The sequence below is a fragment of the Microbacterium sp. NPDC087592 genome (assembly GCF_044743585.1).
Lineage (GTDB): Bacteria > Actinomycetota > Actinomycetes > Actinomycetales > Microbacteriaceae > Microbacterium.
Genome location: NZ_JBIUWT010000003.1, coordinates 341,030 through 397,408, shown reverse-complemented (window position 1 = coordinate 397,408; position 56,379 = coordinate 341,030). Strand labels below are relative to the sequence as shown.

The following is a 56,379-nucleotide window of genomic DNA, read 5'->3' as shown; positions in this document are numbered from 1 at the left end:
CGTCCCGTCCTCGAGCTCGACCTCGACCGAGCCCTCATAGGCGATCGGCTCGTCGTACTGCGAGATCTGGTAGTTCTTGCCCAGGTCGGGGTAGAAGTAGTTCTTGCGCGCGAACCTGCTCGATTCGGCGATCGAGCAGCCGAGCGCGAGGCCCAAGCTGATCGACGAGCGGATCGCCGTCTCGTTCACAACCGGCAGCGACCCGGGAAGACCGAGGTCGACCGGCGCGATGAGGGTGTTCGGCTCCGCGGCGTGGAAAGCCTCATTGGCCGGGTTCGGCGCATCGGAGAACATCTTCGTGTTCGTGTTGAGTTCGACGTGGACCTCGAAACCGAGGACCGGCTCGAACAGCTCGAGCGCCTTGTCGAAGTCCATGAGCTTGGCGGCGGCCATCAGCGCTTCCCTTCTGCGAGCTCCGGAGCACGGGTGAGCAGCGGCGCGCCCCACGAATCGACGAGCAGCGTCTCGAGCGCGGCGCCGACCTTGTAGAGACGTGCGTCCTCGCGCGCCGGAGCGATGAACTGGATGCCGACGGGCAGGCCATCGTCATCCGCGAGGCCGCTCGGAATGGAGATGCCGGGGACCCCGGCGAGGTTCACCGGGATGGTCGTGATGTCGTTGAGGTACATCTGCAGGGGGTCATCGATCTTCTCCCCGAGCTTGAACGCCGTGGTCGGGGCCGAGGGCGTCGCGATCACGTCGACCTCGGCGAACGCGTTCGCGAAATCCTGCTGGATGAGCGTGCGGACCTTCTGTGCGCTGCCGTAGTAAGCGTCGTAGTATCCGGCCGACAGTGCGTACGTGCCGAGGATGATGCGGCGCTTGACCTCATCGCCGAAGCCGGCGTCGCGGGTCGCGGACATGACGTCCTCGACCGTGGGGTTGCCGTCGGGCGTCACCCGCAGGCCGAAGCGCACGGAGTCGAACTTCGCGAGGTTGCTCGAAGCCTCGGCGGGGAGGATCAGGTAGTACGCAGCCACTCCGTATTCGAAGTGCGGAGCGGCGATCTCGACGATCTCGGCGCCCTGAGCCTCCATGAGCGCGAGCGCGCTGCGGAACGACGCCGCGACACCCGGCTGGAAGCCGCTGTCCGGGAGTTCGCGGATCACGCCGACCTTGAGCCCCTTGAGTACGTCTCCGCGAGCCCCTTCGCGGGCGGCCTCAGCGAACGAGGGCCACTCGTCGCGCAGCGAGGTCGAATCCTTGGGGTCGTGCCCGCCGATGGCGTCGTGCAGCAGCCCGGAATCGAGGACCGTCCGGGAGACCGGGCCGACCTGGTCGAGGCTGGAGGCGAGTGCGATCGCACCGTAGCGGCTCACGCCGCCGTATGTGGGCTTGACGCCCACCGTGCCGGTGACGTGCGCGGGCTGACGGATCGACCCGCCGGTGTCGGAGCCGAGCGCGAGCGGAGCCTCGAACGCGGCGACAGCAGCGGCGGAGCCACCGCCCGAGCCACCGGGAATCCGGTCGAGATCCCACGGGTTGTGCGTGGGGCCGTACGCCGAGTGCTCCGTGGACGAACCCATCGCGAACTCGTCCATGTTGGTCTTGCCGAGAGCGATCATCCCTGCTGCGCGCGAGCGTGCGACGACCGTGGCGTCGTAGGGCGAGCGATATCCCTCGAGGATGCGCGAGCCGCTGGTCGTGGGCTGGTCGGTCGTCACGAGAACGTCCTTGATCGCCAGCGGCACACCGGCGAGAGGCCCCAGGGATTCACCGGAAGCGCGGCGGGCGTCGATCGCGGCTGCGGCCTCGAGCGCTCCCTCGTTGACGTGCAGGAAGGCGTGCACGTCGCCGTCGACGGCGGCGATGCGGTCGAGGTGTGCCTGCGTCGCCTCGACGCTCGACACCTCGCCCGTGGAGAGCTTGGCGGCGAGATCCGCCGCGTTCAGTCGGATGATGTCGCTCACTGCTCTTCTCCCAGGATCGCGGTGACGCGGAAGCGGCCGTCCGCGGCGTCCGGAGCGTTCTGCAGCACCTGCTCGTGCGTGAGCGTCTGCCCGACCACGTCCGGTCGGAAGACATTGCTCAGCGGGATAGGGTGGCTCGTCGCGACGACATCGTCTGTCGCGACCTCCGAGACCTTCGCGATGTTGTCGACGATCGCGTCGAGCTGGCCCGTGAGCCGCGACACCTCGTCGTCGTTCAGCTGGATGCGTGCGAGCACACCGAGATGGCGCACGAGTTCAGGGGTGATTTCAGACACCCCTCCAGTCTAGTTGCCGCACTCCGAACTCCCCTGCCCCGCGAGTCGGTCGACATATGCTGGGCGGGTGAGCACGTTCCAGCCCCCTCGCCCGTGGATCGCCAGCTATGCCGCAGGAGTCCCCGACGACCTCCCTCCCGTGGACGGCTCGCTCGTCGACATCGTCGCCGCTTCGGCCCGCGACTACCCGGACGCCCCCGCCCTGCAGTTCTTCGGCCGCGAGACCACCTACGGACAGCTGCAGTCGGCGATCGACCGCGCCGCAGCAGGACTTCGCGACCTCGGGGTCCGCGCAGGAGACCCGGTCGCCATCGTTCTACCGAACTGCCCCCAGCACATCGTGGCCTTCTACGCGGTACTCCGTCTCGGCGCTGTCGTCGTCGAGCACAACCCTCTCTATACCCCTCGCGAACTGCGTAAGCAGTTCGAGGATCACGGCGCGAAGCACGCGATCGTGTGGAACAAGGTCGTGTCCACAGTGCAGGAGTTCCCGACGGATCTGGCCGTCACGAACCTCATCTCCGTCGACGTGACCCGCGCCATGCCGTTCGTCACTCGTTTCGCGCTGCGGCTCCCGGTCGCCAAGGCTCGCGAGTCGCGCGCGGCGTTGACCGAGAAGGTGCGCGGTACCGTCGCGTGGGATTCTCTCCTGGCCTCCGAGCCGATCCCCGCCTCACATCCGATGCCGCGCACCGACGATCTCGCGATCATCCAGTACACGTCCGGTACCACGGGAACGCCGAAGGGTGCGGCCCTCACACACCGCAACCTGCTCGCCAACGCCGCGCAAGCTCAGGCCTGGGTGCCGTCGATCCAGCGCGGCAAGGGCTGCGTGGTCTATGCGGTCCTGCCGATGTTCCACGCCTACGGCCTCACGCTCTGCCTCACATTCGCGATGTCGATGGGCGCCCGACTCGTGCTGTTCCCCAAGTTCGATCCGGACCTCGTGCTCGACGTCGTCAAGAAGCACCCCGCGACTTTCCTCCCACTCGTGCCGCCCATCGCGGACCGCCTCCTCGCCGCAGCGAAGGAGAAGGGTGTGTCGCTCGACGGCATCGAGGTCGCGATCTCCGGCGCCATGGCACTGCCGCACGAGCTGGTCGTCCCCTTCGAAGAGGCCACGCATGGCTACCTCGTCGAGGGCTACGGACTGAGCGAGTGCTCCCCCGTCCTGATGGCGAACCCGGTCGCGGACAACCGCGTGCCCGGCACGGTCGGGCTCCCCCTGCCCGGGACCGAATGCCGTGTCGTCGACCCGGAGAACCCGAGTGAAGACGTCCCGGCCGGATCAGCCGGAGAACTCGTCGTGCGCGGGCCCCAGGTGTTCTCGGGGTATTACGGCAAGCCCGAGGAGACGGAAGCCGTCTTTGTCGACGGCTGGTACCGGACCGGTGACATCGTCACGATCGACGACGCCGGATTCGTCCGCATCGTCGATCGCATCAAGGAACTCATCATCACCGGCGGCTTCAACGTCGCGCCCACCGAGGTCGAGAACGCGCTGCGCCAGCACCCCCAGGTCGCGGATGCCGCGGTCGTCGGGTTGCCGAGCGAGCACTCCGGCGAGGAGGTCGTCGCCGCCATCGTCGTGGATGCCGGAACCGATGTCGATGTGGAGGCGATCCGAGATTTCGCCCGCAGCATCCTCACTCCGTACAAGGTGCCGCGTCGTGTGTTCGTGGTCGACGAGCTCCCCAAGTCGTTGATCGGGAAGGTGCTCCGACGCCAGGTCAAGGAGAAGCTGCTCTCCCTGACCACCGGCGCCTGAGGTCGTCCTCACAGGCGCCGAGCGCCGCAGCGCGCTACCCTTGGGAAGTGACCCCTGAAGATGCAGTGCTGACCGACGCCCCCGAGGACTCCCCCGCGACCCCCGGATTCGAGGAGCTCGGCATCACCGGGCCCGTCCTCAAAGCCATCAAGGACCTCGGCTACGAGACCCCGTCGCCCATCCAGGCGGCGACCATTCCGACGCTTCTCGACGGCCGCGACGTCGTCGGCCAGGCACAGACCGGAACGGGTAAGACCGCCGCTTTCGCGCTTCCCGTCCTCGAACGCCTCGATGTCTCCCAGAAGATCCCGCAGGCGCTCGTGCTCGCTCCCACCCGTGAGCTCGCGCTCCAGGTGTGCGAGGCATTCGAGTCCTATGCCTCGAAGATGAAGGGCGTGCACGTCCTCCCCGTCTACGGCGGACAGGGCTACGGCGTGCAGCTGTCCGCGCTGCGACGCGGTGTCCACGTCATCGTCGGTACGCCCGGCCGAATCATGGACCACCTCGCCAAGGGCACACTCGACCTGTCCGAGTTGAAGTATCTGGTGCTCGATGAGGCCGATGAGATGCTGAAGATGGGCTTCGCGGAAGACGTCGAGCAGATCCTCGCGCAGACCCCGGAGGAGAAGCAGGTCGCGCTGTTCTCGGCCACGATGCCGCCGCAGATCCGTCGACTCGCGCAGAAGTACCTGCGTGAGCCGGAAGAGATCAGCATCAAGTCCAAGACTGCCACCGGCACGAACATCACGCAGCGCTACCTCGTCGTGTCGTATGCGCAGAAGGTCGATGCGCTCACCCGCATCCTCGAGGTCGAGAACTTCGACGGGATGATCGTCTTCGTGCGCACCAAGAACGAGACCGAGACGCTGGCCGAGAAGCTGCGGGCCCGGGGATACTCCGCAGCCGCGATCAACGGCGACGTGCCCCAGGTGCAGCGCGAGCGTAGTGTCAACCAGCTCAAGGACGGCAAACTCGACATCCTCGTCGCGACCGACGTGGCCGCTCGCGGTCTCGACGTCGAGCGCATCAGCCACGTCGTCAACTTCGACATCCCCACCGACACCGAGTCGTACGTGCACCGCATCGGTCGCACGGGTCGTGCGGGACGATCGGGCGATGCGATCAGCTTCATCACCCCGCGCGAGCGCTACCTCCTGAAGCACATCGAGAAGGCCACCCGTCAGCAGCCCGCTCAGATGCAGCTGCCCAGCACGGAGGACGTGAACACCACACGCCTGAACCGCTTCGACGACGCGATCACCACCGCGCTGTCGGAGACAGGCCGCATCGATGCGTTCCGTGACATCGTCGCGCACTACGTCCGCCACCACGACGTCCCCGAGGCCGACGTGGCAGCAGCTCTCGCGGTGGTCGCTCAGGGCGACAAGCCGCTGCTCCTGGACCCGGCCAACGATCCGCTGACCAAGGCCGTCGAGGCGGACAACCGTCCCCCGCGCGAGCGCACGGGCCGCGACGCCCGTGAGTCCCGCGAACCGCGCGAGCGTCGAGGTCGCGGTGACTACACGGCCTACCGCATCGAGGTGGGTCGCCGTCATCGGGTCGAACCGCGCCAGATCGTCGGCGCCCTCGCGAACGAAGGCGGCCTCGGCCGTGACGACTTCGGCGCGATCAACATCCGTCCCGACTTCTCGGTCGTCGAGCTTCCGGCGAACATGAGTCCGACCGTCCTGGAGAAGCTTCGCGACACCCGCATCTCCGGTCGGTTGATCGAGATCAAGCCCGACCGCGGCCCCGCCGGCGCGCGCCGCAGCGGCCCGCGTGAGGGTGGACGCGACGCGGGCGACCGGTTCGAGCGTCGTGACCGCGACGAGCGACCGGCTCGCGACAGCCGCGACGAGAAGCCGTTCCGCAAGCCCCGTCACAAGAGCTGACGCCGCATCGCGCGCGGTTCGGACTATCCCGTTCCGCGCGCGAGTTGCGCCGCGACGTCGATCAGCGGCTCGGGGTGCGCCAACAACGCCCGCTGTTCGGGGTGTGCGATGAGGTGCGCGATCAATCGATGTGCGCCAGCCACCGTCGGCTGCCAGTAGCCACCGACGTGATGGCGGCTCAGCGGCAGCGTCGTGCTCTCCCCATCGACAGTGAGCGTCACCGCTCCATCATCGGGCTCGATGCCGGGGTCGCTCAGCATCGCCGCCGTCAGTGCGCCGAGCAGTACCGTGCCGAAGAACCCGGGCAGCCGGAACCGGGTCGTCGGCACATCGAGAGCGATCCCCTCCACGTCGTCCCACGGCACGATCCCTTGACCTTCGGCACCTCGGCGGATGATCACCGCCTGCGGAGTGAGACGAAGATGGTGTCGCCCGGGGTCTCCGAGCGCCAGAGCATTCGGAACGACGATCAGAGGCCCGTAACGCTTCACGACCCGTCGCTCGCGGGCGGGAGCGCGGCCGGCCCCTCTGTCACGAGGATGTGGAACTGCGCCGCGTCGAGGATCCGGATTCCGAGGTCCTCGGCCTTGGCGAGTTTCGATCCCGCGCCGGGACCCGCCGCTACGAAATCCGTTTTCTTCGACACGCTCGACGCAGCCTTACCGCCCGCGTTGATGATCGCCTCCTGCGCGCCGTCGCGGGTGTAGCCGTCGAGGGAGCCGGTGGCCACCACCGTGAGACCTTCGAGCACTCCCCCCGCCGCAACCGCCGCACCCGGCCCGGGGTGGCCAGGCGTCGACCACTGCACGCCCGCATCGGCCCACTGCTGCACGATCTCCTGATGCCAGTCGACCTCGAACCATGCGAGCAGGGAATCGGCGATGATGCCCCCCACGCCCTCGACGGCGGCAAGCTCGTCTCGCGTAGCCGCACGGATCGCATCGAGAGAGCCGAACCACTGCGCCAGAGCCCGGGCGGCGACGGGGCCGACGTGGCGGATGTTGAGCGACACAAGCAGTCGCCACAACTCCTTGGTCTTCGCCTTCTCGAGCTCGGCGAGCAGGGTGAGCGCCTGCGACGACGGCTGCGGCCCCTCGAGACCCGACTTTTTCTCGGCCGCGGTGGGGTTGCGTCGGAAAGGAGCGCGCGTCTTGACGATCCCGTCCTCGTCCTCCTTCGGGAGTCCGGTCTCGGAATCTCGCACGAACAGTTCGATGGGTACGAGTTCCTCAAGGGTGAGGGCGAACAGCCCGGCCTCGGTCTCGAGCGGGGGCACAGCCGGTGAGGTCGGTTGGGTGAGCGCCGCCGCGGTCACCTCGCCGAGCGCTTCCACATCGAGGGCGCCGCGGGATCCGATGTGCTCGACACGGCCACGGACCTGAGCGGGACACGAACGCGCGTTCGGGCACCGGAGGTCGATGTCGCCTTCCTTCATCGCGCGTAACGGGGTGCCGCATTCCGGGCACTCGACCGGCATGACGAACTCCCGCTCGCTGCCGTCGCGCTTCTCGACCACGGGACCGAGAACCTCGGGGATCACGTCGCCGGCCTTGCGCAGAACGACGGTATCGCCGATCAGCACGCCCTTGGCCTTGACGACATCCTTGTTGTGCAGCGTGGCCTGGCGGACGACGGAACCGGCGACGTGCGCGGGCGCCATGACGGCGAACGGCGTGGCGCGCCCGGTGCGTCCGACCGATACGACGATGTCGAGGAGCTTGGTCTGGACCTCCTCGGGCGGGTACTTGTAGGCGATGGCCCAGCGGGGTGCTCGGCTCGTCGCGCCGAGTTCGTCGTGCAGCTCAAGCTCGTCGACCTTGACCACGATGCCGTCGAGCTCGTGCTCGATGTCGTGACGGTGCTCGCCGAAGTACTCGACGAAGGACACCACCTCGTCGATCGTCCGGCACACCTTCGTGTGCGGGCTCGTGGGCAGACCCCATTCGGCGAGCAGGTCGTACACCTCGCTCTGCGCGGCGACGGGAGGGTTCGTCCATGCGCCGATGCCGTGAACGTAGAGCGCGAGCGACTCGATGCGCAGGAGTCCGGCCTCGAGTTCGAGGCCGTTCTTCTTGTCGATCTGTTGGCGGAGCCCGCCGCTGGCGGCATTGCGCGGATTGGCGAACGACGGGAAGCGTCGGGCGGCCGCCGTCTGCGCCTTCTCCTCGTCGAACGCCTTCTTCGCGCCTCCCCTGGCTTCCCAGCGCGCGAGAGCATCGGCGTACGCGCGGTCGCGGAAGTCGGCCTGCGCAGCGTTGAGTCGCTCGAACGCTGCGACAGGGATGAATACCTCGCCACGCACTTCGACGATCGGGGGATGCCCCTCCCCGCTCAGCCGTTGCGGGATCTCTGGCAGACGGAGAGCGTTCTCCGTCACGATCTCGCCGACGCGGCCGTCGCCCCGAGTGGCGGCAGAGGTGAGGACGCCGTTCTCGTACCGGAGGTTGATCGCGAGCCCGTCGATCTTCAGCTCGGTGAGCCACGCGACCTCACGCCCGGCGGCGGCCGTGGTCTTCGCCGCCCACTCCCGCAGCTCGTCGACGGAGAAGACGTTGTCGAGGCTGAGCATGCGCTCGGCGTGCTCGATCGTCGCAAGCCCCGTTGCCTCGGCCGCCCCGACCATCTGGGTGGGCGAATCCTGACCCTGCAGCTCGGGGTGCAGCCGCTCCAGTTCCTCGAGCCGATGCATCCATCCGTCGTAGGTGAAGTCGTCCACGACCGATGTGTCACGGCCGTAGTAAGCCTCCTTCGCGTCGAGGATGCGAGCGGTCAGCTCCTCGGCTTCGGTTCGGGCGTCTTCCAGCGAGATGTTCTCCGGCACCCCGCCAGTCTACGAGCGGGCACCGACACCGATGGGGTCTACGCGCCGACAGGCACCGCCGACACCGTGGTGTCGATCGTGAACTGCCCGAGCACCCGGGTGCCGACGTAGAGCACGGCGGTCTGCCCCGGCGCTACCCCGTCGAGCGGGACCTCCGGCGTCACCCGGACCCCGTCGTCCGAGACCACGGCACGTGCGGCGACCGGCTCGGAGTGCGCGCGGATCTGCACGTGACACTCGAACGAGGACTCCGTCGGCGCGGCCCCGGCCCAGCTGAACCGCTCCCCTGCGATCTCCGCGATTGCGAGAGCCTCCTTGGGTCCGACCACGACGGTGTTCGACACCGGTCGGACTTCGAGCACGAAGCGAGGCTTGCCGTCCGCCGCGGGCACACCGAGCTTGAGGCCGCGGCGCTGTCCCACCGTGAAGGCATGCGCCCCCTCGTGCGAGCCGACGACCTCCCCGCTGCGATCCACGATCTCGCCCGTGGCGGTTCCGACCTTCTCAGCGAGCCATCCTCGGGTGTCCCCGTCGGGGATGAAGCAGATGTCGTGGCTGTCCGGCTTCTGGGCGACGGTCAGGCCGCGTGCTGCCGCCTCGGCACGAACGATCGCCTTCGAGGGGGTCGTTCCGAGCGGGAAGTACGTGTGTGCGAGCTGCTCAGCGTTCAGCACACCCAGGACGTACGACTGGTCCTTGGCGTTGTCCGACGCCCGGTGCAGCTCCAGTCCGTCGGCACCGTCGACGAGCGTGGCATAGTGCCCGGTGCACACGGCGTCGAAGCCGAGCTCGATCGCGCGCTCCAGGAGGGCCGCGAACTTGATCTTCTCGTTGCAGCGCATGCAGGGGTTGGGCGTTCGTCCTGCTTGGTACTCGGAGATGAAGTCCTCGATGACATCGTCGCGGAAACGCTCGGAGAAGTCCCACACGTAGAACGGGATGCCGAGCAGGTCGGCGGCGCGGCGGGCATCGAGCGCATCCTCGATCGTGCAGCACCCGCGACTACCCGTGCGGAGCGTTCCACCGGCTCTGGAGAGCGCCAGGTGCACACCGACCACGTCGTGCCCCGCCTCCACGGCTCTGGCTGCCGCGACGGCGGAGTCGACGCCGCCGCTCATCGCCGCAAGGATCCGCATGGGAACAGTCTACGAGCGTGCGCCTGTGCCGGCGCCGGAAGCTCGCGCATAGGCGTCGCCGATCGCGGCGAGCACCGCTTCGACATCGGCGTCCGTCGACGTCCGACCCAGCGAGAATCGCAGCACGCTGCGCGCATCCCGATCGCTCCGCCCCATCGCCATCACGACGTGCGACGGCTCGGCGACACCTGCCTGGCACGCCGATCCGGTCGACGCCGCCACCCCGGCGACGTCGAGGAGGAACAACAGGCTCTCCCCCACCGCACCGGGGAACAGCACCTGCGCGTTGCCCGGCAGCCGGTCCGTCGGATCGCCCAGGAGCTCGGCTGCCGGCACGGCGGAACGTAGGCCCGAGACGAGACGGTCGCGCAGCACGCGCAGTCGCGCGGCCTCCTCCGTCCGTTCGGACTCGGCGAGCTCGAGTGCAGTGGCGAACGCCGCAGCCCCGGCGACGTCCTGGGTTCCGGCCCGGAGGCCTCGTTGCTGCGCGCCGCCGCGCAGGACGGCCGTCATGCGAGCGGTGCGCGCTGTGACGAGCACCCCGACGCCGACGGGAGCCGCGATCTTGTGCCCGGCGAGACTCATGGCCACGAGCCCCACTCCTCCGGCGGAATCTCCACGCAGATCACGGAACGACAGCGGTACATGTCCGAGCGCGGCGACGGCGTCGAGGTGGAGCGCCACACCCGCCGTCGCGGCGGCGGCGGCAAGCGCCGCCGCGTCGTTGATCGTGCCCGCCTCATTGTTCGCGACGAGCGCGGTGGCGAGCGCGGCGCCCGGAAGTCGGAGAGCGAACTGCTCGGGATCGATCCGCGCCTGGGCAGTCACCGGCACCCGGCGCAGCTCGGCGCCGTCTTCCACGAGCGCGGCCACGGTATCCATCGTGGCGTGGTGCTCGGCTTCGGGCATCACGATCGCCGTCGTGCCGTCGGGGCGGGCCCGCCACAGCCCCTGCAACGCCAGATTGATCGACTCGGTGCCACCCGAGGTGAACACGATCTCGATCGGGTCGGCATCGAGCACCGCGGCGACCCGCTCGCGGGATTCCTCGAGCAGTCGGCGGGCATCCTGGCCGGCGCCGTGCGTGGAGGAGGCGTTGCCGACGGTCACTGTGGCAGCCAGCCAGGCGTCACGCGATTCGGGGCGCAGAGGCGTGGTCGCCGCATGATCGAGATAGTGCCGCATCCTTCGATTCTCTCGCGAAAGCCGCTCTGCCGGGTCGCCGTCCGTGGAACCCGGTACGCCCTGACATGAGACCGCAACACATCGCGCCTAGTGTGTACTCATGCCCGCGTCCCGAGACTTGACCGTGCCCGGCGGCACCACCCTCGACAACCTCGGCGTCCGTCTGCACGACGGCGTCGGCACCCTGCGCGTCTGGTCGCAGAACGCCTCGTCCATCGAGCTGGTCGTGTTCGACTCCACCGACCTGGACTGGGCGACCGACGAGGTTCCGCTCGAACGGCTGGCGGGAGGCGTCTGGGAGATCACCACGGAGCTCCTTCAGCCCGGCGTCCGCTACGCCGTCCGCGTCGGCGGTCCCCACGGCCCCGGAAACACCTTCAACCCGGAGACGCTGTTGCTGGACCCGTATGCGCGGGGCCTGGCCCAGGGCGACGGCTACGAGGAATGGCGTTCGGTCGTCATCGTCGACGGCTTCGACTGGGGCGATTCCCAGAAGCCTCGTATCCCGCTCGACCGCACGGTGATCTACGAGGGGCATCTCAAGGGACTCACCAAGCGTCATCCCGATGTGCCGCCCGCCCTGCACGGCACCTATGCGGGCCTCGCCCATCCCGCGATGATCGAGTACTTCCACTCGCTGGGCATCACCTCCATCGAGCTCCTCCCCGTACACGCCTTCGTGCCGGAGCCGCGCCTGCTCGAACGCGGACTCACCAACTACTGGGGATACAACACCCTGAACTTCTTCACCCCGCACACGGCCTATGCGACCGAGGACGCCCGCAAAGAAGGACCGGAGGCCGTCCTCGCCGAGTTCAAGGGGATGGTGCGGCTGCTGCACGAGGCCGGCCTCGAAGTGATCCTCGACGTCGTCTACAACCACACCTCGGAAGAGGGCATCGGCGGTCCCCGCTCGAGCCTGCGCGGCATCGACAACGCCAACTACTACCGCCAGGACGAGTCCGGCGTCTACGTGGACACCACCGGGTGCGGCAACACGCTGAACACGGCGACCGATGCCGGGGCCAGGCTCGTACTCGACTCCCTCCGCTACTGGGCTCAGGAGATGCAGATCGACGGCTTCCGCTTCGACCTCGCCACGGCGATCGCCCGCGACGGCGCACACACCTACACGCCGGAGCATCCTCTCCTGCAAGCCATCGCGGATGACCCGATCCTCTCCGACACCAAGCTCATCGCCGAGCCGTGGGACGTCGGTCTCGGCGGGTGGCAGACGGGGAACTTCCCGTCGGGATGGCACGAGTGGAACGACCGCTACCGCGACCGCGTACGCAACTTCTGGCTCAGCGACATCGACTATGCACGACGTGCGTCCGCCCCGGTGGGCATCGGTGGGTTCGCGACCCGACTCGCCGGATCCTCCAACACGTTCAGCGAAGACCGGGGGCCGCTCGCCAGCGTGAACTTCGTCACGGCACACGACGGCTTCACCCTGCACGATCTCGTCTCGTACGACGTCAAGCACAATGAAGCGAACGGTGAGCAGAACCGCGACGGCGCCGACATGAACCGCGCCTTCAACCACGGTGTCGAGGGGCCCACGGATGACCCGACGATCCTCGCCGCGCGGCGCAAAGCGATGCGCAACCTTCTCGGGACGCTACTCCTCTCGGCCGGCATCCCGATGCTCACCGCGGGCGACGAGGTCGGACGCACCCAGCGCGGCAACAACAATGCCTATGCTCAGGACTCCGCTCTCACCTGGCTCGCCTGGGATTTCGAGCCCTGGCAGGAGGACCTCCGCGCCCATGTCTCACGCCTGATCCGGTTGCGGCAGGAGAACCCGGCATTGCGCCCCAGCCGCTACGCGCGACTCGGCGAGCACATCCCGAATGCCTCGGTCATGGACTGGTTCGACCAGAACGGCGAGACGATGGAGCAGGGCCAGTGGGCCGACCCCGGCAACCGGACCCTCCAGTACGTCGCCGCCTCCACCCCCGATACCGAGGCCTACAACCGCATCCTGCTCATCGTGCACGGGACGGAGTCACCCATCGACGTGCGCCTCCCCGACGAGATCGAGGGTGCGACCCGCTTCGTGTCGCTGTGGTCGAGCGCTCAGGAGCGCCCTTCCGACGAGCAGGAGATCTTCGCGCCCGGCGATGTGCTTCCCGTCTCCGGGACATCGATGAGGCTGTTCCGCGTCGAATGAACCCGGCTCCCGACGCACCACGCGGCGCGCTACCCGCGACCACGGCGGCGCGGTACATTCGGGATGTGGCTGCACGTGCTGGTACTCGGTCCTCGGCTCTTCGGAGCCCCGCTCAGATCCCGACGCGCGCCTTCGGCGACGCGGATGTCCCGGGCTCGCTTCGCTCCACTCGCATCCCGCTGCTCGATCCGACACCCGCAGTGCCCGGCGGCTTCGCGCCGAAGGCCTTCGTGGGCGAGGTCGTCCCGTTCACCGTGGTCTCGTTCCGCGAGGGGCACGACATCATCGGTGTGCAGGTGCGCCTCACGTCGCCCTCGGGCGAGGAGAGCCTGCACCGGCTGACCGCCCGGAGCGACGGCACGGACCGGTGGGCGGCGGAGATCGCGCTCGACGAGCAGGGTGCATGGCGCTATCGGTTCGAAGCGTTCTCCGACGACTTCGCAACCTGGGCCCACGCCGCGGAGCTGAAGGTCGCAGCCGGTGTCGACGTGCCAGTGATGGCCGCGCTCGGCGCAGAGCTGCTCGCGCGGGCCGCCGCTGAGAAGGACCGCCCCGCCGCCCAGCGGAAACGTCTGCTCGCGGACGCCGAGTCGCTGCGGACCGGGGATGGCGAAACGGCACTCGCGCTCTCCACCGATTCCGGACTGGCTGATGTCTTCCTGGCCCGCCCTCTGACGACCCTGCGTTCCGCCACCGAGCGACAGACGCTCAACGTGGACCGTGCCGCGGCGGGCGTCGGTGCGTGGTACGAGTTCTTCCCGCGATCGGAGGGCGCGAAACGGCTCAAGGACGGGACCGTGAAGAGCGGGACGTTCCGCACGGCAGCCAAACGCTTGCCGGAGGTCGCCGCGATGGGTTTCGACGTGGTCTATCTGGTTCCGATCCATCCGATCGGAACCACCAACCGCAAGGGGCGCAACAACACCCTCACAGCGGAGCCGGGTGATCCCGGATCCCCATATGCGATCGGCTCCGCCGAGGGCGGTCACGACGCGATCCACCCGGACCTGGGATCGCCGGCCGACTTCCGCGCCTTCGTTCGCGCGGCACACGGAGCCGGCCTCGAAGTCGCACTCGACCTCGCACTCCAAGCTGCCCCGGACCACCCCTGGGTGCGCGAGCACCCCGAGTGGTTCACGACCCTCCCCGACGGCAGCATCGCGTACGCCGAGAACCCGCCGAAGAAGTACCAGGACATCTACCCGCTCAACTTCGACAACGACCCCGACGGCATCGCGGCCGAGATGTTGCGGATCGTGAAGCACTGGGTGACCCAGGGAGTGAAGATCTTCCGGGTCGACAACCCCCACACCAAGCCGCTGCAGTTCTGGGAGTGGCTGATCCGCGAGATCGGCGCCGTCGATCCGGACGTGATCTTCCTCGCGGAGGCCTTCACCCGCCCCGCCGTCATGCGTGCCCTGGCCGCCGTCGGTTTCCAGCAGAGCTACAGCTACTTCACGTGGCGGAATACCAAGAGCGAACTGGAGGAATTCCTCACCTCCGTGTCGCAGGAGACTTCCGATTACATGCGGCCGAACCTCTTCGTGAACACCCATGACATCCTGACCGAGTACCTGCAGTTCGGCGGTCGCGCCGCGTACCGTATCCGTGCCTGCATCGCCGCCACGGCAGGGCCCGTTTACGGGGTGTACGCCGGCTACGAGCTCTTCGAGAACGTGGCGAGGCCCGGGTCGGAAGAGAACATCGACAACGAGAAGTACGAGTTCAAGTTCCGCGACTGGTCGGGCGCAGAGGCCCGCGGCGAATCGCTCGCTCCCCTGCTGCGGAGGCTCAACGAGATCCGCGCAGCTCACCCCGCACTCCGCCAGCTCAGGAACTTCCGGGCGCACTGGAGCGACGACGATGCCGTCCTCGTGTACAGCAAGCACCTGCCGGCGCCGTTCACCGGTACCGGACGTCCCGATACCGTCATCGTGGTGGCGAACGTCGACCCGCACTCCGTGCGCGAGACGACGGTGCACCTCGACAGCACGCAATGGGGCATCCCGCTCGGCGATCCGTTCGAGGTCGAAGACCTGCTCACCGGCGCCGTCTGGACGTGGAACGATCACAACTATGTGCGGCTCGACGCCTTCGCCGAGCCCGTGCACATCCTGAAGGTGAGGGAGCGAGCATGAGCTACACCGAAGATGTCACCGCATCCACCGAGTGGGAGGCCGTCTCCTCGGCCACGCACCACGATCCGCACGCCATCCTCGGCGCGCACCCCCACAAAGACGCCGCAGACCGCACGGTCACCGTGATCCGCGTCCGACGCCCGCTGGCCGCCGGCGTGTCCGCGGTGTTCGGCGACGGCAGCCGGCTCGAGCTCGCCCACGTGGCGCATGGCATCTGGGAGGCGCAGCACGTCGGTCCCCCGCTCCCATACCGGCTCGCCACGCGGTACGCGGATCACGAGGAGACGCTCTCCGGGGATCCGTATCGACACCGTCCGACTCTCGGAGACCTCGACCTCCATCTGATCGCCGAGGGACGGCACGAACGCCTCTGGGAGGCGCTGGGTGCCCACCCCCGGACGCTGGACGGCGAGCAGGGCGTCGCGTTCGCCGTCTGGGCGCCCAACGCCTCGGCCGTGCGCGTCGTCGGCGATCATAACGACTGGAACGGCGATGCGCATGCGATGCGCTCGATGGGCGTGAGCGGAGTCTGGGAGCTCTTCATCCCCGATCTCCCGGTTGGCACGCGGTACAAGTATCAGATCCGCACCCGCGACGGAGCCTGGATACTGAAAGCCGACCCGATGGCGCTCGCCGCCGAGGTGCCACCGGACACAGCATCCGTCGTGACCGCGTCGTCGTACGAGTGGGCGGACGGCGCATGGATGACCCGGCGTGCCGCGACCCACGCCGTCGCGCAGCCGCTGTCGGTCTACGAGATCCACGTCGGCTCCTGGCGTGAGGGCCTCGGGTACCGGGACATCGCCGAGCCGCTGATCCAGCACGTCACGGATGCCGGATTCACCCATGTCGAGTTCATGCCGTTGGCGGAGCACCCGTTCGGGGGTTCCTGGGGGTACCAGGTCAGCGGCTATTACGCGCCCACGAGCCGTTTCGGCACCCCGGACGACCTGAGATACCTGATCGATCGGCTGCACCAGGCCGGCATCGGCGTGATCATGGACTGGGTTCCCGGGCACTTCCCGAAAGACGCCTTCGCCCTCGCGCGCTTCGACGGCCAGCCCCTGTACGAACACCCCGATCCTCGCCGCGGCGAGCACCAGGACTGGGGCACGCTCATCTTCGACTACGGCCGGCCGGAGGTGCGCGGCTTCCTCGTAGCCAACGCGCTGTACTGGTTCAGGGAGTTCCACGTCGACGGGCTGCGGGTCGATGCCGTCGCCTCGATGCTCTACCTCGACTACTCCCGCGAAGCCGGCGAATGGGAACCGAACATCCACGGCGGTCGCGAGAATCTCGAGGCGATCCGGTTCCTGCAGGAGGTGAACGCCACGGCCTACCGACTGCACCCGGGGATCATGATGATCGCCGAGGAGTCGACCAGCTTCCCGGGCGTCACCGCACCCACCGACCACGCCGGCCTGGGGTTCGGGTTCAAGTGGAACATGGGCTGGATGAACGACTCTCTCCAGTACATCTCGCGCGACCCCATGTACCGCGCGCATCACGAAGGCGAGATGACCTTCTCCTTCGTGTATGCATTCGGGGAGAACTACCTGCTGCCGATCAGCCACGACGAAGTCGTGCACGGAAAGGGCAGCCTGATGGCGAAGATGCCCGGCGACCACTGGCACAAGCTCGCGAACGTCCGCGCGTACCTCGCCTACATGTGGGGGCATCCCGGGAAGAAGCTCCTGTTCATGGGCCAGGAGTTCGGTCAGCTCGCCGAGTGGTCCGAAGGGCGTGAGCTGGATTGGTGGCTCCTCGACCAGCCGTCGCACGCGCAGCTGCAGGGCTTCGTCGGCGCGATGAACCGTGCGTACAGATCCCAGTCCCCGTTGTGGGCACGGGACAACGACGGATCATCGTTCCAGCGCCTCGGCGCACCCAGCTGGGACCCGACCGTGATCGCCTTCGAGCGGCGGGATGCCCACGGCGGACGTCTCGTCGTCGTGAGCAACTTCGCCGGGGTGGAGCGCGCGGGATATCGACTCGCACTCCCGCAGGACGGCGTCTGGCAGGAGGTTCTCAACACCGACGCCGCCGATTACGGCGGACGAGGGTCCGGAAACCTGGGCATGGTCTTCGCCACCGGTGAGGACGGAAGCGCCCCCACGGCGACGATGACCCTTCCTGCGCTGTCGACGCTGTGGCTGCGGCACCAGTCGGACCCACACGTGCCTACCGTGAGCCACGGATGACGGGGGCGCGCGCCGGATCCTCCGACGGCTAGAACAACAGCGAAGAAAGCCGGTTCCTGGCGGCAACCACTCGCGGGTCGCCCGTCCCGATGAGGCCGAACAGCTCGATCAGCCGCTCCCGCACCGGGGTGCGCTGGTCGGACGGCAGCTGGGCGAACAGATCGAGCAGTCGCGCGAAAGCGTCGTCGACGTGACCGCCGGCCAGATCGAGGTCTGCCACGTCGAACTGCGCCTGGACGTCGAGCGGTCCCTCGGCAGCCGCCGCACGCGCTGCCTGCAGGTCGAGCCCCTGCACGCGGTCGAGCAGACGCACCTGGCCGAGACCAGCGATCGCCTCCTCATCACGAGGGTTCTCGGCGAGGGCCTTCTCGTAGGCGCGGATCGCTGCGGCGTAGTCGCCCGCCTCGATCGCGGCGAACGCCTCGGCGTGCAGCGGGGGAAGCTCCGGCTCCTCCGGCGTCGACGGCGCCTCGGCATCGGCGTCGACCGCAAGCGATCCGGTGACACCGTTCTGCGCTGCCACCTGCAGCAGCTGCGCGAAGACGTCGCGCACCTGCTGCTCCGGCACCGCTCCGGTGAACATCGGCACGGGCTGACCGGCGATCAACGCGACGACCATCGGGATCGACTGCGCGCGGAAGCTCTGCGCGAGCTGCGGGTTCGCATCGACGTCGACCTTGGCGAGCAGCACGCGGCCGCCGAGTTCACGCGTCACCTTCTCGATGATCGGACTCAGCTGTTTGCACGGCCCGCACCACTCGGCCCACAGATCCACGACGACGGGAACCGTGCGCGAGAGTTCGAGGATCTGCCCGAATGTCTCATCGGTCGCATCGACGACGACATCGACCACGCCGGGGGCTGGAGCCCCCTCGGGCGGCGTCGCCGGCCGGTTGCGGAGGGTCGACAGGTCCACCGCGCCACGCAGCGCGGTCGGAGAGATTTCACTCACTTGATCACCTTCACGGAAAGGAGGTCCTGGTGGACTGCCAGGAGCCTGATCTGCTCCGTCGATCCCTGAGCGGGGACCGAGAAGAACAGCTGGAACTCGTACGTCGTCTCGACGCCCTTCGCGGATTCCGTCGCGCCCGTCAGGGCCTTGGCCTCTGCGTTGTCTCCGAACCGGATCACCACGTCCGACGACGTCGGCGTCACCGTCTCGGTATCGGTCAGAGAGACCGCGACGATCGCACCGCTGTCGAGCGTGGTCATCGAGATGGGCTCATCCGTCGTCGGCGTCATGTCGAATGCCGCCTTGGACGTCTTGGCGGCACCCTTGTCGGCGAGCCCCTTGACCACGGCCTGCCGGCTGTCGGTGATCGACGTCGCGAGATTCAGCGCGAGGTCATCGAACAGGCCGTAGAACTCGCTCTTCTCCCCCGAGTCGACGACGTCGGCGAACGCCGGGGCGAGTTCCGCGGGCGGGAGCGTGAGGAACGCGGAGTCCGACGGGACGAGCGACGTGCCGAGCCAACTGGCCGCGACATCGGGGAAAACCGCATCCGCGGACATCTCGGCCATATTGCTGACCTTGTAGTTCGACCATGGGTCTGACTGCGTCATCATGAGCACAACGGGCGGCTCGGTGTCGTCGCCCTTGCTCTTCGCGAGCATGAGCACGGTGCGCGGCCACACATCGGTCGCCTCCGGAAGCACGACCTCGACATCATCCGTCGGGATCGCCGCAGGAACAGCCATGTCCGTGAGCTTGGTCCGCAGCGCGTACTCGGTCGTGCGGGCGGCGAGAGCCGGTCCATCCAGACGCGTGGAGGCCAGGTCGAGATCGAGTGCGGCGTCTGCCTCCACCACCGTGTCGGATACCGACTTCAGGATGCGCTTGGCCTGCGCCTCGGTCACGGCGGGGGGCTTCTGGTTCTCCGGCGCGATGACGGTCGGGCTGGGCGAGGGTGACGCAGAAGCATCACCGAATTGCGGCCAGGAATCGGCGGAACACCCGGCAGCGAGGAGGGCAGTGAGCCCGAGGGCCGGGATCGCCAGCAGCCGGCTACGACGAGCGGGGCTCTTCGCGCGCATCGACGTCTTCGAGTCGTTCTCCTTGGGGTCCACGATCTCCCCATCTTCGATCTCGGTCTCCGGAGCGTTTGCCGAGGGTGCGGGATCCACAGTCTTCGGCGTATCCGCCGAGCCTTCGATCGCCGCGCGCTCCTCCGGAGGGAGCACTGCGATGTCGATCGGCTCGGTCACAGGAAGGGGGCCGGGGCCCTTTCGGCGCGGCCCACGGCCACGACGCTGGTGACGGATTCCGAGCACGTACAGGACGAGTCCGATCAGCAGGACGATGCCACCGGCGACCATGAGGGGCCCCGCCAGGGGGGTCGAGGTGTCGAGCGGCCAGGAGACGACGATGTCGTCGGGAGCATCCTCCGTGCCGTCGTACGCGACCAGCATGCTCGTTCCTTCGGGGAGTTGCATGTTGTCCGCGACGAGGCGGTTCTCCTTCTCGAAAGAGTCGAGCCACAGGTCGGAACCCCGCGGATCGCGGCCTGTCGCCGCGTCGCCTTCCTCACCGGTGCCTTCGCCGCCGTCGCTCTCGTCCGACGCCTCAGCCCCCGACACATGCTCGACGGCGAAGCTGCCGTCGTCGTCCACCGTGACGTGGTTGTAGTCGGAGTCTGCGAGCCAGGCTTCCATGTCGGCTGTCATGCCGTAGCTGCCGAAGATGTCACCCTGACCGCGCACGATCAAGGTCTGCACTCCGGGGTTCGTCCGGAGCACGTCCCCGTCCAGCAGGACGAACGGTGCAGGCTCATCGATCTTGACTTGCGTCTGCTGCGAGTCGGGGCCCACGAAGGTGCGCTGGGCGATCCCCGCCCCGATCAGCACGGCGGCAAGCACGAAGGCCACCACGGCCCATACGAAACGCACGAATAGTCTCCTCACGCATCACCGGCACCTGCCCGCGACGCAACACTCGACATTTCAGACTAGCGAAATCAGCTGTGTGTTGCCCACGTACACATGCAGTGCCGGCTGGACCGGCACGTCGCGCGCCACGTGGCTCGGCGTCTGGATACCCTTGCTGCAGTCGTTTCGAGGAGTCGTCGCATGAAGATCCACAATCCGTTCCGCACCGCCCTCGTGGCGACGCTCGGCGTGGGGCTGGGGATCCTCCTGATCAACAGCGTGGAGACACTTTCGAGCGTCCTGCTCTACGTCGGCACAGCGCTCTTCCTCAGCCTGGGCCTCGATCCGCTCGTCTCCTTCCTGGAACGTCGCAGGCTCCCCCGCTGGCTCGCCGTGCTGGTGACGATCCTCGCGGTCCTCGCGATCTTCAGCGGGATCGTGCTGATCATCCTCCCCGTACTCGTGGATCAGATCTCCCAGCTGATCGCGCAGATCACGGCCATCGTTTCGCGAGGGAACATGATCCCCGATCTCAAGGAGTGGATGCAGGACACCTTCCCGAATCTGCAGGTCGATGTCGTCTTCACGTACGTCACCGACTGGCTGACGACGAACCTCGCCGAGATCGGCGGATCCATCGGTCAGGGCGTCCTCGTCGCCAGCGGCGCCGTCGTCAGCGGACTGTTCGGCGCGTTCATCATCCTCATCCTGACGATCTACCTCACCGCCTCGACGCCATCGCTCAAGCGCGCCGTGTACCAGCTCGCCCCGTCGTCGAAGCGCGACCGCTTCATCGACCTGTCGGAGCAGATCACCGACTCCGTGGGGTACTACGTCATGGGGCAGGTGACACAGGGCGTGATCAACGGCGTCCTCAGCGCGATCTACCTCTCGATCATCGATGCGCCGTTCCCGGCGGTCCTCGCGATCATCGCCTTCTTCTTCTCACTGATCCCGCTCGTCGGGACCCTGACCGGCTCCACGATCATCGTCCTCGTGTGCCTCATCCCGGGTCTCGGGTCTCCAGGGATCGCGATCGCCGCGGCGATCTACTACCTCGTCTACATGCAGATCGAGGCGTACGTGATCTCTCCGCGCATCATGAGCCGCGCGGTCGCCGTCCCCGGAGCAGTCGTCGTCGTGGCGGCGCTCGCGGGCGGTAGCCTGCTCGGCCTGCTGGGGGCACTCATCGCGATCCCCGTCGCTGCGAGCATCCTGATCATCTACCGGCAGGTTCTCATCCCGCGGATGAACGAACTCTGAGGCACCGGAGCCTCGGGCTCGATCAGTCCGTCGGCGGCCAGTGAGTGGCCAGGGGCAGAGCCGACGGGTTCACTGCCGCCACGATCTCCGTGAGCACGCGCCGCGTCTGGGTCTCGCCGACCCACAGGTGCTTACCGCCCTCGACCGCGATCAACTGGGCATGCGGAATCGAGGCGAAGCGTTCGCGAGCCTCATCCGGGCGCAGGTAGTCGTCCAGCTCCGGCACCAACACGACGAGCGGGACTTCGCTGTCGGCCCAGGCCGCGACCTCCGATTCCGTGGCGCGATGCAAAGGCGGAGACAAGAGGATCACGCCGGCGATGTCGTGGTCGCGCCCGTACTTGAGCGCCAGTTCAGTGCCGAAAGACCACCCGAGGAGCCATGGACGCGGAAGCGCCCGTGCGTGGACGAAGTCCATTGCCGCCGCCACATCGAACTGCTCCGCCGCGCCGCCGTCAAACGCACCGTCGCTCGTGCCGCGAGGCGACGTGGTCCCCCGCGTGTTGAACCTCAGGACTGCCAGGTCAGCCAGCGCAGGAAGCCTCGCTGCGGCTTTGCGGATGATGTGGGAGTCCATGAATCCGCCCGCTGTCGGCAGGGGATGAAGCGTCACGAGCGTCGCCACGGGCGGAGTATCCTGTGGGATGGCCAGTTCGCCGACCAGTGTGAGACCGTCCGCGGTGGTCAGCTCGACATCCTCGCGCTGCGCGGGGAGCTCCAGCGGCCCTCGAATCTCCATGTTCACGCCATCCTCCAACAGTGTGTATGCCAGTGCCGACGCGCGGCGAGATCCGCCGCATCGCCTAAGACGCCGTCGGCACGCCAGGCGACCAGGTGCGCGGTTCCCGCGACGATCGGCCGCGCACACCCCGGGCAGACGTATTCCTTCTGTGCCTGAGCGGATGACACCGGCTGCACGGTCCACTCGCTGCCCCGGCGGGTCTCCGAGCGCTTCCATCCGGCGAGCATCCGATCGAAGGAGTCGTCCGGTTCAGGGCGCGCAGGAGGGCGCCGACGTGAGCGAGGCATCGCTCCTGTTCACCACCAGTGGTTGTTGGTCCAGAAGCTGTACGCCCCGGCCCAGCTGCCGTACCGCCCCGTGGCGTAGCCGGTGGCCCAACGCAGGTTGTCCACGGGATCGTAGCCGTTGCCGGGAACCTTGCTGCACGGAAGAGCCTGGACCAGCCCGCACGCGCCCGAAGACGAGTTCGTGGCGTTCGGGTTCCAACCGCTCTCGCGAGACACGATGTAGTCGACGTACTGCCAATCGCTCTGCGCGATGCCGGCGGCGGCCATCCAGTCGGCGGGCGCTCCACCTCCCGAGTAAGGAGGCAGGGTGCCACCGGAGGACCCGCCCTGCGAACCTGTTGCGGCAGTCGCTGCCGGCTTGGGCTTGGGCTTCGGTTTCGGCTTCACGTACACCTCGAACGTGCCGCGTTCGACCGGCGTGATCGCTGCACCGCTGACCGTGACCGTGAGATTCTGCGTGTCGGCGAGAGCGAGCGAATAGGCCGAGTCCGGAGCATCGGACTGCATGGGCTCCGCCAACGCCACGCCGGTCGGTGCCACGAGTGCTCCCGCGAATCCGACCACAGCGAGAGCGCTGAACACGCTCACGACGCCACGACGGCGAGACCATCGGCGAGTGCCCGTGCGCGCGGATCTGACCGTCGCTGCGGGCACCAGCGAAAGGTCGCGTCGTTCGGGGTTCATGTCGTTTCGGGAGTTCACGATGAAGGACAGTCTACGCAAAGGCGCCTGAGTCGACCATCAGGAACTCAGCGAACGGCGAGAATGACGTCGATCGTGGCGTCGAGGAGTGCGTCGACCTGCTCTTCACGGTAGCCGCCACGCTGCATGCGAAACGCGGCAGAACGCAGCTGCTCGGCGGAGAGCGGGTCTCCATCGCGGAGGTAGCGGACGATCCTGGTCGAGACATGATCGACCTCGTCGATGCGATAGCCGAACGTGAGGACACCGGTGCGGGCGAAGCGTCGGCGGCGAGGCCGGGCCAGGTGATCCAGGATCGTCTGCGCGTCTGCTCGCGCCTGTTCGACCCAGACCTCGGCGCCTTGCGCTCGCACCACACGCTCGCGCTCGCGCGCGGCGAAAGCGTCTTCCACGCGACCGAGAGCCGCATCGACGTCGGCCACGACGTAGCCGCCCTTGACGAGCGGAAAGGATGCCGCGCGCACATCGTCGGCGCCCAGATCGTCGGTACCGGTCTCGAACGCTCGTCGCGCAGACGCGAGAAAAGTGTCGACAGCGGCACGGTGGTATCCACGCTGGCGCCCGGACGTCAGCGCGAACGCCGGCGAGGCATCGGCAGCTCGCTCGGCGACCTGGTCTTCGTTCATCACAGCACCACCCAGGGAGAGAGGAGGAAGTAGAGGCAGAGTGCCGGGATCGTCGAGGGCAGGATGCTGTCGAGCCGATCAAGAAGACCGCCGTGCCCGGGAAGCCAAGAACTCATGTCCTTGATGCCGAGATCGCGCTTGAGCATGGATTCCCCGAGATCGCCCAGCGTCGCCGACAGGAGGATCGACGCGCCGAAGATCAGGCCCGCCCACCAGGGCAGTTCGAGAAGGAAGATGGCGAGCAGCACGCCGGCAACCAGGGAAGCGAGGACAGCGCCGCCGAATCCCTCCCAGGTCTTCTTGGGGCTGATCTTCGGGGCCATCGGGTGGCGTCCGAAAGCGAGACCCGCCGCGTACGCCCCCGTGTCGGCGGCGACCGCGACGGCGATGAAGCTGAGCACCCACCACTGGCCACCCTCCTGTTCGAGGAGGATGAGGGCGACGCCGGCGAGGAACGGGACGTAGACCTGGACGAAACCGCCGATGACCGCATCCGCGAGGACGTCACCGTAGGTACGGCCGTCTTTCACCACCATCTGGGCGATGAGTCGCCACACGATCACGAACGCGACCGCCACGAAGAGCATGACCCAGGACAGCCACGGTTCTGCGAAGTACGCGGAGAGCACGAGGAAGGCGCCCGCGACCAGCTGGGGAACGACATCGACCCGGCGGCCGGAGGCCCGCAGAGCCCGAGAGAGTTCGTACACCCCCAGCAGCGCCGCGGCCAGAGCGAACGGAACGAACAGCGCTTTGACGAAGAGCAGCGATCCGAGCAGCGCCGCACCGAACGCGAGACCGATCAGAATCGCCAGAACGAGGTCCCGCCCTGTGCGCTGTTTTATCCGTTCATTCGCCTGATCGATCTGATCGCGTGCATGGGAGACATGGTTCTCGAGTTCGTCCCGCGCGGCCCGCCACTGCTCCCGGATCGCATTGTGGTCGGCTGTGTCGAGCGGCACGGCCACGACGGGCGCCGCACCGGCGGATGACGCCGGCAGCGGTGGACGAGGCGGAATGGTCTCCGCATCGAACGTCGGGAAGGCGGCGTCCGCGAGTGGGACGCCGTCGAGCGGCGTGCCATCACGCGCGTCTCTACGCGTCGGCGGCATGCCCTCCTCGGCGTCTCGCGTTTCGTCAGACATCCCGACTACACCTCGAGGAGTTCGGCCTCTTTGCGCTTCAGCGCGTCGTCGATGAGGTCGACGTGCTGGCGCGTCAGGCCGTCCAGCTCCTTCTCGCCCCGAGCGATCTCATCCTCACCGAGCTCGCTCTTGAGCGCGTCGAGCTCGTCCTTCGCCTTGCGACGGATGCCACGGACATGGACCTTCGCGTCTTCAGCCTTGGTCTTGACGAGCTTGACGTACTCCTTGCGACGCTCAGCCGTGAGCTCGGGCATCGTCACGCGGACGAGATTGCCGTCGTTCGTCGGGTTGGCCCCGAGGTTCGGCATGTCGCGGATGGCCTGCTCGATCGCCTTCAGCGCCGACTTGTCGTACGGCGTGATGATGAGCGTTCGTGCTTCCTGGTTCGCCAGCGATGCGAGCTGCGCGATCGGGGTCGGCGTGCCGTAGTAGTCCACGAGGACCTTCTGGAACATCTGCGGGTTCGCACGACCGGTGCGCACCGTGGAGAAGTCCTCCTTGGCAGCTTCGACCGCCCGGTTCATACGAGTGGTGGTTTCAGCGAGGACGTCCGCGATCACGGTGGCTCCTATCGTCGGGGTGTTCTGCAAATTCTATCGGGCGAAGTGGGCTCCGCCGTGTCACACGCTCAGGCGGTGACGAGGGTTCCGATCGGCTCGCCGAGCAAGGCGCGGGTCACGTTGCCTGCAGGCTCCATCCCGAACACACGCATGTCCATGCTGTTGTCCATGCACAGGCTGAAGGCGGTCGAGTCGACGACCTTGAGGCCACGCTGCAGCGCATCACGATATGTGACCCGCTCGATGCGCTCGGCGTCGGCGTGCTTGTTCGGGTCGGCGGTATAGATCGCATCGACGCCGTTCTTGGCGACGAGGACCTCGTCCGCGCCGATCTCGAGCGCACGCTGCGCTGCGACGGTGTCGGTGGAGAAGTACGGGAGGCCTGCGCCGGCACCGAAGATGACGACGCGACCTTTCTCGAGGTGACGCTCGGCGCGACGCGGGATGTACGGCTCGGCAACCTGAGTCATCGAGATGGCCGACTGCACGCGGGTGGCGGCCCCGGCCTGCTCGAGGAAGTCCTGGAGGGCGAGGGCGTTCATGACCGTGCCCAGCATGCCCATGTAGTCGGCGCGCCCCCTGTCCATGCCGCGCTGGCTGAGCTCGGCACCGCGGAAGAAGTTGCCTCCACCGACGACGATCGCTACCTCGACCCGGTCGACGGCCGCGGCGATGTCGCGGGCGATCTGCGAGACCACATCGGGGCTGACACCCAGCTGCCCCGCTCCGAAAGCCTCGCCGGAGAGCTTGAGAAGGACGCGTCGGCGTCCGGTGCGTTCATTCATGGGTGGGTGTCCTCTCGTCCCGATTCAAGATAGTGCCTCGTGGGCATGAAGAAGGGGTTCGGATCATGCGATCCGAACCCCTTCGACCTTGCTACGCGCCGACCTTGAAGCGCGCGAAGTCCGTCACGGTGATACCGGCGTCCTTCGCCACCTGGGCGACAGAGAGCTTGTTGTCCTTGGCGTAGTCCTGCTCGAGCAGGGCGACCTGCTTGATGAACGCAGACACGCGGCCTTCCACGATCTTCGGGAGAGCCGCTTCCGGCTTGCCCTCGTTGCGAGAGATCTCAGTGACGATCTCGCGCTCCTTCTCGACCGCGTCCGCCGGCACGTCCTCGCGGGACAGGTACGACGGGTTCGCGAAGGAGATGTGCTGGGCGATGCTGCGCGCGGTCTCGGCATCCTCACCCGAGTAGGCGACGACGACACCGATCTGCGGCGGCAGGTCCTTGCTCGTGCGGTGGAGGTAGACCTCGACCTTGTCGCCCGAGATCGTGCGCACGCGGCGCAGTTCGACCTTCTCGCCGATGATCGCGGCCTCTTCGGAGATGACCTGCTCGACGCTCTTGTCTCCGGCGGAGGCGGCGAGGGCGGCGTCGACCGAGTCGGCCTTGACCGCTGCGGCGGCGTCGGCGACCTTGTCGGCCAGCGCGATGAAGCGCTCGTTCTTCGCGACGAAGTCGGTCTCGCAGGCGAGCTCGATGAGCGTCACAGCGCCATCCTGCTCGCGAGCGACAATCAGTCCCTCGCTGGTCGAACGGTCAGCGCGCTTCGCGTTGCCCTTCGCACCCTTGAGACGCAGGATTTCGGTGGCCTTCGCGACGTCTCCGTCAGCCTCCTCGAGCGCCTTCTTGGTGTCGACCATTCCGGTGCCGAGCTGCTCACGCAGCGCCTTGAGGTCAGCGATGGTGAAGTTGGCCATGTGTGGTGGCTCCTTGCTTCGTTAGGTGTGTGTGAACGAGGGGATTACTTGGCGTCGGCAGCCTCGGCGGCGGCGACCTCAGCGGTCTCCTCACCGGAAGCGGCGGCGATCGCCTCGTCGTGTGCCTCCGCACCGGCCTCATCGGCAGCGGTCTCGTCAGCAGCAGGCGTCTCGACGACGGCGGCCTCATCGTCGGAGGTCACGACCTCGGCGGCGTCAGCGGACTCCTGCACCTCCTGGGCGGGAGTCTCGAGGAGCTCCTTCTCCCAGTCGGCGAGCGGCTCGGCGTCACCCGTCTCCGGGTTGTGCTTCTGCTGCAGGCCCTCGGCCGCGGCGTCGGCGATGATGCGCGTCAGCAGCGAGACGGAGCGGATCGCATCATCGTTGCCGGGGATCGGGTACTGGAAGTCGTCCGGGTCAGCGTTGGTGTCGAGGATGCCGATCACGGGGATACCGAGCTTCTTGGCCTCATCGATGGCGAGGTGCTCGCGCTTGGCATCGACGACCCAGATGGCCGACGGCGTCTTGGTGAGGTTGCGGATACCGCCGAGCGACTTGTGCAGCTTGTCGAGCTCACGCTTCTTGAGCAGGAGCTCCTTCTTCGTGAAGCCGCTGTTGGCCGGGGTCTCGTAGTCGAGCTCCTCGAGCTCCTTCATACGTGCGAGACGCTTGGAGATCGTCTGGAAGTTGGTGAGGAGTCCACCGAGCCACCGCTGGTTCACGAAGGGCTGGCCGACACGCGTCGCCTGCTCGGCGAGGATCTCCTGCGCCTGCTTCTTGGTACCGACGAAGAGGATCGTGCCACCGTGGGCGACGGTCTCCTTGACGAAGTCGTAGGCCTTGTCGATGTAGCCGAGCGACTGCTGGAGGTCGATGATGTGGATGCCGCTGCGCTCGGTGAGGATGAAGCGCTTGACCTTCGGGTTCCACCGACGGGTCTGGTGTCCGAAGTGCACGCCGCTGTCGAGCAGCTGGCGGATGGTGACCACAGCCATGGTCGTCTCCTGGTTCTGGCGCGTTCCTGCGCCGTTGAGGTTGCAAGCCGATCGGATGATCGGACTTCCTGGCGCCCGGCCCACGCCCGCCTGTTCGAGGAACAGGACCTGTGGGAGTGGATGCCGCGATCTGAATCGCTTTGGGCACGCGTAGTCACCCCGATATCGAGGTGCTCCCCCAGCATACAGGACGCAGCGACGTCACTCACCCTGCACCGACAACGCCCCGCCGGAGTCATCCACGCGCTCCATCGAACGGGCCGAGTCGTCCATCTGACCGCTCCGAGGAGGCGTCACACTACCCGCATGCGCATTCTGCTCCGAACGACGTCCGGCACGGCCATCGCCGTGCTCGTTGCGCTCGCCCTGTGCGCACCCGATACCTCGGCAGCCTCGGGCGGCACAGCGGACCTACCGCGCTGGCGCTGGCCGCTCGCCGGGAATCGAGAGGTCGTCGAGCCGTTTCGCGCTCCGGCGCACGAGTACGGCGCCGGTCATCGTGGAGTCGACATGGACGCCTCGATCGACGCGGTGGTCACGGCCCCCGCAGATGGCACTGTGGCTTTCCGCGGGACCGTCGTGGACCGGCCGCTCCTGACCATCGAGCACGACGGCGGCCTCGTCAGCACCTTCGAACCACTCCGGACGACGCTCGACCCTGGGGACGCGGTGTCGGTCGGGCAGGAGATCGGATTCGTCGACGTTGGCGGTCATACCCCGGCGGGTGCGCTGCACCTCGGCATACGACGAGACGGCACGTACATCAATCCGATGCTGCTCTTCGGCGACCCCCCTCGGGCCATCCTGCTCCCCTGCTGCGACCCGCTGTGATCCCGCCCCACCATGGCTCCCGCAGCCCAAGCGGCTCAAGCAGGCCGCTCCCGACGTCACGCCCGAGGATGTGCCAGCCGGTAGGTCGCGGTCAGACGTTCGGCCGAGACGTGCGTGTATATCTGGGTCGTGCCGAGGCTGGCGTGGCCGAGTATTTCCTGGACGGCCCGCAGGTCTGCACCACCGTCGAGAAGGTGCGTGGCCGCCGTGTGTCGGAGAGCGTGCGGGCCGATTGTCTCCGCACCGACGATCGGTGCCAGCACCCTGGCGACGAGTTCGTATACCGCTCGGGGGCCGATCCGGGCACCACGGCTACCCAACATCACCGCCGGTGAGAAGCTACGCGCCCTCGCCACCAGGACGGGCCTGCCGCGACGGAGGTACGCCTCGAGCGCAGCCCTCGCCGGAGCGCCGTACGGCACCACGCGCTCCTTGGCTCCCTTCCCGAGCACGCGGGCCGTTCCTCTGTCGAGGTCGAGGTCATCGACATCCAGCCCGCACAGTTCGGCGACACGGATGCCGGAACCGTAGAGCAGCTCGAGGATGGCGTGATCCCGCAAAGCGATCGGATCCCCTGTCTCGGCCGCATCGCGATGCGCATCGAGCAGGCCCGACATGGCTTCGCGGGATGCCACCGTGGGCAGTGTGCGTCCCTTCTTCGGCGCGATCAGCCGCAGGCTCGGGTCGTGGGATACGAGCTCCTGCTCGTGCGCCCAGCTGAAGAATGATCGGGCGGCCGCAGCTCGCCGCGCGAGCGTGGATCTCGCGTCGCCGCGCTGGGTGGCTCGCCAGAGCCAATCTCTGAGCACCTCGAGGTCGACTTCTTCGAGCGTGACGCCGACTGCCGACGCCTGGAGGTCTCGAAGGTCCGACCGGTACGCCTTCACGGTCGCCGGCGAGAGTCGACGCACCCGCTCCAGGTGACCGACGAACGCCTCAGTGGCGACCGCGAGATCCATGACTTCAGCTTGCCGCCGCGCGCCGCGTCCTCTCTTCAGCCTCGCCGATGTGTCTGCGGATGCCTCTCACTCGGTCCGCGACGCGCGCGCCCGGTGCCACCCCCGTTCGTCGACGGAGACATCCCCGTCCAGATGCAGCAGCCCGAGGCATGAGCGCACGCGATCCGGCGACAGGCCCGACCTGCGGGCGATCTCCTCGACCGAGAGCCTGGACCTCGCGCTCAGGGCATCGAGGACCCGTGTGCGATTCGGGTCGTGCTCTTCGCCCTCGCCCGCCCGTTGTTCGATCGACCCCCATAGCTCTCGTACCTCACGTGCCGAGGTGACGCACTGCGCGTCGTACTCCCGGAGCAGTCGGTGGCACCCCGCGGAAGATGCCGATGTCACCGGCCCGGGAACGGCTCCGAGCGGACGACCCAGCGTCGCCGCATGACCAGCGGTGTTCAACGAGCCGCTGCGCCACCCCGCTTCGACCACGACGGTCGCCTGCCCGAGCGCGGCAATAAGTCGGTTCCTCGCCAGGAAGCGCCACTTGGTCGGGGCTGCGCCGCACGGCGGTTCACTCACCACAGCCCCCTCCACCGCGATCTGCTGCAGGAGCCTCTGATGACCCATCGGATAGGCGCGGTCGACTCCGCCGGCGAGGAAGACCACGGTCGCGCCACCCACACCGAGAGCAGCACGGTGTACAGCACCATCGATCCCGTATGCACCGCCGGAGACGACCACCGCTCCCCTGGCGGCGAGATCCCCGCTGAGTTCCGCCGCAACGTGTTCGCCGTAGCTGCTGGCGGCCCGTGCTCCGACCATCGACACGCGTGGCTCGCGCACGAGCAGATCGGCATGCCCACGCACCCACAGTGCGTTCGGCGCGTGGGGACCGAGATCATCGAGGCTCACGGGCCAGTTCGCGTCGCCGGGGACTACCAGTTGCGCGCCGACATCGAACGCGCTGCGGAGAGCCTGCCGCACCGCGCGGGGATCCGCCCGAAGACGCCATCGTGCTCTGGCCTCTGACAGCGCCCGAGATGCCCGCCCGCTCGCAGCACCGGAGCGTATCAGCGACGCACCATCTCCCAGCGCCGCCGACAATGCATCGCCAGCGCCCAGGGCCTCGATCAGTGCACCTGCGTCGGCATCACCGGGTTCGGCGATCACGCTCCACGCTGCGCGAGCCACGCACTCCGCGACGGCATCACCCTCGTGGATGCGACGGACCGCTGCGATGGTCTCGGGGTCGTACTGCAGTTCGTCGATCCTCATGACAGTCCTCTCCGCAGGAGCAGCGCCCTGCCGATCTCCTCGGCGCCGGGCCGGTCGATGTCTGCCAGGTCGGCCATGGTCCACGCGACTCTGAGCACTCGGTCATAGCCCCGCAGTGTCAACGACCCGCGCTCCAGCGCGCGATCGAGTGGCGATCGAGTCGCGACGGAGAGTCGCAGCGCCCCCTGCCGGAGCCAGGTTCCCGGGACATCGGCATTGCGCCGCCACGGCGTGCTCTTCCACCGTTCCGCCGCACGCTCGCTCGCCGCGAGGACCCGGGCCCTCGCCCGCGCCGTCGTGGTTCTCGCCCTCCGCTCGTCCGTCGCGCACGACGCGGCCACCCGGGCGACGTGCAGGTCGATATCGATCCGATCGCGGAGCGGTCCCGACAATCGCGTCGAGTACCGCCGGATCGCCATGGGCGGACACACGCATTCGGCACCCCTGACGCCATGATTTCCGCACGGACACGGATTCATCGCGAGCAGCAGCTGGAACCTCGCGGGAAAGCGCGCCGTAAACCCCGCTCGATGCACCTCGATGACTCCCGATTCGAGCGGCTGGCGCAGCGCGTCGAGAGCCGCGCGAGAGAACTCCGCCGCCTCGTCGAGGAACAGCACGCCGCAGTGGGCCCGCACGATAGCTCCGGGCCGAGCAGCGCGCGACCCACCGCCGACCAACGCCGCGACGGATGCACTGTGGTGCGGGGCCTCCAGTGGCGGTGTGCGGCCGAGCGTCACGACCCGATCCCCGTTGAGCGAGAGTATGGAGGCGACCTCGAGTGCCTCCTGGTCCCCGAGCGGCGGCATGATTCCGGGGAGTCGTCGGGCGAGCATCGTCTTGCCTGCGCCGGGAGGCCCGCTCAGCAGCAGATGATGTCCACCTGCAGCGGCGACGATGAGCGCCTCGATCGCGTCTTCCTGGCCGACGACGTCGGACAGATCCAGATCTGACGGTGCGTCGCCCGACGCCAACGCCATGTCTACGGTCTCGACCTCGGGCGCTTCGACATCGGCACCGTGCCACACCGCGACTTCGGCGAGAGAGGCGGCAGCACGGACATGGACTCCGGGGACCAGTCTCGCCTCTGCTTCATTGGCATGAGGAACGATCACCCTTTCGAACCCGGCACGTGCGGCAGCGAACACGGCAGGGAGCACACCCGGAACAGGGCGGATCCGACCGTCGAGCCCGAGTTCTCCGACATGCACAGTCGCTGCGATCGAGCGCGGCTCGATCGAGCCGCCGGCAGCCAGAGCAGCCACGGCGATTCCGAGGTCGAACCCCGCTCCGTGCTTGGGAAGGCTGGCCGGCGACAGGTTGACCGTGAGGCGGCGTCGAGGCAGGTCGAGCCCGGCATTCTTGCAAGCGTTGTGCACCCGTTGCACCGCCTCCGCGAGAGATTTGTCGGGTAGACCGATGATCCGGAACTCGGGCGTCTGGTTCGACAGATCGGCTTCGACTTCGACGAGATGACCATCGACCCCGCTCAGGGCGACAGCCCACGTCCGGGCCGTACTCATGCGATGTCCACGAGATGCTCGAGCGACCCCATGAACGGGTCCGGCCCGATGATCCCGATTGCCTCGAGCCTCACGGTGCGCCCACGAGCCACCTCGGGATGAGCGGCGAGCCACGCTTGCGCGAGTTGCCAGAGCCGGCGGCGCTTTCGTTGATCGACCGCCTCGAACGGGTGCCCGAATGCTGCTGTGCGTCTCGTCTTCACCTCGATCATCGCCAGCTGATCGCCTACCGCGGCGACGATGTCGATCTCTCCTTGCGAACACCGCCAGTTCCTGTCGATCACGGCGTATCCGCTGCCTATCAGGTGCTGCGCCGCGCGCTCTTCCCCGGCTCGGCCGAGGTCGTCTTTTGCTGCCATGCCCTCAGCATCGCGGTCAGACTCGTAGCCCGCGAGGTGCCCTCACGCCCTGGCGCTGAGGTGGGGAGTACTCAGGGATTCCGCATGGTGTGGAGGACCAGCATCAAGGTCGACAGTGGCGACGGAGGTCACTCCCCGTCGAGCGAGAGTTCCTGCGGGAGTTCGAACTCCCGACGCTGGAGCTCCTCGACATTCACGTCCTTGAACGTGAGCACGCGCACGGCCTTCACGAAGCGATCCGCTCGGTAGATATCCCACACCCACACATCGCTCATCGAGATCTCGAAATAGAAATCGTGTTCGGTGTCGCGTCGGACGACGTTGACCTCGTTCGCGAGGTAGAAGCGGCGTTCGGTCTCGACGACGTACTGGAACTGCGACACCACATCCCGGTACTCCCGGAACAGTGCCAGCTCGAGCTCGCGGTCGTAGTCGTCGAAGGCTTCCTCATCCATGATGACTCCATCCTAGAGTCGCGGCGCACGAGGCGCGGCATCGCCGGCCGATGCAGGTCCGGATCAGAACAGGGTCGGGACGTCGGCGATGGCCCACGACGCACGGTGGAAAGGAGACAGTCCGTTGCGCCGGATGGCCTCACGGTGTTCGGGGCTCGCGTAGCCCTTGTTGCGATTCCACTGATACGCAGGATGGCTCTCGTGAAGTTCGGCCATGTACAGGTCGCGGGCCACCTTCGCGATCACGGAGGCCGCAGACACGGAGGCGCAGTCGCGGTCGGCTTTGATGACGGGTCGCACGCGCAGCGGCGACGAATGCACTCGGGAGACGTAATCGTGGTTCCCGTCGAGCAGAACGAGCGCCTCGTCCATCGAAGCCCCCTGCGCAGCGATCGCCGACACAGCGCGCGATGCGGCGAGTCCGAGGGCCCGCATGATGCCGACCTGGTCGACTTCTTCGGCGCTCGCCCAGCCGACGGCAGAGGCCTGCACCCACGCCGCGGCGCGTGCCGCGACATCGGGCCGACGCTTCTCCGTCACGAGCTTGGAATCACGCAGACCATCCGGCACGCGACGCCGCACGCCTGCCGCATCCATCATCGCGGCGCCGACGGCGACGGGACCGGCGAGTGCGCCTCGACCCACCTCATCCAGCGCGATGATCACGCCGCACTCCCCCAGGAGTTTGCGCTCCAGGGTCAGCTTCGGGGTGATCACGGTCATTCGGGGTCCGGAACTCCGTTGAAAGTGCCGTGGTGGCCGTCGATCGGTCCCATGCGATCCAGAGGCCAGGTCGTCAGGAAGGCCTTGCCGACGATGTTCTCCATCGGGACGAAGCCCCCGCTGGGGAGGTCCTGATGTGCGCGCGCGTCGCGCGATCGATCGCGATTGTCGCCCAGCAGCCAGACCGAGTCATCGGGAACGACGACGTCGAACGGCTCGTTCGAGGCGGCGGTGTCGCCCTCGGGGAGGTTCAGGTAGCTGAGTTCGTCGATCGGGGCGCCGTTGATCGTGATCTGGCCGAGGGCGTTGCAGCACACGACATGATCGCCGGGCAAACCGATCACCCGCTTCACGAGGTGGTCCTGCGAGTCCGTCGCGGAGATGCCGACGAAGTTGAGGACCCAGTCGACCGCCTGAACGAGCGGAGGCTGAGCGGGCGTCTGCGGCTGTGGATCGAGCCAGCCGCCCGGATCCTTGAAGACGACGACATCGCCACGTGCATAGTCGGTCCACCGAGGGGTCAGCTCGTCGACGAGAATCCGATCCTTCACGAGAAGGGTGCGCTCCATCGAGGCCGACGGAATGTAGAACGACCTCACGACGAAGCTCTTGACCACGAAGGACACGAGGGCGGCGATCACGATGATCACCAGCACGTCGCGAAGGAAGACCAGGAACCCGCGTCGTCTGGAAGTGCGCGCGGCCGGCGAATCAGTCATCAGGTTCCTTCTCGAGTCATACACCGCTCTGGCGCGACGGTATCAAGGTTCGCACACCGGGGACAGAACACAGCACCCCAGGACATCGTGTCCTGGGGTGCTGTGGAGAACCTGCGACTCAGCGGTCGCGCTTCTCCTTGATCTTGGCCTTCTTGCCACGGAGCTGGCGGAGGTAGTAGAGCTTCGCGCGACGCACGTCACCGCGGGTGACGACCTCGATGTGGTCGATCACCGGGGAGTGCACCGGGAAGGTACGCTCTACGCCCACCTGGAAGCTGATCTTGCGAACCGTGAAGGTCTCGCGCACGCTGTCGCCCTGACGGCCGATGACGACACCCTGGAAGACCTGGATACGAGAGCGGCTGCCCTCGGTGATGTTGACGTGAACCTTGACGGTGTCACCGGGGAAGAAGTCCGGGATGTCCGAACGAAGGGAAGCCGCGTCGACGGCGTCGAGGATCTGCATGATCATCTCTCTCTGCACCCGCCACAGGTCGCATGCATGTATTCAAAGGAACAAGAAGGGAGTGAGCTGTACGGAACGGCGAACGTCCGCGGGCTCCCCTGTGGCAGAGCCGGTCACAGCACAAACACTCATTCTGCCATGGATGCCGCGCCCGGCCAAAACGCTGACCTCAGTCGCGGCCGTCGGTCTCCCGCACCACGATGATCTCGTGTGCGCGCGTGGGAGGGGCAGGTTCGTTGACGGGCGGGATCGTGGACCAGGTGATGGTCTCGCGCAGTCGGGTCCCGCTCCCCTTCGCCTCGTTCCACAGCTGCCAGAGCTGCAACCAGATCAGTGCGATGCCCGCGACGATCGCGCCGGTCAGCAACCACGGGAAAGCCCCGTCGATGAAGAAGCCGACGGCGATGGTCAGCCCGTTCCAGATCGTGAAGCCGATGACATCCCACCACGATACGGCCCGCTCGATGCGAACGGACGGGCGCGAGCGCGTCAGGAGTGTGAGCAGGAGCTGTCCGACGAAGACGGACGGCATCGCGATGAGCAGCACCCAGAGAATGGACCAGCCACCCTGGAAGACCCCCCAGCCGATCAGCAGCCAGAGCGGCAGGAGGAACGCCGCCGGGAGGAGCCAGCGGAAGAAGGCCTGTCGCAACCACATGATCAGATCGTACGACGACACCCGCCCCTGCGGCCCGGTGTTCGCTGAGAGCGGTCGGGGAACCGCCCGCGCCGGATCAGGGAGAATGGAGACGACGAGAGGAAACCCGATGATCGAACTGCGCACCCCTGCCGAGATCGACGAGATGCGCGCCGCAGGACGTTTCGTGGCCGAGACACTGGCGACCCTGCGCGACGAAACGAAGGTCGGGACGAACCTCCTCTCGATCGATCGCCGCGCACACGACATGATCCGCAAGGCCGGCGCAGAGTCGTGTTACATCGACTATCACCCCTCGTTCGGAGCGAGTCCGTTCGGCAAGGTGATCTGCACCTCGGTCAACGACGCCGTGCTGCACGGCCTCCCCCATGACTACACACTGCGTGACGGCGACCTCGTCACCCTCGACTTCGCAGTGTCGGTCGACGGTTGGGTCGCCGACTCGGCGGTGTCGTTCGTCGTCGGCGCGGCTCGTGAAGAAGACCTTCGACTCATCGGTACCACCGAACGCGCCCTGACCGCCGCGATCGACTCCGCAACGGTCGGAAACCGCATCGGCGACATCTCCGCGGCCGTCGCCGCCATCGCACACGGCGAGGGCTACTCGATCAACACCGACTTCGGTGGGCACGGAGTCGGACGCACGATGCACGGGGACCCGCACGTGCCGAACGACGGCCGCGCCGGCCGGGGCTTTCCCCTGAGGGCCGGCCTGGTCCTCGCACTCGAGCCCTGGCTCCTCGCGACGACAGACGAGCTGGTCACCGACCCCGACGGATGGACCCTGCGCAGCGCTGACGGTTCACGCGGCGCCCACTCCGAGCACACCATCGCGATCACGGAAGACGGCCCCATCATCCTGACCGACCGATCCTTCCTCGGCGTGGACTGACCCGCGCCACGAGCCGAAACGCGAGGGCGTATGCCATCCTGAGTCCATGATTCCGCAGGATCGCCATGTGCCGGAGCGTCTTCTCCTCGCTCGGCATGGTCAGACCGTGTGGAACGTCGAACACCGCTTGCAGGGTCAGCTCGACTCGCCCCTCACCGACGAAGGCATCGCCCAAGCCCGCGCGATCGCCGACCGCCTCGGTGACGCCGGCGTGCTCACCGTGTGCTCCAGCCCGCTCGGTAGAGCCATGCAGACCGCGGTCATCATCGCTGACCGGCTCGGGGCCGAGGTCATTGAGGTGCCGGAACTCGCCGATCTCGATCACGGTGCGCTGGCGGGTATGACTTGGGACGAGATCGACGCGGCGTATCCGACGGCCAGAGAGGAGCGCGCCGCCAATCGCTACGGGTGGGCATTCCCCGGCGGTGAGAGCTATGCGCAGGCCAGGTCGCGAGCGCGAAAGGCCCTCAGCAGCTGCGGATGGGCTTCCGAGGGGACGCCGCTGCTCGTGAGCCACGAGATGATCGGCCGGATGCTGCGTGCGGAGCTACGAGGACTCGATGCGTCGAACGCCCTCGGCCTGAGACACCCGCACGGCGTGGTCTTCGAGATCGATGGCACCTCGGAGCGGATGCTCTGACAGGCGCATCCGAGCGGATTCGGCGTCGATCCCGGTCAGGACTGCGAGGTCTCGTCGTCCGGGAGGAGATCAGGGCGACGCAGCCTGGTGCGCTCGAACTGCTGCTCGCGGCGCCAGGTGGCGATCGCCCCGTGGTTGCCGCTCAGCAGGATGTCCGGCACCGCCCGCTCGCGCCATGAAGCGGGCTTCGTGTACGAGGGGTACTCCAGGAGCCCGTCCTCGTGCGACTCCTCGACGAGGCTTTCCGGATTGCCGACGACGCCGGGGATGAGCCTCCCGATCGCCTCGATCATCGCCATCGTGGCGACCTCTCCCCCGTTTAAGACGTAGTCCCCGAGGCTGATGAGGCGCACCTCGCCGAGGTCGGCTGCGTACTCGAAGACGCGTTCGTCGATGCCCTCGTAACGTCCGCACCCGAAGACGAGGTGCTCATGGGTGGCCAGCGCCCGTGCGGTCTTCTGCGTGAAGACCTCACCGGCAGGTGACGGGAAGATGATGGTCGGTCGCTCGGCCCCCGCCGTATCGGACGGACCGGCGACGTCATCGAGAGCAAGACCCCATGGCTCCGGCTTCATGACCATGCCGGCGCCACCGCCGTACGGGGTGTCGTCGACCGTGTTGTGACGATCGGACGTCCAGTCGCGGAGGTCATGCACGCGAAGGTCGATGATGCCGGCGTGCTGCGCCTTCCCGAGGAGGGAGAGCGTCAGGCCGTCGAAGTAGGACGGAAAGATGGAGAGGACGTCGATGCGCACGGGGGAACCGTATCAGCGGTCACTCAGGGGCTTCGGCGTCCGAGCCCGACGGCTGCTCGGCATCCGCGGCGTCGGGGAGCTCCTCGAAGAGTCCCGGCGGCGGCGTCACGATCAGACGACCGGCCGAGACGTCGACGGTGGGGACGATGGCGGCCACGAAAGGGACCATGACCTCGTTCTCGCCGGACTTCACGATGAGCAGATCCTGCGCCGGGAAGTGCTCGACGCGGATGACCCGGCCGATGACCGCATCGTCGCGAACGACGTCGAGCCCCACGAGCTGGTGATCGAACCACGCGTCGTCCTCGACCTCATCGACGTCCTGGTCGATCCAGAGGATCGCCTTCACGAGGCTCTCGGCGGATTCTCGGTCATCGACATCTTCGAAGAAGACGACCGGATTCCCGTTCATCAAACGGTATTCGCGAACGGTGATGTCCTTGCCATGCCACGGCGATGCCTCGGGCACCTGCACCGTGAAGCCGGCACCGGGGGTGAAACGACCCGCCGGATTGTCGGTGTACAGCTCGAGCTTGAGGCCGCCTTTGAGGCCGTGCGCCTTCACGAGACGCCCGACGCGCAGCTGATTCTTGCCCTGGTTGCGGTCCTTCGGCACCACGTCAGTCGTCCGCGACATCGACGCGGACCCGACGCCCGTCAGCGAGCGCGCTGACGAGGGTGCGAAGGGCCTTGGCTGTGCGGCCGCCGCGCCCGATCACGCGTCCACGGTCATCGGGGTGCACGCGCACCTCGAGGAGGTCGCCTCGCGGCGATGTGGATTCATTGATGCGGACATCTTCCGGGTGATCGACGATCCCCTTGACGATGTGTTCGAGCGCGGCGGCGAGCACGGCGGATTACTCTGCGTCGGCGGCGGGGGCCTCAGCGGCCTCCGCGTCGGCCGCGGCGGGAGCCTCCTCAGCGGGGGCCTCCACCTTCTTCTCGGCCTTCGGCTTGACGACGGACTTCTTGGACGCATCGATCTCGAAGGGAGCCTTGGGCTCCTTCACCTTGAGCGTGGACTTCGCGTCGGCGTCGCCCTTGAACTTGCCCCAGTCGCCCGTGATCTTGAGGATGGCGGCGACCTGCTCGGTCGGCTGCGCGCCGACGGAGAGCCAGTACTGCGCACGCTCGGAGTCGACCTCGATGAACGAGGGCTCCTCGGTGGGGTGGTACTTGCCGATCTCCTCGATCACGCGACCATCGCGCTTGGTCTTCGAGTCGGCGACGACGATGCGGTAGTACGGCGCACGGATCTTGCCCAGGCGCTTGAGACGAATCTTGACAGCCACGATTCTCCTGAATTGTGTGGAAGGAAACGAACTGATCGCCTGGAGAGTGGGGTGCACACCCGGCGGAAGCTCAAATGAGTGTGGACACCTGCTGGATAGAGGGTCGAGCAGGTCGTCCGACCCTCTATTCTGCCAGATCCTCGCGCCCGGCGCGAAACGTGGCGCAACGGCCGTTGTCGTGTCGCGTCGCCCGCGTGTCAGACTGTGCGGGTGAAACTCGAGTTCGCCTCTTCCGCCCGATCCACCGTCGGCCTCGAATGGGAGATCATGCTCGCGGATCCCGTGAGCGGTGACCTCGTCGGACGCGCCCCGGAACTGCTGGCGGCGCTCGAAGCCGAGAGCGAGGATGAGCGCCACACCGTCACCGGCGAGCTGCTCACGAACACGATCGAAGTCACGAGCGGGATCGGCGATTCCGTGGCGCATGCAGTCGACGACATCGCGAACGCCATCACGGCTGTGCGCACCGCGACGGACCCGGCCGGCATCGAGCTGCTGTCGGCGGGCAGTCACCCGTTCGCGCAGTGGTTCGATCAGGAGGTCACCGACAAGTCGCGGTATCACACCCTCATCGAGCGCACCCAGTGGTGGGGTCGCAACATGATGATCTGGGGGATCCACGTGCACATCGGGGTGGAAGACCAGCGCAAGGTCTTCCCCATCATCAACGCGCTCTCGGCATACCTCCCCCATCTGCAGGCCCTGTCGGCGTCGAGTCCGTTCTGGGCGGGCGAGCGCACCGGCTACGCCTCGAACCGCGCGCTGGTGTTCCAACAGCTTCCGACGGCCGGACTCCCCTGGCCGTTGCGCGATTGGTCCCAGTACGAGTCGTATCTCGACGACATGGTCCGCACCGGCGTGATGGCGGATGCCACGGAGGTGCGCTGGGACATCCGTCCCGCTCCTCGCTGGGGGACCATCGAGGTGCGAGCGTGCGACGGCCTCTCGACGCTGCCGGAGCTTGCGTCGGTCGCGGCGCTCGTGCAGGTGCTCGTCGAGCACTTCTCCCGTGAGCTCGACGAGGGGCGGGCCCTTCCCGAACTCCCGGCGTGGTTCCACCGGGAGAACAAGTGGCGCGCGGCGCGATACGGGCTCGACGCACGGGTCATCGTCGATGCGGCCGGAACGCAGCGCCCGGTGCGAGAGCATCTCGCCGAAGTCCTCGATGAGCTGGCGCCCGTGGCTGTGGAACTCGGTTGCGTCCGCGAATTCGGCAACAACGCCGTCACCCTCGAGAACGGGGCCAGCTACGAACGTCAGCTCGTGATCGCGAACGCCACCGCCGGTGATCTCACCGCCGTCGTGCAGCACCTCATCCGCGAGTTCCGTTCCGGACCCGAGTCCTCGACGGAAGGCGCGTAGCCCCGGACTCTACCGGCGGCGACTCAGTCCTCGACGAGACGCCGGGCGAGTCCCTCATCCAGGACGACGTCGGTGATGAGCCCGGCGGAGAGGGCGGCCCGGAGGCTCACCAGCTTCGGGATGCCCGAAACGACGCATATCCGTCGCGGAACGCGACGCAGGCGGTCGAGCCCCGGCCCGGTCGCCCTGGCGTTCACACGGATATCCCGCCAGGAGCCGTCTGACCGGAAGAACACCGTGGCGACGTCACCGATCGCGTGATCCTCGCGCAGGCTGCGGTAGTCGTCGCGCCCGAGATATCCGCCGACGTACACACGACTCGGGACCTCGGCAGCCGGAGACCCGAGGCTGAAGACCGCGACGTCCATCTTCGCCTGCAGATCGAGGACTCGACGGGTGCTGCGTTCGCGCCACATCGCCTCCCGGGTCGCAGGGTCGTCGAAGAAGGCAGGAACGGGGAACTGCTGCACCTGCGCGCCGAAGGCACTGCCGAACCGCTGCAGGATGTCGCTGGAGTACTCGACGCCGGTGGTCTGGGTGTTGCCCGCCCCGTTGAGCTGCACGAAGGTCGTGTTGTGCGTCTCCTTCTGCGTGAGGCCGCGGCTCACCGCACTGATCGTCGATCCCCAGGCCACACCGATGATCATGTTGGAGTCGACGAACTGCGACAGCAGGCGCCCGGCCGTGAGCGCGACGCGCTCGAGTCGTTCCACCTCGCTGAGGATCTCGGGCATGGGAACGACATGTGCGGCCACCCGATGCCGGTCACGGATGCGCTGCTCGAGCATGCCCAGCCGCTCCAGCGGTGAATTGATGCGGATGTCGACCAGGCCGCTCTCCCGGGCGAAGCTCAAGAGTCGAGAGACCGAGGAACGGGAGGTGCCGAGCTCCTGCGCGATCACCTCCATCGTCTTGTCCTGCATGTAGTAGAGCTGCGCGGCAGTGAGCGCCGCGATCAGCTTGCTATCGCGGATTTCCGCGCTCTGACCGACCATCGTGGCCTCCTCACCCTCGATCCTTGCACATATGTGCAGTGGGCTTGCGCGGGATGCCACACAGGTCGATGCTGGTTGGCAAGTAAGGAAGAGAGGGTCGACGATGATCGATTCCACACACTCGTCAGCGGAGCGCGCAGAGGTTCGCGCCGTCCGTGAATCCGGACGCACGAGCGTCCTCGTCATCGGCGGCGGGATCAACGGGATCTCCACGTTCCGTGACTTGGCACTCCAGGGAGTCGACGTGCTGCTCGTCGAACGAGGAGACTTCGCCTCCGGCGCATCCTCCGCATCGAGCCACATGATCCACGGCGGCATCCGCTATCTCGAGAACGGCGAGTTCCGGCTCGTGCGCGAGTCCGTCGAGGAGCGCAACGGACTGCTCAAGATCGCCCCTCACTACGTGAAGCCACTGCAGACGACCATCCCGATCTACTCCACGTTCTCGGGCATCCTTTCCGCGCCTCTGAGGTTCCTGACGCACAAGAGCGGCAAGCCGCAGGAGCGCGGCGCGTTCCTGATCAAGGTCGGTCTGACGATCTACGACACGTTCTCGCGTGACGGCGGGATGGTGCCCCGACACCGCTTCCTCGGTCGGAAGAAGTCACTCGCAGAGCTGCCCTCGCTGGACCCGAGCATCAAGTACACGGCGACCTACTACGACGCCTCGATGCACGACCCCGAGCGTCTCGCGCTCGACGTGCTCCAGGATGGTCGCGCAGCGCACCCCGAAGCGCATGCACTCAACTACGTCGAGGCGATCGCGCGCGAAGGCGATGAGGTCGTCCTCCGCGATCGCGAGAGCGGAACCGAATTCCGCGTGCACGCCGACGTGGTGGTGAACGCCTCCGGCCCCTGGACGGACCTCACGAACGACGCCCTCGGCGAGGACACGCGGTTCATGGGAGGCACCAAGGGTTCGCACATCGTGCTGGACCACCCGGAGCTTCTCGAGGCGACGCAGGGCCGGGAGATCTTCTTCGAACACTCCGACGGCCGCATCGTCCTCATCTACCCGCTCAAGGGACGAGTGCTCGTCGGCACCACCGACATCGACGCCGACCCGCGCGAGGTCCCGGTGTGCACGGAGGAAGAGGTCGACTACTTCTTCGAACTGATCCACCACGTCTTCCCGACGATTCCGGTCTCCCGCGATCAGATCGTCTACAAGTTCTCCGGTATCCGTCCGCTGCCGCGTCACGAGGACACCGCCCCCGGGTTCGTGTCACGCGACTACCGCATCGAAGTCGATGAGAAGGGTGCCGTCCCGCTCGTCAGCCTCGTCGGCGGCAAGTGGACCACGTTCCGCGCGCTCGGCGAGTCGCTCTCCGACACCGTGCTGAGCCTGATCGACCGCACCAGGACAGTCTCCACCGCCGGACGCGCGATCGGCGGCGGCCGCGAGTTCCCGCGCACTGAGAAGGCACGCCGGATCTGGATCCAGGAGAACCTCCCCGGCGCCGGGGCACGTGCCGACCAGCTGCTCGCGAGATACGGAACCCGCGCGGCGGACGTGTGGGCGTACGTCGAGCAGGGACCGGACTCTCCCCTTGCCGGCGGCGACCTCTCCACCCGCGAACTCGAGTGGATGGTGCACAACGAGATGGTGGCGCGCCTGGAGGACATCGTGCTCCGCCGCACGAGCATCGCCTTCACCGGCAACGCCGACGCCGAGGTGCTCGATGAGATCGCCGATGCGCTCGCACCGATGCTCGGCTGGGACCGCTCGCGCCACGACGCCGAGCTCGACCAGACGCGCCAGCTGCTGAACGATCGACACGGACTCGATATCCGATCCCGCACCCGCGGCTGATCGGACTTCGAACTGCCGCCCTCCTCGCGGCGCAACCCCTCATAACGTGTCGGGGCAGAGGGGCCCCGACACACAAGAAAGGTCAAAGAAGACATGGCTGATGTGAATCTCGGTCTCTACTTCCTCTCGGAGTTGGTCGGCACAGCGATGCTGATCATCCTCGGATGTGGTGTCGTCGCCAACGTGGCTCTTGCGAAGAACAAGGGCTTCGGCGGCGGCTTCCTGATGGTCAACTGGGGATGGGGCCTCGCGGTCTTCGCCGGTGTGCTCGTCTCCGCATACTCCGGTGCGATCCTCAACCCTGCCGTCGGCATCGGCCTCCTGGTCGCCGGCAAGATCAGCTTCGTGATGTTCCTCACCGCCACGGCGGCAGAACTCGTCGGTGCCATCCTCGGTGCGATCATCGTCTGGCTCGCCTACAAGCAGCACTTCGACGAGGAGCCGGAGGCCGCCAACAAGCTCGGCGTCTTCTCCACCGGCCCCGCCATCCGTTCCTACGGCTGGAACCTCGTGACGGAGATCATCGGCACCTTCGTGCTCGTGTTCGGCATCTTCGCGTTCGCCGACTACGGGGACATCGAGATCGGCGTTCCCGGGGGCCTCGGCCCGCTCACCGCGCTTCCGGTGGCCCTGCTCGTGGTCGGCATCGGCGCCTCTCTCGGTGGCCCGACCGGCTACGCGATCAACCCCGCCCGTGACCTCGGTCCGCGCATCGCTCACGCGATCCTGCCGATCAAGGGCAAGGGCGCCAGCGACTGGTCCTACTCGTGGGTCCCCGTCGTCGGCCCCCTCATCGGTGGTGTGATCGCCGCCCTCGCTGCACCCGTGCTGCTCGGCCTCGCCGGCTGACGCACACCCCATCGCACTGAATTCAAAGGAGAGCACAAGTGGCTGACTACATCATCGCCATCGACCAGGGAACGACGTCGAGTCGCGCGATCATCTTCGACAAGAAGGGCAGCATCGTCGCGACCGGCCAGAAGGAGCACGAACAGATCCTTCCGAAGGCCGGTTGGGTCGAGCACGACGCGGCCGAGATCTGGCGCAACGTGCAGGAGGTCATCGGGCTGGCCCTCGGCCGGGCCGATCTGACGCGTCACGACATCGCCGCCGTCGGTATCACGAACCAGCGCGAGACCGCTGTCGTGTGGGACAAGAAGACCGGGAAGCCGGCCTACAACGCGATCGTCTGGCAGGACACCCGCACGCAGGGCATCGTCGACCGCCTGGCGGCTGACGGCGGCGTCGAGCGGTTCAAGCCGGTCGTCGGCCTCCCGCTGGCGACGTACTTCTCCGGCACCAAGATCGCCTGGATACTCGAGAACGTCGAGGGCGCGCGTGAGAAGGCGGAGGCGGGCGACCTGATCTTCGGCACCACCGACAGCTGGGTTCTCTGGAACCTGACGGGTGGAGTCGACGGCGGAGTGCACGTCACGGACGTCACCAACGCCTCCCGCACGATGTTCATGGACCTCGAGACGCTCGAGTGGCGCGACGACATCCTCGAGGCGTTCGGCGTGCCGCGCTCGATGATGCCGGAGATCCGCTCCTCCTCCGAGGTGTACGGCACCGCCGAGAGCTCGTCGCTCCTGCGCGAGACGCCGATCGCCGGCATCCTGGGCGACCAGCAGGCCGCGACGTTCGGACAGGCCGCCTTCCAGACCGGCGAGAGCAAGAACACCTACGGCACGGGCTGCTTCCTGATCTTCAACACGGGCGAGGAGATCGTCCACTCGAAGAACGGGCTGCTGACCACTGTCGGGTACAAGCTCGGCGACGGACCGACCCACTACGCGCTGGAGGGTTCCATCGCTGTCACGGGATCGCTCATCCAGTGGCTGCGCGACCAGCTCGGCATCATCTCCTCGGCCCCCGAGGTCGAGAAGTTGGCCGAGCAGGTCGAGGACAACGGCGGCGTGTACATCGTCCCGGCCTTCTCGGGTCTGTTCGCACCGTACTGGCGCTCGGACGCCCGCGGCGTGATCGTGGGCCTCACCCGCTACGCCAACAAGAACCACATCGCGCGCGCTGCGCTGGAGGCCGTGGCCTTCCAGACTCGCGACGTGCTCGATGCGGTCAACGCCGACGCCGGAGTGGACCTGACCGAGCTCAAGGTCGATGGCGGCATGGTCGCCAACGATGCGCTCATGCAGTTCCAGGCCGACGTGCTCGGCGTGCCGGTGGTGCGCCCGGTCGTCGCAGAGACGACGGCACTCGGCGCAGCGTACGCTGCCGGCCTCGCCGTCGGATTCTGGAACGGCTTGGATGACCTGTCCGCGAACTGGCAGGAAGACAAGCGCTGGGAGCCCTCCATGGAGGACGCGGAGCGCGACCGTCAGCTGCGCCTGTGGCGCAAGGCCGTCACCAAGTCGATGGACTGGGTCGACGACGACGTGAAGTGACCTGACGTCACAGGAAAGCGGGTCCGGAGTGCTCCTCCGGGCCCGCTTTCGCGTTCCCGGGAACGACGTCGTCAATGACGGCGAGGAAGGCCTTCGCCACATTCCGTGGTGCCGCGAGGTCCCATGCCAGGTGCTCCACGCGTACGGGACCTTCGCGGATGTCGGCGGTGGCTACATCCGCCGCAGATCGTGCGATCGTCCCCGGCGCGAGCAGGGTCACGGCCAGTCCGGCGGCGACCAGCCCGAGGAGAAGGGTGGCGGAGTCCGCCTCGAAGGCGACATCCCGCGTCAGCCCGGCGGAGGCGAAGGCGGCATCACTCTGCGCACGCCCCGATGTGCCTGCCGGGAAATCGGCGAACGTCGCACCGGCGAGGTCATGGAGCGTCAGCGCGCCTGTCTCGCAGAGCTCATGCCCACGAGGGAATGCCGCCACCAGCCGGTCACGAGAGAGTACACGCGAAGCCACCCCGAGTGGTTCCGCTCCTTCGCGCAGGCCGAGCAGAGCGACATCGAGTTCCCCGTGACGCAGGCGCGCCATCAGCACGTCGCTGTTCCCCACCTGCAGCTCGACCCTCGCGAACGGATGCGCGGCTCGGTACGCGACCAGCACCTCCGGGATATCGACGGCGGTCACCGTCGGGATGACCCCGATCCGCAGCGTGCCGGTCACCACGCCCGCCGCTGCGGCTGCGCTCTCCCGCGCCTGCTCCGCCGACCGGAGCGCCGTCCGCGCGTGCTCCAGGAACGCCTCCCCCGCCTCGCTCAGGCGAACGCTGCGACTCGATCTCACGAAGAGGCGCTGACCGAGTTCGCGCTCGAGAGCGGCGATCTGATGGCTCAACGCCGATTGCGTGACGAAGCAGCGTTCGGCGGCCCGAGTGAAGCTGGAGGTCTCCGCTACCTCGACGACGTATCGGAGCTGCTGGAGTTCCATTCGTTCATGATGTCACTTCATGGATAACGTGACAAACATGCATTGGACTCATGTCAGCGCGGGGAGCACGCTGGAACCATGAACCGCCTCACGCTCGTGCTGCTGACCGCACTCGCCCCCATCGCCTGGGGAACGACGTACCTCGTCACCACCGAGCTGCTTCCGCCGGGCCATCCACTCTTCGCCGGCCTACTTCGCGCCCTCCCGGCCGGGCTGCTAGCCGTGCTCATCAGCCGACGACTGCCCCACGGGTCGTGGTGGTGGAAGTCCTTCGTGCTCGGCGCGCTCAACATCGGCGCCTTCTTCCCCCTCCTGTTCCTGGCGGCCGAGCGGCTTCCCGGCGGAGTCGCCGCTGCTGTTGCGGGAGCTCAACCGCTCATCGTGCTGATACTCGGCGCCCTCGTCCTGCAGGAGAGGATCAGACCCCTCACCGCAGCGGCGGCGGTCATCGGAGCCGGCGGCGTGGCGCTCGTCGTCCTGGGGCCGGCCGCGGAACTCGACTTCTGGGGTGTGCTGGCTGCGGTCGGAGGCGTCACCGCCACCGGAGCGGGGATGATCCTCACCAAACGCTGGGGACGGCCTGACCGAGTCGGTCCCGTCGCGTACGCCGGATGGCAGCTTTCGGCTGGTGGATTGCTGCTGCTCCCGCTCACACTCGCGGTCGAAGGCGTGCCCGCCGCGATCGACGGTGGAGCCGCGCTCGGCTATCTCTGGCTCGGCACCGCCGGCGGGATCGTCGCGTACACGCTGTGGTTCCGAGGCATCCAGCAGCTCCCAGTGATCGCGCCGGGCCTACTCGCACTACTCTCCCCCATCGTCGCGACGATCCTGGGGGTGCTGGTCGCGGGCGAGCGGTTCACCGGTGTCCAAGCGATCGGCCTCGTCCTGACGATCGGCGCGCTCGTCCTGGGTCAGATCGTCGCCCGGCGGCCAACCGCAGACATCGGGAGATCGCGGGAGACCTCATCCGCCGCCGCCCTGGCCGCTCCGCGCTGAGCGCGGTTCAGCCCTTGCCGAACAGCTTCTGGATCTCGGCGAGGTCGGCCTCACTCGGCGCTTGGCCTGCAGCACCACCGAGGCCGAAGCCCGAACCGGTCGGCGTCGAGGTCGCGGTGATTCCGGCGTTCTCCGCCGCGCGCTTGGCGGGGTTCCCCGAGCGGGATCCCTTCGACGACTTGCCCTTCTTGCCCCGCTTCGACGACGCGCCGGGGCGCCCCATTCCGGGGACCGCACCCATACCGGGAATGTTCGGCGTGCCGCCGCGGGCCACGGTCTTCATCATCTTCGCGGCCTGCTCGAAGCGCTGCACCAGCTGATTCACGTCCGTGACGGTCATGCCGGAACCACGCGCGATGCGCAGACGACGCGAGCCGTTGAGCACCTTGGGGTTGCGACGCTCCCCCGGGGTCATCGAGCGGATGATGGCCTCGGTGCGGTCGATCTCACGCTCGTCGAAGTCTTCGAGCTGCTGCTTCATCTGCCCCATGCCCGGGAGCATCCCGAGCATCTTCTTCATCGAACCCATCTTCTTCATCTGCTGAAGCTGGTCGAGGAAGTCCTCGAGGGTGAAGGCCTCGGTCGCGAGCTTCTCGGCCATCTTCATGGCCTCTTCCTCATCGAAGGCCTGCTGGGCCTGCTCGATGAGGGTCAGGATGTCGCCGAGGTCGAGGATGCGGCTCGCCATGCGGTCGGGGTGGAACGGCTCGAGGTCTTCGAGACGCTCTCCTGTGGAGGCGAAGATGATCGGACGACCGGTGACCGAGGCCACCGACAGCGCCGCCCCACCGCGGGCATCGCCGTCGAGCTTGGACAGGACGACGCCGGTGAAGTCGACACCCTCCTGGAACGCCTTCGCCGTGTTGACGGCATCCTGACCGATCATCGCGTCGATGACGAACAGGACCTCATCGGGGTCGACGGCCTTGCGGATGTCGGCGGCCTGCTTCATGAGCTCGGCATCGACGCCGAGACGACCCGCGGTGTCGATGATCACGACGTCGTGCTGCTGACGACGCGCGTACTCGACGCCCTCGCGCGATACCTTCACGGGATCGCCGACACCGTTGCCGGGCTCGGGCGCGTAGACCGCAGCACCTGCCTGCTCGGCCACCACCTGCAGCTGGTTGACGGCGTTCGGGCGCTGGAGGTCGGCGGCCACCAGGAGAGGCGTGTGCCCCTCCCCCTCGAGCTGCTTCGCGAGCTTGCCCGCGAAGGTCGTCTTACCGGAACCCTGCAGGCCCGCGAGCATGATGACGGTCGGTGCGGTCTTCGCGAACTGCAGACGCCGCTGTTCGCCGCCGAGGATCTGCACGAGTTCCTCGTTGACGATCTGGACGACCTGCTGTGCGGGGTTCAGCGCCTTGTTGACCTCGTCGCCGAGGGCGCGTTCGCGTACTTTCGCGGTGAACTCCTTGACGACGACGAGTGCGACGTCGGCGTCGAGCAGTGCGCGGCGGATCTCGCGCACGGTGCCGTCGACGTCGGCAGCAGTGAGCTTTCCCTTCGTGCGCAGATTGCGGAAGGTCTCGGTGAGTCGATCGGAGAGCGTGCCAAAGGTAGCCATGGTGCTGTCGATTCTACGCGAGTGGAGCCTCCACGCTCAGCGCGGCGCGGAGCTCGACCTTCGCCCTCTGGTAGCGCCCCCGCACCGTCGACGCGGGAACCCCCAGCAGTTCGGCCGCGTCGGTCAGGGAGAAACCGTCCCAGTGCACCAGGCGGACGAGTTCGGCGAGGTCCGGGTCGAGACGCGAGATCGCATCGCGTACCTCTGCGCCCGCGTCCGCAGGGGCCGTCGAAAGCTCCTGCGAGACGTGAGAACGAATGCGGTCCGCCAGCGCCCATCGCCGACGCTCCCCGCGCGAATGATTGAGCAGCGTTCCGCGTGCAACGCCGAACAACCACATCCGTGCACGCTCGGGATCGTCGGGCAGTCGACGAACACGGCGCCACGCGACGACCATGGTCTCGCTCAGGAGATCTGCAGCGTCGTCGGGGCCGACTCGACGCGAGAGGTACGCGAATAGATCCGACGCGCTCGCCTCAAAGGCCGCGAGGAGCAACGCATCCTCCGGGTGACGGGTCACGGTGTACCCCCCTCGCCGTCCCAGTCCTCCCCTTCGCAATGGAGCTGGCTGTGCGAATCCGTGCCTGCCAGGTCACCACGACCGGTGTCTATCCCGTTGGCCTTCAGCTCCTCGTACAGCGCCATGGAGAGGGCCTGATCGTGCGCTCGCCACGCGTTCAGGTCAGGCTGCCGCGGATCCGTGGCTGTCTCCTCCGACGCAGCCAGATCAGCCTCGACGGCGGCGAGCTGCTCCGCCACATACGGTTCCGCGGCCACTTCGACATCCGTGTTCGCGAACCACTCGTCGATGATCCGGTTGACCTGGAGCTGGGTGACCGGGTTGTGGGTATCCCAACCGCTGTAGCGGATCTCGCATTCTCCCCAGGTGGGCGAGGTGTACGTGTAGCTTCGGTCGGGATCCTCCAGCCCTGACCCCCAGAGCCAGTCTGACGACGCGGTCGCGATGCCCGCACCGCCGACGAGCAGGAGGCCCAGCGCTCCACTCAGCACCGCTGCTCGGCGGCCACTCCGCCGCGGCCTCGCGACGGTTCTCGCTTCGGCGAGCATCGCACGCGTGTCGACGGACCGGATCGTCGCGGGCGGCGGTGCCGACGCATCCAGCAGCTCGTCCAACTGGTCTCGAATCATGAGTTCCTCCTCGGGGGTGGGTTCACTCATGACCTGTCCGGCTCACGACGTTTCGTCCGCGCGAGTCACTCTCGCCAGGGAAGGTCGTTGATCAGGCCGAGCGCCTCGCGCAGCACGACCTCCGGCGTTCCGCGCCCCGCGCCCTGCTCCGCCCAGACGCGCAGCGCCGACAGCACGGCTGCGGCGTAGGCGGCTCCGAGGATGTCGGCGCGGATGACGTCGATTCCCGCGGTCCGCGCCGCGGCGGCGACGGCATCGGAAAGCCGCGCCAGACGGAGCCCGGTGTCCCTGACGAGCTCATCCTGCAAACCCATCGCCGCCGCATTGCGGAGCGCGAGGGCGAGCGGATCCGGCTCGAAACCGTGCACGACCAGCAGCAGGATCCGGCGCACCGCATCGCCGGATGCCTCGCGCCCCAGCGCACCGAGCGACCGGATCGCTTCGCCGATGCGCTCGTCCACGCCTGACCAGAGCACGTCGCTCTTCGACGTGAAGTAGTTGAAGAAGCTCGACCTGCTCACTCCGGCCCGCTGGGTGATGTCCGCCACCGACGTCGCGTCGTACCCGCGCTCCAGGAAGAGCTCGCATGCCGCCTCCGCGAGCGTCTCTCGAGAAGACGCCTTCGGGCGCCCTGCTCGACCGGGGGAACTCATGCCTTCACGCTACCGCGACGCGGCCCGAAGGCACCGGACAACCGTCGGAGGAGTATTGTTGCCCTCGGTCCAATTAATCAGAGAAGGAGAGCGTGATGCTCGACATCCTCACTCCGGGGTTCGCTCCGACGCCCATGCCGTACGTCGCCGGGTGGGATCTGCAGAGACGCGTTCATGCCGGCGTGGTCGCCGACATCCGTCCGGACACGCTGATCCTCCTCGAACACGAGGCCGTCTACACGGCGGGAAAACGCACCGAAGCGCACGAGCGTCCGCAGGACGGCACACCGGTGATCGATGTGGACCGCGGGGGCAAGATCACCTGGCACGGCCCGGGGCAGCTGGTGGGGTATCCGATCGTGCGGCTGATCGAGCCCATCGACGTCGTCGCGCATGTGCGTCGCCTGGAGCGCCTCCTCATCGACATCCTCAAGCCCTTCGGGATCGAGGGCTATCAGGTCGACGGTCGGAGCGGAGTGTGGGTGCGGCGCCCGCTTTCCGAGGACAAGGTCGCAGCGATCGGTGTACGGGTACAGCAAGGGGTGACGATGCACGGCTTCGCGATCAACTGCGACAACACGCTCGCCGGATTCCAGGGCATCGTCCCGTGCGGCATCACCGACGCCGGCGTCACGACGGTGAGCGAGGTCGTCGGCGCCGCCGTGTCCCCCCTCGATCTCGTCGATGCGGTGACGGAGGCATTCGTCACCGCATACGGTCGCACCGAGCTGACAGGAGCCCGCGCATGACCGCCGCCCCCGAGGGCCGCAAGCTCCTGCGACTCGAGATCCGGAACGCGGAGACGCCGATCGAACGGAAACCGGAGTGGATCAAGACCAAGGCGAAGATGGGCCCGGAGTACACGGCACTCCACTCCCTCGTCAAGAGTGAGGATCTGCACACGGTGTGCCAGGAGGCCGGCTGCCCGAACATCTACGAGTGCTGGGAGGATCGCGAGGCGACATTCCTCATCGGCGGCTCTCAATGCACCCGTCGATGCGACTTCTGCCAGATCGACACGGGCAAGCCGGATGCCTACGACACCGACGAGCCTCGCCGCGTCGCCGAGAGTGTGGCACGGATGAACCTGCGCTACGCCACGGTGACGAGCGTCGCCCGCGACGATCTGCCGGACACCGGAGCGTGGCTCAACGCGGAGACCGTGCGGAAGATCCACGAACTCAACCCGAACACCGGGGTCGAGCTGCTCGCGAACGAACACAACGCCGACCCCGCTTTCCTGGGACAGATCTTCGACGCCCGCCCGGAGGTGTTCGCCCACAACGTGGAGACGGTGCCCCGCATCTTCAAGCGCATCCGTCCCGCGTTCCGCTATGAGCGCTCGCTGAACGTCCTCACCCAGGCACGCGATGCGGGACTGATCACGAAGTCGAACCTGATCCTCGGCATGGGCGAGGAGCCGGAAGAGGTCGTGCAAGCCCTGAACGATCTGCACGAAGCCGGCTGCGACATCATCACGATCACGCAGTACCTCCGCCCCACGCCCCGCCACCTGCCGGTCGCGCGATGGGTGAAGCCGGCCGAATTCGTCGAGTTCAAGGAAGAGGCGGAGCGAATCGGCTTCCTCGGCGTGCTGGCAGGTCCGCTGGTGCGGTCGTCGTACCGTGCGGGGCGCCTGTGGGCACAGTCGATGGTGTCCAAGGGGCGCGAGATCCCCGACCACCTGTCGCACATCGCAGAGAGCGCCGACCTCGGGTTCGCGCAGGCCGTCTGATCGACCGTCGTCCCGGGTGCACCCCGGCGCGGTGGCTCAGTCGGCGCTCATCACCGACTGCACCGTGCCGTCCGAGCCGAGATTCACGAGCAGGACGTCGTCGGATGAGCTGTCATCCAGGGCGTACTCGAGGACGGCGAAGGGCTCCGAGCCTCCGTGCTCGTCGGCGAGTATGGTCATGCTCATGAGGCGCAGCGAGCGGATGATGTCCACGGCCGCATCCCCTGACACGTCGACGAGGACCTCGGGGAGATCGTCGCCGTAGGCCTCCTGCTGCTGGAGGATGTACTCGGTCACCTCGCTGGTGCGGTCATCGACCTCGGCGAGCATGCCCCGGCGGGCGGTGTCGTCGACGTTCTCGAGTCCGGCGATGAGACCCGCGGCGATGTCCAGCGCGTCCGCGGACACGTCGTCCTGGTCCGGAGCGGTCAGATCCACGGTGACGCTCTGGTCACCGAGCTCGACGGTCTCCGACCAGAAGATCGAGCCGTCGGGGCCCGAGGACAGGAGTCCGAAGTAGTCGTGTTCGATCGCCATAACGCTATGAAACCAGCCTCGTGCTCACTGCGGTAGTCCCGTCATCAACCGACCAACGACTGGACGAATACATGGGGGGTGAATCCGGTGAGATCGTCGATCCCCTCGCCCTGCCCGAGCAGCTTCACGGGGATGCCGGTGCGCTCTTGCACCGCAAGCACGAACCCGCCCTTCGCGGAACCGTCGAGCTTGGTCAGGACGAGCCCCGTGACGCCCGCGTGCTCCAGGAACGCCTCGGCCTGCATCACGCCGTTCTGGCCCGTCGTGGCGTCGAGGACCAGCAGCACCTCGCTGATGGGAGCCTGTTTCTCGATGACGCGTCTCACTTTGGAGAGCTCGTCCATGAGCCCGCCCTTGGTGTGCAGGCGGCCGGCGGTGTCGATGATCGCGATCTCGATCCCTTCCCGCTTGGCGTACTCGACCGTCTGGAAGGCGACGGAAGCGGGGTCCTGGCCCTCCTGCTGCGGACGGACGATCGCCGCTCCCCCGCGCTGCGCCCAGGTGGCGAGCTGGTCGACGGCCGCAGCACGGAACGTGTCAGCTGCACCGACGACGACACTGCGCTGATAGCCGCGGAGGAACTTGGTGAATTTGCCGATGGTCGTCGTCTTGCCGACACCGTTGACGCCGACGACCAGCACGACCGCCGGACGCTCGGTGAGCTTGAGTGTCGTGTCGAACTTCGCGAAGTGCTCTTCGAGGGTCTCGCGCAGCATGCGCTGGAGGTCCCGAGGATCGGTCGTGCGGTACTTGTCGACCTTGGCACGCAGCTCCTCGACGACGCGTTCGCTGATGTCAGGCCCGAAGTCGGCCGTGATCAGCGCCGTCTCGAGGTCCTCCCACGTCGTCTCGTCGATGGTGGGCTTGACGAACATGCCGCGCAGTGCGCGACCGAGAGACCAGGACTTCTCCGCCATCCCTCCAGCCTACGGGTAGCGTCGGGGAATGAACTCCGCTTCCGACGTCGAGCGCCTGTACCTCCACGGGTCGGGACGAACCGGCACGGCCGCCTGGCCAGGGCAGGGAGCGGGCGCCGGCGAATATCTCGCTTTCCCCGAAGAGGCGAGCATAGAGGAGCAGGTGACGCACCTCGTGCGTGACCATGCGGGGCGACGAGTGGTCGTCTACGCGCACTCAATCGGGGCCGTCCCCGCCGTGCTGGCGGCGGCCTCAAGCACCCTCGACGTAGCCGGACTGGTGCTCGTCGAACCCGCGCTCTACGACATCGCTCGCGGCGCTGAGGCGGTCGAACGCCATATCGGCCTCGTGTCAGAGGCCCGCTCTCTGTCGGCGACCGGCGACCTCCGGGGGTTCTGGGCGATCATGCGACCGCTGATGTTCGGCGGGCCGTTCGATGCCACACGGTGGGATCAGGAGCACCGCCTCGCGGAGCACTCGTCCCGCAAGAATCTCCCCTGGGGCCACGGCGTCCGGGCACCGATGGTCCGCGGTATCCCGACGCTCGTGGTCACCGGTGGCTGGAATGACGAGTACGAGGAGATCGCCACCGTGCTGACAGCGGAAGGCGCGGAGCATCGGATTCTGCGCGGCGCACAGCACCGCTCCCAGGATCTGCCGGAGTTCGCCGGTATGGTCGACGAATTCTTGCGCCGCGCCGTCGGCCGATAGTCGGAGGTTCGTGGCGTGTCGATGGCGGGTCGACGGCGACGCGCCGACGCGACACGATCGTCTGGGGTCTCGCCTGACGATCAGGCGCGTCCGGTCGGATGGACCCGGTCAGACGGCAGCTGCGGCCCGGTCCCCCACGCGCTGACCGACGACCGCCGACACGCCGTCCTGGCGCATCGAGACTCCGTAAAGGGCGTCGGCGATCTCCATCGTGCGCTTCTGGTGCGTGATGATCAACAGCTGGGAGCTCTCTCGCAGCTGCTCGAACACCGTGAGCAGGCGCCCCAGGTTCGCATCATCGAGCGCCGCCTCGACCTCGTCGAGAATGTAGAACGGGCTCGGCCGCGCCTTGAAGATCGCCACGAGCAGGGCGACCGCGGCCAGCGAACGCTCACCACCGGAGAGCAGCGAGAGTCGCTCGATCTTCTTCCCGACCGGACGCACCGACACCTCGATGCCGGTGGTCAGCATGTTCTCCGGGTCGGTGAGGGAGATGCTCCCCGTGCCACCGGGGAACAGCAGCGGGAAGACCTGACCGAACGCCTCCTTCGTGTCCTCGAAGGCGCTCGCGAAGATGGTCTGCATGCGCTCGTCGAGGTCGGCGATGATCGTCAGGAGGTCCTGACGCGTCTGCGTGAGATCGGCCAACTGCTCGGTGAGGAA

The 56,379-nt window shown here is 67.3% G+C and carries 57 protein-coding genes (2 of these 57 only partly in view); 17 read left to right on the top strand and 40 right to left on the bottom strand.

The genetic code is table 11. The features are described 5' to 3' along the window. The 3 genes in view from gatB to gatC are tightly spaced (each overlapping or abutting the next) and all read right to left on the bottom strand, a layout consistent with a single transcriptional unit that may run on beyond the window. Positions 1-393, bottom strand: the start of a protein-coding gene (gene gatB / locus ACIOTO_RS18245; protein WP_029263461.1) for an Asp-tRNA(Asn)/Glu-tRNA(Gln) amidotransferase subunit GatB. Its footprint begins 1,122 nt before the window's first position; only the first 393 of its 1,515 coding nucleotides appear in the window; it begins with the start codon at positions 391-393; its stop codon lies off the left edge, out of view. Next, the gene (gatA, locus tag ACIOTO_RS18240) at positions 393-1,910 is read right to left on the bottom strand and encodes an Asp-tRNA(Asn)/Glu-tRNA(Gln) amidotransferase subunit GatA (RefSeq protein ID WP_372466871.1); all 1,518 of its coding nucleotides are present in this window, start codon (positions 1,908-1,910) and stop codon (positions 393-395) included. Before gatA ends, gatB begins: the two co-directional genes overlap by 1 nt. After that, positions 1,907-2,206, bottom strand: a complete 300-nt coding sequence (gatC, locus tag ACIOTO_RS18235; protein WP_029263463.1) for an Asp-tRNA(Asn)/Glu-tRNA(Gln) amidotransferase subunit GatC — start codon at positions 2,204-2,206, stop codon at positions 1,907-1,909. Before gatC ends, gatA begins: the two co-directional genes overlap by 4 nt. A 67-nt stretch (positions 2,207-2,273) precedes the next feature. Between gatC and ACIOTO_RS18230 the strand changes: the two genes are divergently transcribed. Both ACIOTO_RS18230 and ACIOTO_RS18225 read left to right on the top strand, forming a co-directional pair. Next, positions 2,274-3,974, top strand: a complete 1,701-nt coding sequence (locus tag ACIOTO_RS18230) for a long-chain-fatty-acid--CoA ligase (protein ID WP_372466873.1) — start codon at positions 2,274-2,276, stop codon at positions 3,972-3,974. Between the two features lie 47 nt (positions 3,975-4,021). Continuing rightward, positions 4,022-5,866 carry a DEAD/DEAH box helicase gene (locus ACIOTO_RS18225; protein ID WP_400858844.1) on the top strand — a complete coding sequence of 615 codons (1,845 nt, stop codon included), beginning with the start codon at positions 4,022-4,024 and terminating at the stop codon, positions 5,864-5,866. 23 nt (positions 5,867-5,889) lie between these two features. Here ACIOTO_RS18225 and ACIOTO_RS18220 read toward each other — a convergent pair whose 3' ends face one another. Genes ACIOTO_RS18220 through ACIOTO_RS18205 form a run of 4 tightly spaced genes read right to left on the bottom strand, consistent with a single transcriptional unit; the run spans position 5,890 to position 11,008 of the window. Further along, a complete protein-coding gene (locus tag ACIOTO_RS18220; RefSeq protein WP_400858843.1) occupies positions 5,890-6,357 on the bottom strand; it encodes a hypothetical protein in 468 nt (155 codons plus the stop codon). Further along, a complete protein-coding gene (gene ligA / locus ACIOTO_RS18215) occupies positions 6,354-8,687 on the bottom strand; it encodes an NAD-dependent DNA ligase LigA (RefSeq protein ID WP_400858841.1) in 2,334 nt (777 codons plus the stop codon). The genes ACIOTO_RS18220 and ligA overlap by 4 nt, the downstream gene beginning before the upstream one ends. A 38-nt stretch (positions 8,688-8,725) precedes the next feature. Next, complete coding sequence (mnmA, locus tag ACIOTO_RS18210) at positions 8,726-9,823, bottom strand: tRNA 2-thiouridine(34) synthase MnmA (RefSeq protein ID WP_105709877.1); 1,098 nt, start codon at positions 9,821-9,823, stop codon at positions 8,726-8,728. Between the two features lie 9 nt (positions 9,824-9,832). Further along, positions 9,833-11,008, bottom strand: coding sequence for a cysteine desulfurase family protein (locus ACIOTO_RS18205; protein WP_400858839.1), 1,176 nt, complete (start codon positions 11,006-11,008; stop codon positions 9,833-9,835). A 100-nt stretch (positions 11,009-11,108) separates the two neighbouring features. On the opposite strand from ACIOTO_RS18205, the gene glgX reads away from it, so the two are divergent. The 3 genes from glgX to glgB all read left to right on the top strand — a co-directional run bounded on the left by glgX (position 11,109) and on the right by glgB (position 17,520). Then, a complete protein-coding gene (glgX, locus tag ACIOTO_RS18200; protein WP_400858838.1) occupies positions 11,109-13,181 on the top strand; it encodes a glycogen debranching protein GlgX in 2,073 nt (690 codons plus the stop codon). Between the two features lie 65 nt (positions 13,182-13,246). After that, positions 13,247-15,319 (top strand): maltotransferase domain-containing protein, encoded by a 2,073-nt coding sequence (locus ACIOTO_RS18195; protein WP_400858836.1) that lies wholly within the window; start codon positions 13,247-13,249, stop codon positions 15,317-15,319. Then, positions 15,316-17,520, top strand: a complete 2,205-nt coding sequence (gene glgB, locus ACIOTO_RS18190; RefSeq protein WP_400858834.1) for a 1,4-alpha-glucan branching protein GlgB — start codon at positions 15,316-15,318, stop codon at positions 17,518-17,520. The genes ACIOTO_RS18195 and glgB overlap by 4 nt, the downstream gene beginning before the upstream one ends. Positions 17,521-17,548: 28 nt before the next feature. Here glgB and ACIOTO_RS18185 read toward each other — a convergent pair whose 3' ends face one another. Together ACIOTO_RS18185 and ACIOTO_RS18180 are read right to left on the bottom strand one after the other, a co-directional pair. After that, entirely contained in the window at positions 17,549-18,472 is a 924-nt protein-coding gene (locus tag ACIOTO_RS18185) for a tetratricopeptide repeat protein (protein WP_400858832.1), read from the bottom strand. Beyond that, positions 18,469-20,406 (bottom strand): glycosyl transferase, encoded by a 1,938-nt coding sequence (locus tag ACIOTO_RS18180; protein ID WP_400858830.1) that lies wholly within the window; start codon positions 20,404-20,406, stop codon positions 18,469-18,471. The genes ACIOTO_RS18185 and ACIOTO_RS18180 overlap by 4 nt, the downstream gene beginning before the upstream one ends. 180 nt (positions 20,407-20,586) lie before the next feature. On the opposite strand from ACIOTO_RS18180, the gene ACIOTO_RS18175 reads away from it, so the two are divergent. After that, a complete protein-coding gene (locus tag ACIOTO_RS18175) occupies positions 20,587-21,648 on the top strand; it encodes an AI-2E family transporter (RefSeq protein WP_029263475.1) in 1,062 nt (353 codons plus the stop codon). A gap of 22 nt (positions 21,649-21,670) precedes the next feature. Here ACIOTO_RS18175 and ACIOTO_RS18170 read toward each other — a convergent pair whose 3' ends face one another. The 9 genes from ACIOTO_RS18170 to rpsB all read right to left on the bottom strand — a co-directional run bounded on the left by ACIOTO_RS18170 (position 21,671) and on the right by rpsB (position 28,409). Next, complete coding sequence (locus ACIOTO_RS18170) at positions 21,671-22,387, bottom strand: alpha/beta hydrolase (protein ID WP_400858859.1); 717 nt, start codon at positions 22,385-22,387, stop codon at positions 21,671-21,673. Between the two features lie 2 nt (positions 22,388-22,389). Then, positions 22,390-22,677 (bottom strand): hypothetical protein, encoded by a 288-nt coding sequence (locus ACIOTO_RS18165; protein WP_081859948.1) that lies wholly within the window; start codon positions 22,675-22,677, stop codon positions 22,390-22,392. 9 nt (positions 22,678-22,686) lie between these two features. Beyond that, positions 22,687-23,379 carry a transglycosylase SLT domain-containing protein gene (locus ACIOTO_RS18160; RefSeq protein ID WP_400858827.1) on the bottom strand — a complete coding sequence of 231 codons (693 nt, stop codon included), beginning with the start codon at positions 23,377-23,379 and terminating at the stop codon, positions 22,687-22,689. A gap of 47 nt (positions 23,380-23,426) precedes the next feature. Further along, a complete protein-coding gene (locus ACIOTO_RS18155; RefSeq protein WP_400858826.1) occupies positions 23,427-24,005 on the bottom strand; it encodes a DivIVA domain-containing protein in 579 nt (192 codons plus the stop codon). Next, complete coding sequence (locus tag ACIOTO_RS18150; protein WP_400858824.1) at positions 24,005-25,150, bottom strand: phosphatidate cytidylyltransferase; 1,146 nt, start codon at positions 25,148-25,150, stop codon at positions 24,005-24,007. Before ACIOTO_RS18150 ends, ACIOTO_RS18155 begins: the two co-directional genes overlap by 1 nt. A 5-nt stretch (positions 25,151-25,155) precedes the next feature. After that, a complete protein-coding gene (gene frr / locus ACIOTO_RS18145; RefSeq protein ID WP_105668299.1) occupies positions 25,156-25,710 on the bottom strand; it encodes a ribosome recycling factor in 555 nt (184 codons plus the stop codon). 68 nt (positions 25,711-25,778) lie between these two features. Continuing rightward, a complete protein-coding gene (pyrH, locus tag ACIOTO_RS18140; RefSeq protein WP_105709869.1) occupies positions 25,779-26,495 on the bottom strand; it encodes a UMP kinase in 717 nt (238 codons plus the stop codon). Positions 26,496-26,586: 91 nt separating this feature from the next. Next, positions 26,587-27,414: a translation elongation factor Ts gene (gene tsf, locus ACIOTO_RS18135; RefSeq protein WP_262000880.1), complete on the bottom strand. Its 828-nt coding sequence runs from the start codon at positions 27,412-27,414 to the stop codon at positions 26,587-26,589. A gap of 44 nt (positions 27,415-27,458) precedes the next feature. After that, on the bottom strand, positions 27,459-28,409 hold the full coding sequence (rpsB, locus tag ACIOTO_RS18130; RefSeq protein WP_029263483.1) for a 30S ribosomal protein S2: 951 nt from the start codon (positions 28,407-28,409) through the stop codon (positions 27,459-27,461). A 306-nt stretch (positions 28,410-28,715) separates the two neighbouring features. On the opposite strand from rpsB, the gene ACIOTO_RS18125 reads away from it, so the two are divergent. Beyond that, positions 28,716-29,240, top strand: coding sequence for a murein hydrolase activator EnvC family protein (locus ACIOTO_RS18125; protein ID WP_400858823.1), 525 nt, complete (start codon positions 28,716-28,718; stop codon positions 29,238-29,240). Positions 29,241-29,296: 56 nt separating this feature from the next. On the opposite strand, the gene ACIOTO_RS18120 is transcribed toward ACIOTO_RS18125, so the two are convergent. The 9 genes from ACIOTO_RS18120 to ACIOTO_RS18080 form a co-directional block, all read right to left on the bottom strand. Then, positions 29,297-30,199 carry a tyrosine recombinase XerC gene (locus ACIOTO_RS18120; RefSeq protein WP_400858821.1) on the bottom strand — a complete coding sequence of 301 codons (903 nt, stop codon included), beginning with the start codon at positions 30,197-30,199 and terminating at the stop codon, positions 29,297-29,299. A gap of 66 nt (positions 30,200-30,265) precedes the next feature. Beyond that, positions 30,266-31,462, bottom strand: a complete 1,197-nt coding sequence (gene dprA, locus ACIOTO_RS18115) for a DNA-processing protein DprA (protein ID WP_400858820.1) — start codon at positions 31,460-31,462, stop codon at positions 30,266-30,268. After that, the gene (locus ACIOTO_RS18110; protein WP_400858819.1) at positions 31,459-32,985 is read right to left on the bottom strand and encodes a YifB family Mg chelatase-like AAA ATPase; all 1,527 of its coding nucleotides are present in this window, start codon (positions 32,983-32,985) and stop codon (positions 31,459-31,461) included. Before ACIOTO_RS18110 ends, dprA begins: the two co-directional genes overlap by 4 nt. Then, positions 32,982-33,344, bottom strand: a complete 363-nt coding sequence (locus ACIOTO_RS18105; RefSeq protein WP_400858817.1) for a YraN family protein — start codon at positions 33,342-33,344, stop codon at positions 32,982-32,984. The genes ACIOTO_RS18110 and ACIOTO_RS18105 overlap by 4 nt, the downstream gene beginning before the upstream one ends. A gap of 128 nt (positions 33,345-33,472) precedes the next feature. After that, positions 33,473-33,799: a DUF2469 family protein gene (locus tag ACIOTO_RS18100; protein ID WP_017204525.1), complete on the bottom strand. Its 327-nt coding sequence runs from the start codon at positions 33,797-33,799 to the stop codon at positions 33,473-33,475. A 63-nt stretch (positions 33,800-33,862) separates the two neighbouring features. Then, positions 33,863-34,522, bottom strand: coding sequence for a ribonuclease HII (locus ACIOTO_RS18095; protein ID WP_400858815.1), 660 nt, complete (start codon positions 34,520-34,522; stop codon positions 33,863-33,865). Then, positions 34,519-35,241, bottom strand: a complete 723-nt coding sequence (gene lepB, locus ACIOTO_RS18090) for a signal peptidase I (RefSeq protein WP_400858814.1) — start codon at positions 35,239-35,241, stop codon at positions 34,519-34,521. The genes ACIOTO_RS18095 and lepB overlap by 4 nt, the downstream gene beginning before the upstream one ends. A 118-nt stretch (positions 35,242-35,359) precedes the next feature. After that, positions 35,360-35,707 carry a 50S ribosomal protein L19 gene (gene rplS / locus ACIOTO_RS18085; RefSeq protein WP_017830722.1) on the bottom strand — a complete coding sequence of 116 codons (348 nt, stop codon included), beginning with the start codon at positions 35,705-35,707 and terminating at the stop codon, positions 35,360-35,362. A 169-nt stretch (positions 35,708-35,876) separates the two neighbouring features. Continuing rightward, the gene (locus ACIOTO_RS18080; protein WP_262000875.1) at positions 35,877-36,365 is read right to left on the bottom strand and encodes an MFS transporter permease; all 489 of its coding nucleotides are present in this window, start codon (positions 36,363-36,365) and stop codon (positions 35,877-35,879) included. Between the two features lie 109 nt (positions 36,366-36,474). On the opposite strand from ACIOTO_RS18080, the gene map reads away from it, so the two are divergent. After that, on the top strand, positions 36,475-37,257 hold the full coding sequence (map, locus tag ACIOTO_RS18075) for a type I methionyl aminopeptidase (protein ID WP_262000874.1): 783 nt from the start codon (positions 36,475-36,477) through the stop codon (positions 37,255-37,257). Between the two features lie 46 nt (positions 37,258-37,303). Next, the gene (locus ACIOTO_RS18070; protein WP_400858812.1) at positions 37,304-37,897 is read left to right on the top strand and encodes a histidine phosphatase family protein; all 594 of its coding nucleotides are present in this window, start codon (positions 37,304-37,306) and stop codon (positions 37,895-37,897) included. Between the two features lie 35 nt (positions 37,898-37,932). Here ACIOTO_RS18070 and trmD read toward each other — a convergent pair whose 3' ends face one another. Genes trmD through rpsP form a run of 4 tightly spaced genes read right to left on the bottom strand, consistent with a single transcriptional unit; the run spans position 37,933 to position 39,944 of the window. Further along, entirely contained in the window at positions 37,933-38,652 is a 720-nt protein-coding gene (trmD, locus tag ACIOTO_RS18065; RefSeq protein ID WP_105709861.1) for a tRNA (guanosine(37)-N1)-methyltransferase TrmD, read from the bottom strand. Between the two features lie 19 nt (positions 38,653-38,671). After that, the gene (rimM, locus tag ACIOTO_RS18060) at positions 38,672-39,289 is read right to left on the bottom strand and encodes a ribosome maturation factor RimM (protein ID WP_400858811.1); all 618 of its coding nucleotides are present in this window, start codon (positions 39,287-39,289) and stop codon (positions 38,672-38,674) included. Next, positions 39,273-39,503, bottom strand: coding sequence for an RNA-binding protein (locus ACIOTO_RS18055; protein WP_017830729.1), 231 nt, complete (start codon positions 39,501-39,503; stop codon positions 39,273-39,275). Before ACIOTO_RS18055 ends, rimM begins: the two co-directional genes overlap by 17 nt. A 6-nt stretch (positions 39,504-39,509) precedes the next feature. Beyond that, positions 39,510-39,944, bottom strand: a complete 435-nt coding sequence (rpsP, locus tag ACIOTO_RS18050) for a 30S ribosomal protein S16 (protein ID WP_029263511.1) — start codon at positions 39,942-39,944, stop codon at positions 39,510-39,512. Between the two features lie 210 nt (positions 39,945-40,154). Here rpsP and ACIOTO_RS18045 point away from each other — a divergent pair, with 210 nt between their 5' ends. Beyond that, positions 40,155-41,306: a glutamate--cysteine ligase gene (locus ACIOTO_RS18045; protein WP_262000871.1), complete on the top strand. Its 1,152-nt coding sequence runs from the start codon at positions 40,155-40,157 to the stop codon at positions 41,304-41,306. Between the two features lie 23 nt (positions 41,307-41,329). On the opposite strand, the gene ACIOTO_RS18040 is transcribed toward ACIOTO_RS18045, so the two are convergent. After that, the gene (locus ACIOTO_RS18040) at positions 41,330-42,301 is read right to left on the bottom strand and encodes a sugar-binding transcriptional regulator (protein ID WP_400858810.1); all 972 of its coding nucleotides are present in this window, start codon (positions 42,299-42,301) and stop codon (positions 41,330-41,332) included. 103 nt (positions 42,302-42,404) lie between these two features. Between ACIOTO_RS18040 and ACIOTO_RS18035 the strand changes: the two genes are divergently transcribed. From ACIOTO_RS18035 to glpK, 3 genes are all read left to right on the top strand, one after another. Further along, a complete protein-coding gene (locus ACIOTO_RS18035; protein ID WP_400858808.1) occupies positions 42,405-44,114 on the top strand; it encodes an FAD-dependent oxidoreductase in 1,710 nt (569 codons plus the stop codon). 93 nt (positions 44,115-44,207) lie between these two features. Next, positions 44,208-44,963, top strand: coding sequence for an MIP/aquaporin family protein (locus ACIOTO_RS18030; protein WP_400858807.1), 756 nt, complete (start codon positions 44,208-44,210; stop codon positions 44,961-44,963). A gap of 38 nt (positions 44,964-45,001) precedes the next feature. Then, a complete protein-coding gene (gene glpK, locus ACIOTO_RS18025) occupies positions 45,002-46,516 on the top strand; it encodes a glycerol kinase GlpK (protein ID WP_400858805.1) in 1,515 nt (504 codons plus the stop codon). 7 nt (positions 46,517-46,523) lie between these two features. On the opposite strand, the gene ACIOTO_RS18020 is transcribed toward glpK, so the two are convergent. Beyond that, positions 46,524-47,450: a LysR family transcriptional regulator gene (locus ACIOTO_RS18020; protein ID WP_400858804.1), complete on the bottom strand. Its 927-nt coding sequence runs from the start codon at positions 47,448-47,450 to the stop codon at positions 46,524-46,526. Positions 47,451-47,528: 78 nt separating this feature from the next. Here ACIOTO_RS18020 and ACIOTO_RS18015 point away from each other — a divergent pair, with 78 nt between their 5' ends. Then, positions 47,529-48,446 (top strand): EamA family transporter, encoded by a 918-nt coding sequence (locus tag ACIOTO_RS18015; RefSeq protein ID WP_400858802.1) that lies wholly within the window; start codon positions 47,529-47,531, stop codon positions 48,444-48,446. A 7-nt stretch (positions 48,447-48,453) separates the two neighbouring features. On the opposite strand, the gene ffh is transcribed toward ACIOTO_RS18015, so the two are convergent. Genes ffh through ACIOTO_RS17995 form a run of 4 tightly spaced genes read right to left on the bottom strand, consistent with a single transcriptional unit; the run spans position 48,454 to position 51,815 of the window. After that, the gene (gene ffh, locus ACIOTO_RS18010) at positions 48,454-50,013 is read right to left on the bottom strand and encodes a signal recognition particle protein (protein ID WP_029263519.1); all 1,560 of its coding nucleotides are present in this window, start codon (positions 50,011-50,013) and stop codon (positions 48,454-48,456) included. A gap of 13 nt (positions 50,014-50,026) precedes the next feature. Further along, positions 50,027-50,533, bottom strand: a complete 507-nt coding sequence (locus ACIOTO_RS18005) for an RNA polymerase sigma factor (protein WP_400858800.1) — start codon at positions 50,531-50,533, stop codon at positions 50,027-50,029. After that, complete coding sequence (locus tag ACIOTO_RS18000; protein ID WP_400858799.1) at positions 50,530-51,192, bottom strand: hypothetical protein; 663 nt, start codon at positions 51,190-51,192, stop codon at positions 50,530-50,532. The genes ACIOTO_RS18005 and ACIOTO_RS18000 overlap by 4 nt, the downstream gene beginning before the upstream one ends. 35 nt (positions 51,193-51,227) lie before the next feature. Beyond that, the gene (locus ACIOTO_RS17995; protein WP_400858797.1) at positions 51,228-51,815 is read right to left on the bottom strand and encodes a TetR/AcrR family transcriptional regulator; all 588 of its coding nucleotides are present in this window, start codon (positions 51,813-51,815) and stop codon (positions 51,228-51,230) included. A 95-nt stretch (positions 51,816-51,910) separates the two neighbouring features. Here ACIOTO_RS17995 and lipB point away from each other — a divergent pair, with 95 nt between their 5' ends. Both lipB and lipA read left to right on the top strand, forming a co-directional pair. Continuing rightward, positions 51,911-52,564, top strand: coding sequence for a lipoyl(octanoyl) transferase LipB (gene lipB / locus ACIOTO_RS17990; RefSeq protein WP_400858795.1), 654 nt, complete (start codon positions 51,911-51,913; stop codon positions 52,562-52,564). Beyond that, positions 52,561-53,550 carry a lipoyl synthase gene (gene lipA, locus ACIOTO_RS17985; RefSeq protein ID WP_400858794.1) on the top strand — a complete coding sequence of 330 codons (990 nt, stop codon included), beginning with the start codon at positions 52,561-52,563 and terminating at the stop codon, positions 53,548-53,550. The genes lipB and lipA overlap by 4 nt, the downstream gene beginning before the upstream one ends. Positions 53,551-53,586: 36 nt before the next feature. On the opposite strand, the gene ACIOTO_RS17980 is transcribed toward lipA, so the two are convergent. Both ACIOTO_RS17980 and ftsY read right to left on the bottom strand, forming a co-directional pair. Then, on the bottom strand, positions 53,587-54,087 hold the full coding sequence (locus ACIOTO_RS17980) for a DUF2004 domain-containing protein (protein WP_029263525.1): 501 nt from the start codon (positions 54,085-54,087) through the stop codon (positions 53,587-53,589). Between the two features lie 44 nt (positions 54,088-54,131). Then, positions 54,132-55,004 carry a signal recognition particle-docking protein FtsY gene (ftsY, locus tag ACIOTO_RS17975; protein ID WP_301113521.1) on the bottom strand — a complete coding sequence of 291 codons (873 nt, stop codon included), beginning with the start codon at positions 55,002-55,004 and terminating at the stop codon, positions 54,132-54,134. Positions 55,005-55,032: 28 nt separating this feature from the next. Here ftsY and ACIOTO_RS17970 point away from each other — a divergent pair, with 28 nt between their 5' ends. Then, a complete protein-coding gene (locus tag ACIOTO_RS17970; protein ID WP_400858793.1) occupies positions 55,033-55,716 on the top strand; it encodes an alpha/beta fold hydrolase in 684 nt (227 codons plus the stop codon). Between the two features lie 108 nt (positions 55,717-55,824). Here the strand turns inward: ACIOTO_RS17970 and smc are convergent, their stop codons facing one another. Continuing rightward, positions 55,825-56,379, bottom strand: partial view of a chromosome segregation protein SMC gene (gene smc / locus ACIOTO_RS17965; protein ID WP_400858792.1) — the final stretch only. The gene runs 2,991 nt beyond the window's last position; only the last 555 of its 3,546 coding nucleotides appear in the window; its start codon lies beyond the right edge, outside the window — the gene reads right to left on this strand; the stop codon is at positions 55,825-55,827.

Coding starts and splice junctions, on each gene's coding strand:
- ACIOTO_RS17980 (WP_029263525.1), bottom strand. CDS start 54,087: ATGGCGATCGAACACGACTACTTCGGACTCCTGTCCTCGGGCCCCGAC.
- ACIOTO_RS17970 (WP_400858793.1), top strand. CDS start 55,033: ATGAACTCCGCTTCCGACGTCGAGCGCCTGTACCTCCACGGGTCGGGA.
- ACIOTO_RS18165 (WP_081859948.1), bottom strand. CDS start 22,677: ATGCCTCGCTCACGTCGGCGCCCTCCTGCGCGCCCTGAACCGGACGAC.
- ACIOTO_RS18095 (WP_400858815.1), bottom strand. CDS start 34,522: ATGACCGTGATCACCCCGAAGCTGACCCTGGAGCGCAAACTCCTGGGG.
- ACIOTO_RS18150 (WP_400858824.1), bottom strand. CDS start 25,150: ATGTCTGACGAAACGCGAGACGCCGAGGAGGGCATGCCGCCGACGCGT.
- rplS (WP_017830722.1), bottom strand. CDS start 35,707: ATGCAGATCCTCGACGCCGTCGACGCGGCTTCCCTTCGTTCGGACATC.
- ACIOTO_RS18125 (WP_400858823.1), top strand. CDS start 28,716: ATGCGCATTCTGCTCCGAACGACGTCCGGCACGGCCATCGCCGTGCTC.
- ftsY (WP_301113521.1), bottom strand. CDS start 55,004: ATGGCGGAGAAGTCCTGGTCTCTCGGTCGCGCACTGCGCGGCATGTTC.
- ACIOTO_RS18070 (WP_400858812.1), top strand. CDS start 37,304: ATGATTCCGCAGGATCGCCATGTGCCGGAGCGTCTTCTCCTCGCTCGG.
- ACIOTO_RS18080 (WP_262000875.1), bottom strand. CDS start 36,365: ATGTGGTTGCGACAGGCCTTCTTCCGCTGGCTCCTCCCGGCGGCGTTC.
- ACIOTO_RS18110 (WP_400858819.1), bottom strand. CDS start 32,985: ATGAGTACGGCCCGGACGTGGGCTGTCGCCCTGAGCGGGGTCGATGGT.
- ACIOTO_RS18170 (WP_400858859.1), bottom strand. CDS start 22,387: ATGGAGATTCGAGGGCCGCTGGAGCTCCCCGCGCAGCGCGAGGATGTC.
- ACIOTO_RS18100 (WP_017204525.1), bottom strand. CDS start 33,799: ATGGATGAGGAAGCCTTCGACGACTACGACCGCGAGCTCGAGCTGGCA.
- lipA (WP_400858794.1), top strand. CDS start 52,561: ATGACCGCCGCCCCCGAGGGCCGCAAGCTCCTGCGACTCGAGATCCGG.
- ACIOTO_RS18015 (WP_400858802.1), top strand. CDS start 47,529: ATGAACCGCCTCACGCTCGTGCTGCTGACCGCACTCGCCCCCATCGCC.
- lepB (WP_400858814.1), bottom strand. CDS start 35,241: ATGACTGATTCGCCGGCCGCGCGCACTTCCAGACGACGCGGGTTCCTG.
- rpsB (WP_029263483.1), bottom strand. CDS start 28,409: ATGGCTGTGGTCACCATCCGCCAGCTGCTCGACAGCGGCGTGCACTTC.
- ffh (WP_029263519.1), bottom strand. CDS start 50,013: ATGGCTACCTTTGGCACGCTCTCCGATCGACTCACCGAGACCTTCCGC.
- mnmA (WP_105709877.1), bottom strand. CDS start 9,823: ATGCGGATCCTTGCGGCGATGAGCGGCGGCGTCGACTCCGCCGTCGCG.
- ACIOTO_RS18020 (WP_400858804.1), bottom strand. CDS start 47,450: ATGGAACTCCAGCAGCTCCGATACGTCGTCGAGGTAGCGGAGACCTCC.
- tsf (WP_262000880.1), bottom strand. CDS start 27,414: ATGGCCAACTTCACCATCGCTGACCTCAAGGCGCTGCGTGAGCAGCTC.
- dprA (WP_400858820.1), bottom strand. CDS start 31,462: ATGAGGATCGACGAACTGCAGTACGACCCCGAGACCATCGCAGCGGTC.
- glgX (WP_400858838.1), top strand. CDS start 11,109: ATGCCCGCGTCCCGAGACTTGACCGTGCCCGGCGGCACCACCCTCGAC.
- map (WP_262000874.1), top strand. CDS start 36,475: ATGATCGAACTGCGCACCCCTGCCGAGATCGACGAGATGCGCGCCGCA.
- ACIOTO_RS18120 (WP_400858821.1), bottom strand. CDS start 30,199: ATGGATCTCGCGGTCGCCACTGAGGCGTTCGTCGGTCACCTGGAGCGG.
- ACIOTO_RS18175 (WP_029263475.1), top strand. CDS start 20,587: ATGAAGATCCACAATCCGTTCCGCACCGCCCTCGTGGCGACGCTCGGC.
- lipB (WP_400858795.1), top strand. CDS start 51,911: ATGCTCGACATCCTCACTCCGGGGTTCGCTCCGACGCCCATGCCGTAC.
- ACIOTO_RS18155 (WP_400858826.1), bottom strand. CDS start 24,005: ATGAACGAAGACCAGGTCGCCGAGCGAGCTGCCGATGCCTCGCCGGCG.
- glgB (WP_400858834.1), top strand. CDS start 15,316: ATGAGCTACACCGAAGATGTCACCGCATCCACCGAGTGGGAGGCCGTC.
- pyrH (WP_105709869.1), bottom strand. CDS start 26,495: ATGAATGAACGCACCGGACGCCGACGCGTCCTTCTCAAGCTCTCCGGC.
- rimM (WP_400858811.1), bottom strand. CDS start 39,289: ATGTCGCGGACGACTGACGTGGTGCCGAAGGACCGCAACCAGGGCAAG.
- ACIOTO_RS18040 (WP_400858810.1), bottom strand. CDS start 42,301: ATGGTCGGTCAGAGCGCGGAAATCCGCGATAGCAAGCTGATCGCGGCG.
- ACIOTO_RS18035 (WP_400858808.1), top strand. CDS start 42,405: ATGATCGATTCCACACACTCGTCAGCGGAGCGCGCAGAGGTTCGCGCC.
- ACIOTO_RS17995 (WP_400858797.1), bottom strand. CDS start 51,815: ATGAGTTCCCCCGGTCGAGCAGGGCGCCCGAAGGCGTCTTCTCGAGAG.
- ACIOTO_RS18105 (WP_400858817.1), bottom strand. CDS start 33,344: ATGGCAGCAAAAGACGACCTCGGCCGAGCCGGGGAAGAGCGCGCGGCG.
- ACIOTO_RS18000 (WP_400858799.1), bottom strand. CDS start 51,192: ATGAGTGAACCCACCCCCGAGGAGGAACTCATGATTCGAGACCAGTTG.
- ACIOTO_RS18030 (WP_400858807.1), top strand. CDS start 44,208: ATGGCTGATGTGAATCTCGGTCTCTACTTCCTCTCGGAGTTGGTCGGC.
- ACIOTO_RS18205 (WP_400858839.1), bottom strand. CDS start 11,008: ATGCGGCACTATCTCGATCATGCGGCGACCACGCCTCTGCGCCCCGAA.